Genomic DNA, 56,852 nt, shown 5'->3' on the forward strand with positions numbered 1-56,852 from the left:
GGGTGGCAGCGGTGTTGCCGTTGGCTGCAGCGTCCTGAACGACCGCCCCTGCAACATCGACCGTGACAACCCCGTCAGAAGCGGGCGTGATGGTGACAAGAAAGTTTGTGGCAGGCGGAATAGCACTGGAAGAGGATACTCCATTGGGAAGCGCAAATTCAGCGCGCAGATCCTTTGCTGACCCATTGCCAACTATGATCTCAGAAATATCAAAACCGGTGATCGGCTCAGAGAAAACAAGACTGGCAGTAAATTCTCCACTTACGGGACCGGCAGGACCGGTAATCGCCAGCGTCGGAGCCGTTACATCATTGGTGACAGAGAACTGGCTGGCTGCTGTGTTGTTATTACCCGCTGCGTCAGCAGCGACGTCTGCTGCTACGTCTACCGTGACGCCCCCCTCGGCCGCAGGCGTGATGGTGGCCGTATAGACTGTCGCTGATGTCGCCTGGAAGTTCGAGGCTGCGCCATTGCCGACACTGATATCGCCCACCACGAAGCCCGTGACGCCTTCATTAAAGGTGAAGGTGGCGGTGAAGGCGCCCGAGACAGGACTAGCAGGGCCGGTGATGGCTAAGGTCGGCGCTGTCTCATCATTCGTTACAGAAAACTGCGTGGCCGCGGTGTTGTTATTACCGACTTCATCAGCGGCAACAGAACCCGCGACATCTACCGTGACGGCCCCCTCGGCCGTCGGCGTGATGGTGGCGACATAAACGCTCGCGCTTGTCGCCTGGAAGTTGGACGCTTTGCCATTGCCCACACTGATATCGCCAACAACAAAACCCGTGACATACTCAGAGAAGGTGAAGGTCGCCGTAAACGCGCCAGAAACAAGACCCTTAGGACCGGTGATGGCTAGTGTCGGAGCGGTGTTCTCTATAACAAAAGCGTTGTCATTTGTGCCGGTAGGCGTGGCATTGGCGAGAAAGTTGCCCGCAAAATCACTTATAGCCGGTGGCCCAAAGGAAAATACACTCACCGCATCATCAAGATATCCCGCCGCGAAGAGATAGGTTGTGTCATCCACTACAGCTGTTGTGGCTGAACTGGCTCCACCAAGCCGCAGGTCACCGCTATCCCTATCCGCGACATTGGCGACATTGGTCAGACTGCCATCATTGGCGACAGAAAAGACACTCACGCCATCATCACCGTTCCGACCTGCATCATCACTCCGACTTGCCGCGAAGAGATAGGTTGTGCCACCCACTACAGCCGTCGTGACGGAAGAGGCTCCGTCAAGCTCGAGGGTGACGTCATCCGTGACATTGGCGACATTGGTCAGACTGCCATCATTGGCAACCGAAAACACACTCACGCCATCATCGAGATTTCCCGCCGCGAAGAGAAAGGTTGTGCCACCCACCACAGCCGTCGTGACGGAATAGGCTCCACGAAGCTCGAGGGTGAAGTAGTCATCCGTTACATTGGCGACATTGGTCAGACTGCCATCATTGGCGACAGAAAAGACACTCACGCCGTCATCACTTTGACCCGCAGCAAAGAGGTAGGTCGTGCCCCCGACCAAAGCCGTCGTGACGGAAGAGGCTCCATCAAGCTCCAGGGCGCCGCCATCCGTGACATTGGCGACATTGGTCAGACTGCCATCATTGCCGACAGAAAACACACTCACGCCATCATCAATTTGCCCTGCCGCAAAGAGATAGGTTGTGCCGACCACCTCTGCCGTCGTGACTGAACTGGCTCCATCAAGCTCCAGGGCAGGGGCATCCGTGACATTGGCGACATTGGTCAGACTGCCATCATTGGCGACAGAAAACACACTCACGCCATCATCAACATATCCCGCAGCAAAGAGATAGGTTGTCCCGCCCACCTCTGCCGTCGTGACTGAATAGGCTCCACCAAGCTCGAGGGTGACGTCATCCTTGACATTGGCGACAAAGGTCAGACTGCCATCATCGGCGACAGAAAACACATTCACGGCATTATCGTCAGCTCCCGCCGCGAACACGTAGGTTGTGCCCCCCACCACAGCCGTCGTGACGGACAAGGCTCCATTAAGTTCAAGGGCGTCGTAATCAGCAATATCCCAGACATTGGCGACATTGGTCAGTGGGGGCGGCCCTGTGTTTGCAGCGAGCGTTACTGTCGCATCCAGCGCCGCCATATCACCGCCAGACAGTGTGACATCTGTCTGGGTATTTGAATTGTTTGTGACGCTAAGCGTTCCGGTTGTTCCCGTGACATTGAACATGTCTGCGGTCACAGACTGAACGGCCTCATCAAATGTCACCCGCCAGGTGACGCTATCCGCATTCGTCGGCGAGCTCGCCGGTGACAGCCTTTCAATCGAAGAGATGCGCGGCGGTGTTGTATCCTGCGCTGCGGCTAGGCCGGCGCTGGATATAGCCATCAAGGCGGATATTCCGATAAGGTGAGTAATTGAGCTGCAAGTGTTAGAAAAGTGGCGCACAGCCAAGATCAGGCCAAGCATGACTACACGAGCAAAACTCATTTTCATGATCTCCCCCAAGACCCTGAAGGAAGCTGCTTGCATCAAGAAACGCTTTCACGAAAAAGCCGCTCCCGCCCCAATTAGAATTAGTCTAAAAACGAATTAGTGCTTTGACAATAAAGATCCAGAGGCGCGCTTTCGTTACTTACTCAGCGGTAAGCTGCGGCATGAGTTTTAGAGAAAGCGCTTGTATGCCAGCGTCCGTTCGTCTCGGCGGTTCAATCAAATACTAGACCGTGAACCGCGGCAGCGTTTCGAACAGTAACGAACTTCGTCCCAGTTTCGAGACCACTTTTTTCACCATGAATAACTGCGCCCGCAAACGGGACACGACTTATGCGGTAGGTATAAAATCGAAAGTCACATCCACCCGCCAAAAGCGATTTAAACTGTTGTTTTATATCGCTCTTTTAATGGTGCCCAGGGGCGGAATCGAACCACCGACACGCGGATTTTCAATCCGCTGCTCTACCAACTGAGCTACCTGGGCGCCGTCTTGCCCTGTACAAGCAGGGCCGTTGGAGAGGCGGGTTTATAAGCGCGTGTGGTGGCCCTGTCCACGCCCTCTTGCGCTTTGCTTTCAGTCTTCTGCAGACGGGTCTTCTGGCGCGGGTGAAACCGGCTCTCCCGGAATGGCATAATCATCCGATAGCCAGTGGCCGAGATCGGCATCGGCACAGCGCTTCGAGCAGAAGGGCAGCCAATTTTCCTCTGCCGGCTTCTTGCAGATGGGGCAGGCAATCTTCCGCTTCGTCATGATGTCACCTCGATGAAATCAGGAGGCGCCCCCTCTTTCATAGCCAGTTCGAATCGAGGCCCGAGGCGATCACTCATGGCTTCCTGCCAGCCGATTTTCGATGCCGACAGCCAGTCATGGATTCGCGGCGCGATACGCAGGGTCAGACGCGCAGCGCGATTGGCTGTCCCTTCTATCTGCAGGCGACGCAAGGCGGTCAGCGCCAGCGTTTCCGCCGTCGGCTGGCCGTCATCGCCCAGCAGATGCTCCATGACAGAGCGGCCGGCACGCTGACGTACCATCTCGATCAGGCCGAAGCGTGAGATGGACGTGAGATCAACGCGCGCCGGATCGAATTTCAATGCCTTCTTCAAAGCCCCTTCGACGGCCTTGCGGTCCGGCTGGGCCCGCATGTGCAGGGTATCAATGACGATATTGCCGCCAATGCCGCGCAGCCGGATCTGACGGGCGATTTCCGGCATGGCCAGCGTGTTGACGTCCAGCGCCAGCTTGCGTCCGGCGTTCACAGCCCGGCCGCCACTGTCGATGTCTATAGCGGTCAGCGCGCGTGTCGGCTCGATATGCAGGCTGCCGCCACCTTTCAGCGGCATGGCAGAGTCCCGTGCCGCCTCGATAGCACCGTCGATGTCGATACCGGCCTCGTCGGCCCATTGAACATCCGCTTCCGGATAGCGGCGCAGCAGGCGTTCGGCGAGATTGGCATCGGCCTCGATCAGAGCGGGTGCCTCGGGAAGGTTTTCGATATTGGCAAAAGCCAGTGTCGGACCTTTTTCGGCAAAGGCCTCACGCGAAACACGAACCGCAATTGCGGCTCCCTCATGCACGCCTTTGGGCCGGCCCGCCTTGCCAAAGGGCAGAAAGCCCGGCTCGCCCCGGCCCAGATCGACAAAGGCGGCGTTCAGGGATGTGTCGACGCGGGTGATCCGCCCCGCATAAACCTCGCCCGTATGGGCACGGGTTTCCATTTCGCTCCAGCGCTCGAAATGCAGCTCGACCACTTTGCCATTTTCGACGATGGCAGCGCGGGTTTCACCAACCCATTCCTCGACAGCGATCAGACGATTCATGACTTCAACACCGGATAACCGAAACCGCGCAGAAGGCTGGCCGTCTCATACAATGGCAGCCCCATAACGCCGGAATAGGATCCGACCAATTTCGTCACGAAGGCTTCAGCGCGCCCCTGAATGCCATATCCTCCAGCCTTGCCCTGCCACTCACCACTGGCGAGATAGGCGGCCACCTCGTCTTCGGTCAGGCGTTTCAGGCTGACCCGGGTTTCGACCACGCGGACGGCCTGCCGGCCATCCGGATGGATCAGTGCGACGCCGGTCCAGACACGATGCCCCCTGCCCGACATCAATTTCAGGCAGGCACGAGCCTCGGCTTCGGTTTCCGTCTTGGCAAGGATCCGCCGGCCCACCGCCACCACCGTGTCCGAGCCCAGGACCAACGCATCGTCTGCCGGGATGGCCGATGCCTTGGACACGGCGAGGCGCTCGGCCAGCTGGCGCGGCGTTTCTCCGGGAATTTCGGTTTCGTCGATATCGGCTGGCTGAACCCGGTCAGGTTCCACACCGATCCGGCGCAAGAGCTCGAGCCGGCGCGGCGATGCGCTGGCCAGCACGAGCTGCAATGGCTGTGTCATGCTGGCCGCTCTAACGTTTACTTGAAGCGATAGGTGATCCGGCCTTTGGTCAGATCGTACGGCGTCATTTCGACAAGCACCTTGTCGCCCGCCAGAACGCGAATGCGGTTCTTGCGCATCTTGCCTGCCGTATGGGCAATAATCTCATGGTCGTTTTCCAGCTTCACACGGAAGGTCGCATTCGGCAGCAATTCCGTCACTTCGCCAGGAAATTCCAACAATTCTTCTTTCGCCATGAGCTCCTCGTGATGGCGGTGAATCAACGCGCTAGCATACCACAAAAGGCCGCGCGGCGCGGTATATAGTCTTTGCAGGGGTAAAAAGTCGAGCCCGGACCTGTCTTAAAATCAGGCTCCACCGCGATGATGCAGGGCGCCAATCAGTGTGAACAGTCGCCTTGCGGTCTCGAAGTCGACTTCGATCTTGCCCGAAAACCGCTCGCGCAGCAGTTCGGCGCCTTCATTGTGAACCCCGCGCCGGCCCATATCGATGGCCTCGATCTGGGCCAGCGAGGAATCACGAACGGCTTCATGATAAGTCTCGCAGATCATGAAGTAGTCCTTGAAGATTCCCCGGAAGGGGCCGAGCGAAAAAAGAAAGGCATGGACCGGGTCCCCGGCCTCCGTGCGAATATCAATCGTCAGACGGCCGTCGTCGATGGAGAGCTGGACATTATAGGGTCCGGCACTGGCGCCTTCAGGGGCAAACTGGTTGGCGTCGAGGAGGTCCGAGATAGCCACACGGCGCTCACGATCAGCGGTCGTATCTCCTGTCTTCAGACCGACGAGATCAATGGATGCAATGTACTCATTCCCGCTCATTTGCCGTCCTCATGAGCCGGGCGCGATTTCACCGGCCAGGGTTCCGAGATGTCGGCCAGAAGCGCATCAATACATTCAAGTTCCAGCTTCATTTCACCTCCGCCGGAAAAAGCCAGCACCAGAACACCACCCGGCGCTTCGCCAGGTTCGAAGGAGATTGAGAGCAAAGAAACGATAGCCGATGGCGCGCCACGCTTCAGGCGTTTGGATTTGACACCGAGCACGCCGGAAACATCGAAAGCCGAGCGCGTGCGCCAGGCTTCACCAAATCCACGATCCTCCCAGCGAAAACGATTGAAGACGGCCGTAAACCGCCGCCGGCGGCGATCGAAGCTGAAATCGCCCAGCTGGGCGACAGCGTCCTGCAAGGCAGCCGACAGCACTTCCAGATCGCCTGCATCCTCGGCAGCCAGCCTGAGCGGTTTGCGTCGTGCCACTTGCTTCGCCCTACTCTTTCACGCGCTCGATATCCGCCCCGCAATTTGCGAGTTTTTCCTCGAGTCGCTCGAATCCCCGGTCGAGATGATAGACGCGTCCGATCATTGTTTCACCTGCGGCAACAAGTCCGGCAATGACCAGCGAGACCGACGCTCTCAAATCCGTCGCCATGACAGGCGCACCGCGCAGTTTTTCGACCCCTGTGACGATCGCTTCATTGCCGCGCAGATCGATCTTCGCCCCCATGCGCATCAATTCCGGCGCATGCATGAAACGGTTCTCGAATATCGTCTCTCGAATGACTGAACGGCCATCGGCGACACACATCGCAGCCATGAACTGGGCCTGTTCATCGGTCGGGAACCCCGGATAGGGGCGCGTTTCGATATCCGTTGCCTTCAGGCGGCCATTCATTGACCGCACACGAATGCCCCCGTCCTCGTTCGACAAATCCGCGCCGGCCTTCGACAGCCGGTCCCATAGAGCTTCGTTGTGCTTCCAGACAGCGTCTTTCAGCAGCACATCGCCGCCAGCCGTCGCCACAGCCAGCGCATAGGTTCCGGTTTCGATCCGGTCGGGGACAACCGCATGTTCCGTGCCGCCCAGCCTGTCGACGCCGGTGATGCGGATAGTGGCACTGCCAGCGCCTTCAATCTTCGCGCCCATGGCGATCAGGCAATCGGCCAGATCCACAATCTCGGGTTCCCGCGCGGCATTCTCGAGCAGAGTGTCACCCTTGGCCATGACGGCAGCCAGCATGGCATGTTCTGTCGCGCCGACGGAGACGAAAGGAAAGATCACTTCGCCACCGTGCAACCCTTTGGGCGCGCGCGCCTCGACATAGCCTTCGGACAGTTCGATCTCAGCCCCCAGCGCTTCCAGCGCCTTCAGGTGAAGGTCCACCGGGCGGGCGCCGATGGCGCATCCCCCGGGGAGCGAGACGCGGGCTTCGCCATTGCGGGCCAGCAGAGGCCCCAACACGTTAAAGCTGGCGCGCATTTTCCGGACGAGGTCATAAGGCGCTTCGGCACTATTCAGCCTTGCCGTCTGCAGCTGCATCCTGTCACCCGTGCGGCTGATCCCGGCGCCCAGATGTTCCAGCAAAGTCGTCAGGAAGCGGGTATCCGCCAGATCGGGCATCCGCGTCAAAATCAGCGGCTGATCGGTCAGAATGGTGGCCACCATCAATTTGAGCGCCGAGTTCTTGGCGCCGGAGATGTCCACTTCACCGTTAAGCTGGCGGCCGCCACGAATCTTTATTGAATCCATTGATGTCCTGCTTTCGCGCTTACCCCAGACGAATATTCAAGCGTTGCACATGGCCATTTCAAGGCGACTTGTCAGCCTTTCCAGGTGCTTTTCGCCGTCTGAGGTTCTTTCGCAGCGCCTCAGCCAGTCGGGCTTCACGCTCGGCCTGTTTGCGTGTCTTATCTGCGGATGATGGCTTTGAATCGTCTTGCGGCATTTCCTTCGTGTGCCCATGCTGCGCCTTTGCGTCAAGGCAGGCTTGGCGCGGGCTTCGGCTTGGGTTATACGCCGCGGTCCATGGCTTTGGGCCGCAGTAGCTCAGTGGTAGAGCGCGTCATTGGTAATGACGAGGTCGGGAGTTCAACTCTCCCCTGCGGCACCATCCTCCCATGAGCCTGTTTCCAGAGATACAGCCCCGTGAAACCGGTTTTCTTGAGACCGCTGATGGCCACAGGATTTACTGGGAACGCTGCGGCAAGGCGGGCGGTGTTCCGCTCGTTTTCCTGCATGGCGGGCCAGGGTCAGGATGCACGCCGACTCACCGGCGCTATTTCAACCCGGATGTCTTTGACATTGTTTTGTTCGACCAGCGTGGATGCGGGCGATCACGGCCGCTTTTCGACATCGCCAGCAATACAACCCAGCATCTGATCGGCGATCTGGAGGCGCTGAGGTGTCTGTTCGGCTTCGAGCGATGGATTGTTGGCGGAGCGTCCTGGGGGTCAACGCTTAGCCTTGCCTATGCGCAGACTCACCCGGACGTAGTGGCTGGCCTGTTCGTGGAAGGAGTCTTTCTTTCCACTGGCGCGGAACTGGCCTGGTGGCACGCTGTGCCAGGCGTGCCCAGTCTTTTCCCGGACGCTTTTGCGGATTTTCTAGGGAATGGTAACGCGCCTCAGGCGCAAAAAATAAGCGATTTCTTCGCCGCCAGTGTTGCGGACATGCAAGCAGAACTCGCTTCCGGTCTATCGGCTTTGCGCCGGATAGAAGACGCTGCAACGTCAATCGAAGACTTGCGCCATTCGCTGCTTTACCGCTGGACGGAATACGAAGAGCGGATTTCCTGGATCGAAAAAAAACCGGAGGAAGCGAGGCAATCCATGGCCGCACGCGGCCTGGATTATATCGTCAGCCATTCACTGATCGAAGCTCACTACTTCGCGAACAATTGCTTTCTGGAAGACGACCAATTGCTCCGGAATGCCGGCCGGATGATGGATATTCCGGTCGAGATCATCCAGAGCCGGTATGATGTGGTCTGTCCTGTGCAGGCTGCATGGCGGTTGCGCACAGCCTGCCCGGGATCGCGCCTGTCCATAATCAACGCCAATGGTCATGCCATGACAAACAAGGTCTATCCGGCCCTGCAAGCGGCGCTGATGCGCCTGGCGAAGTCCTTCTAGCGGAATTGCCGCGCACGATCGCCGAACCACCAGAGCGTCGCCGCACTGGCGGTGAAGGCGATATTGGCAATGAAATACCCGACAAATTCTGCCTCGGCGGCATCATCGAGAAACTGATCGGCCGCGCCAGACATGACCGAGAAGAAGACGATCAGATAAAGCAGCCAGAGAAACGGCGTCAGTACCGGGCGGACCAGCGCCCGAACGGCAGCCACCCAAGGATAGCCGGATTCAAGTACGGCTGCGTTGCGCTGGCTTTCTGCAAGGGCAGAGTAGCTGGCAGTTTGCTGCGCGCTGCGCTGTCCCAGTTCGGCGCCATCCACTGCATGGCGGGCGCGCGTTTCCTCCAGTTGCAATTCATGTTGCCAACGTTCCCTTTCCTGATGGTGTTCGGCGCGGCGCTCGAAATAGCCCGTCACCCGGCCAAGTGCGGTCCCCAGCGTGCCCAGCACACCGCCCGAGACTGCTGTGGCTCCAATGTCGAGAAAATCCATGTTCTGACCTTTCTGTGTGTGTCTACAGTTCTGCGTCGGCAGTGATGTGGACATGGGCGAGCGTCAGCGTTCCGTGAGCGGCACTCTGGATGGCGACACCATTCACTGAAGCTGAGATTACGCTGGCAGCGATATCCGTTCCGGACGCATCGACCATTCCGCTGGCGCCAGAGGCCGGCGAGTAGACCTCAATAGCCGGAGTAGCGCACATCTCCACCGGCAGTCGCCAGTCGAACACCGCCGATTGCGCTGGCCCTGACGTCGATGTTGTCAACCTGCCGGCTATCCCTGCTCCCGCGACGAGGTCGTCCACTGGACACGTCTTCACGAAATAGCGCTGGCATAGCCGGAGATTTTCAGACATTGACCGGCGCTCGAACTGCGTCGCCAAATTGCCTGCCTCCAGCTGGATGTCGGCCAGCCGGATATCGACATCGGTTTCTCCGCCGAGAAGGTAAAACTCCACACTGATGCGATGGCCCTGCCCCAGTGTCTTGCCGGACAATGCCGGAATGGCAGCGGCGACAGAATACCGTTGCCAGCCGGTCGACAGTGACAGTGTCTGCTGAAAAACAACGTCGGTCGGCGAACCTCCCGAACCGAAGTGTCGCCTGACCCTGACAACCATCGAAACGCTGCGTGTTGCATTGGCAAATAACGACAATGTGGCCGGACCTTCGGCCAGTCTGTCCACCCCCTCGATGCGCTGTTCAATCCAGGGATTGCCGGTCGCAAGGCCTGTCAGCCGCCATTCGAGGAAGTGTCGCGGATTGCCGGAAATGTCCGTTTGGCCAGTACTGAAATTCTCTCTTGAGAATTCGCAGCTCATACCTCCGTCAGAGACGAACTTCCAGCGGTCCAGAAAGTATTCACCGGCGACGGGCGAAAGGAATTGCTGGCCGCGCTGACCGATAGAAAAATCGCCATTGATCAGCAGATTGCGGCGCGCCGAAAGCGCGTCGCCATTGAGACGTTCCAGCCACAGCCCCTCAGTGGCGCCGACGTCGACGCGATCCGGGCTGGCGCGAAGAACGTCCACCCAGCTCACTCCATCACTACTGAGCTTCAGGAGCAGATTATTGTCGCCGATAAGACCGATTTCCGCCCGGCCCTCATAATCCGATTGGAACAGAAGCGACAGAATGTTGGCGCCGGATTCCTTGTTCAGCGTGCAACGCAGATCCCCCGTACCGCCTTCGGCAACGCCAAGCGCGGTCCACAAGGCGGTGTTCAATTTGGCCGCGAAGGGATTGGCCTCATCCGCCTGCGTCCCGACCCCCAACCGGGCAAGTTGCTGGATGACCGAGATCAGCGCCGTGTAAGACTTCCAGTCCGACCCATCGAACACCAGCAATTCTTCAGAGTCTTCCAGCCAGACCCGCCAGCCGGTCGATGGCATGATCTCTGCCCATTCAGAATCCCTGAAAACCGCAAGCGAATTGGGTTGCATCAATGCCCAATTATTGCCGACCAGATTTTCACCGAGGATATAGGCGTCGCCCTCCGACGGGCTGACCGGTTCGATATCAACACTCCGGCTGTTCGCACTGGCCTGGACCAGTGCGTCGAGGCGCCGGAAGGTCTCGTTGACGGTGACATGCTTCTGGGCCTGCGCCGCCATGACATAATCAAGGCCGAGGCGCGGTGAGGATTCTGTTGTCATGACCTGCTCCTGTGATCACAGAAGCCTATGTGACTGCGTATGGGCGTGGAGCAGTTGCCACCCTATCCTTGAACTGCGTCTTGACCTAGGCAGCGGGGACGCCTTTCTTCCAGCCTTATCCGGCCCATGGGATTCTAGATGTCTGACCAGGAAATCCACGCCCCCGACGAGGACATGTCGCAAAGCCTGTCTGATGCCTGGCGCATCATTGCTGACAAGGCGCTTCGCGGTGCCGATTTCGAGGAAACGCTGGTGCGGTCTACCGCGGACGGAATTCGCCGCGGTCCGGTCTTTTTCTCGGCGCCCGGCCTGCCCGATATGGCGCGCGCGACGCGCCCGGTCCATCTGCCCTGGCAAATCCGCCAGAGTTTCGCCGACGCCTCACTCAAAGACGCCAATGCCGCGATTATCGCCGATTTGCTGGGCGGCGTGACCCAAATCGGACTGCATCTGGATCCGGCAGGCCGCTACGGCGTCCCCGTCACGACCGGTGACGACCTATCAGCGGCACTTGAGGGCGTTGATCTGTCCATTGCCCCCGTACATATCGAGCCTGGCGGCGCGTTCAATGCTGCAGAGATTGGCCGCGCCCTGATTTCATTGGGAGCCAAGTCCGGCGGGCTGGGTCTGCGCGCAGATCATTCGGACCTGGCATCGCTCGCCAGCGAATTTGACGGCTTCATGATTGCCTCGATCGATGCACGGACGGTGCATGAAGCTGGCGGCTCGGAAGCCCAGGAAATTGCCTATGCGGCATCCGGCTTCAATGAAGCCCTCGGACGCCTGCTGGAGAGCGGCATGGATGCCGCACGAGCAGCCTCGCAAATCGAGACCGTCATGGCGGTCGATGCCGATATCCATCTCTCGATTGCCAAATTGCGAGCCGCGCGCCTTGTGCTCGCAAATATCCTGCAGGCTTATGACATCTCTAAGCTTGTCATGATTCGCGCTGTAACCAGCGGGCGCATGATGACGCGGCAGGATCCCTGGACCAACATTATCCGTATTTCGGCTGCAGCCTTTGCCGGCGCAGTCGGCGGTGCGGACACGATGAGCATTCATCCGGCAACACATGCGCTGGGCCGGCCTGACCGTCTGGCGCGGCGCACGGCTCGGAATTTGCACATTTTGCTGCAAGAAGAATCCCATGCCGGCGTGGTTGCCGATCCGGCTGCTGGTTCCTTCCTGCATGATAAGTTGAGCGAGCAACTGGCCCGGCAGGCCTGGGATATCTTCCAGACGACAGAGCGTCATGGCGGTTTTTCTGTTCTGGGAGACGCTGAAGGCTTTGGTGGCGATGTTTCATCTGCAAGCGGCAAGCTGGCTGCGCGTTATCGCGACAAACAATCGGTTCTGATTGGTGTTAGCCGACACGCTGCGCCGGACCTTCGGGAAATGAAATTTTTGAACGGCGATACTCCTCCCTATGGAGATGACCGCTTCACGCCGATCCGCCTTGAAGACTTTTCAAATCCGGGAGAGTCCGCATGACCGCCCGTATCGATTTCAGCGACCGCGCCTTCAATATGCCGGCGGGTGGCGGAATAGCTGGTGGAGATGTCTGGCAATCGCCCGAAGGCATTGCAATCAAACCGGCCTACAAAGCCGGCGATAGTCAGCTGAACCTGCGTTCGACGCTGCCGGGCGAAGCACCATTTCTGCGCGGGCCATACCCGACAATGTATCTTCAGCGCCCCTGGACCATTCGCCAGTATGCGGGCTTCTCCACGGCGAAGGACTCCAACGCCTTCTACCGGCGCAATCTTGCCGCTGGACAGAAAGGTCTGTCAGTGGCTTTCGATCTCGCCACCCACCGGGGATATGACAGCGATCATCCACGCGTTGCCGGCGATGTTGGCATGGCCGGGGTGGCGATCGATTCCATCTATGACATGCGCGAGCTCTTCGACGGCATACCGCTGGATGAAATGAGCGTATCGATGACCATGAACGGGGCCGTTTTGCCCATCATGGCTCTTTATATCGTGGCCGCCGAGGAACAGGGCGTGTCTCCCGACAAGCTGACCGGAACGATTCAGAATGACATTCTGAAGGAATTCATGGTGCGCAATACCTACATCTATCCACCTGCACCATCGATGCGCATTATTTCGGATATTTTTGCCTATACTGCTGAAAATATGCCGAAATTCAATTCGATCTCGATTTCCGGCTATCACATGCAGGAGGCTGGCGCGCCGGCGGATCTCGAACTGGCGTACACGATCGCCGACGGGCTGGAATATATCCGCACCGGTGTCGAGGCCGGCCTGGACGTGGACAGGTTTGCGCCCCGCCTGAGCTTCTTCTTCGGCATCGGCATGAATGTCTTCATGGAGATCGCCAAGCTGCGCGCCGCGCGCCTGCTTTGGGCCGGTCTGGTCAAGGACCGTTTCAATCCGCAATCCGACAAGTCGATCTGCCTGCGCACCCATTGCCAGACGTCGGGCTGGTCCCTTACCGCACAGGATGTCTTCAACAATGTTGGCCGGACTACGCTGGAAGCGATTGCCGCCGTGGATGGGCATACACAGTCGCTGCATACCAATTCGCTGGATGAAGCCCTGGCACTGCCGACAGATTTTTCGGCCCGGATCGCCCGCAACACACAGCTGGTTCTCGCCGAGGAAAGCCGGCTGATTGATGCCATCGACCCCTGGGGCGGATCCTATTTCATCGAGAGCCTGACACAGGATCTGGCGGCACGCGCGTTGGGCCATATTCGTGAAGTCGATGATTTGGGTGGAATGGCAAAAGCTATCGCGGAAGGTACTCCGAAACTGCGTATCGAGGAGGCGGCTGCCCGAACCCAGGCGCGTATCGATTCCGGCCAGCAGACCATTACCGGCGTCAACAAATTCATCCTCAACGAGGAAGAGGATGTGCCGGTTCTCAAGGTCGATAATTATCAGGTCCGGAAGGAACAGGAAGAAAAGCTGGCGCGATTGCGCACGGAAAGGGACGCCGCAGAGGTTTCATCAAGGCTGGCCGCTCTGACAGAAGGCGCCCGCAATGGAGGTAATCTGCTGGCGCTGGCCGTTGATGCCGCACGCGCCAAGGCGACGGTCGGCGAAATCTCTTCAGCTCTCGAGACAGCCTTCAACCGACACGAAGCGGATATCCGGGTGATAAAGGGCGTTTACGCCGAGGAAGCTGGCGACGATCCGAAAGTCGAGCGGGCACGAAAAGCGGCCATAGCCTTCAAGGACCGCACGGGCCGCAAACCGAAAATCCTAATCGCAAAGCTGGGCCAGGACGGTCATGATCGCGGTCAGAAAGTCGTGGCATCGGCTTTTGCCGACATGGGATGGGATGTCGTAATCGGACCACTCTTCCAGACGCCTGAAGAAGCCGCCGAGCTTGCCGATACCGAAAATGTCCACGCGGCAGCCATGTCGTCACTCGCAGCGGGCCATTTAACGCTCCTGCCCGAATTGAGGAATGCCTTGCGTGATCGCGGGCGTGGGGACATGCTGATTATCGTTGGCGGTGTGATCCCGCCCGACGATGCTCCCGTGCTCCGCCAGATGGGCGCCGCGGCCGTTTTTCCGCCCGGCACGGTTATCGCCGACAGTGCGCTGGACCTTCTCGACCGGATGGAGGTGTCTGTCGCCAGCTCGAAAGGTTGAAGATGAGACCACTGCTTATTGTTGCGATCACTAGCACCCTGGTTGCCTGCGCGTCGACGCCAACCACCTATGCGCCGGCAGCCGGAACCAATCGCGGCTATTCCGAGCAGCAGATCGAGGCCGATCGGTATCGCGTCCGCTTCGATGGCGGTTCTGACGTCACGTTCAGCGAGCTTGAGGACATGGCCTTCCGCCGAGCGGCGGAACTGACGCTGGAACAGGGCGGAAGCTGGTTCATCGTCGTCTCGCGCTCAAGCCAGGGCGATGACGACCGGCCGGTCAGTGTCGGCGGCAGTGTCGGGCAGACCTTTGGCAGCCGGCGGTTTTCCGGCTCAAGCGTTGGCATCGGCATCCATCTGGACCCGAGCGCTGGCGAAAAGTCGATTTTCCTGGAAATCCTGATCCGGAGCGGCGCCATGCCGGACCGGCCGGATGCCTATAACGCACAGGACGTCCTGCACTGGCAAAACTAGCCGATGCGGGCCTTCGCCTGACCAACCCAGTCATCGCGCACAATCCGGCCGCGGGCCGTCAGCTTCTCATCCCAGCTGGCGATATCCTTCGCGGTCCAGGCTGCGATCTGGGCAAATGTCGTGACACCGTCCGCATTCAACGCCTCTGCCGCTTTCGGGCCCAGGCCCTTTAGCGCTGTCAGATCGTCAGGCTTGGCCGGAATTGCCTTCTTGGCCTTTGGTTTGGCGGACGCTTTCGGCTTGGGGGTTGTAGCGCCCTTTTCCGACGCGCCGGTCTTCACCGGATCTGATCCATGTTCCCGGGTCGCGCTTTCGAGTCTGGCCTGACGCTGAGCTGCGAGTTTGGAAAGGCTGTCATTCTCGCGCTGAAGGCGCGCGATCTGTTCTCTCGCGTCATCAAGCTCCTTGCCGATTATTCCGGACGACGACCAAAGCCGCCAGCCAAGACCCAGCCCCAAAGCAAAGGCGATGAAGAGAAAAATCCACATCTGCCAGATCAGCCAAAGCATCTAACCGTCTCCTTCGGTTCGCGGCGTGACCAGAACAAGCTGGTCCTGTTGAGCATTGATGAGCACCAGAATACCCGCCGGATCGATATCCCTTTCGGCCAGCGCCGAGCGGATCGATTCTCCCCTGGCCATTGCCAGTGTCTCGGCTTCCCCGTCGCCAGCCACGACCGGCCTTACGGAAACCGTCAATGCGGCTGCCGGGCAGGCCCGGGATACGGCCGCCAAATGCTCAAGCGTTTCGTCAGACGAGGCCGCCAAAAGGGCACTTCCCGGATTGAACCGCAACCGGCCCAGCAAGCTGGCGGCATCCATCAGCCGTGAGCAATCCTGCAATGTCAGGATCGTGCCAACCGATGTTGTGTCCGTGCGTATCCAGCTGACCGGGTGGAATGTGGCCGGGGCCGCCTCGATAGCGGTGATGACATTGTCAGCCTGGGCTTGATTGCTGGCGACGCCATAAACCGTGATGTTGTCCGCCTCCAGCCGTCCCGCGCCTTCTTCAAGGCGAGAAATGGCCGACAACAATTGCGAAGCCGCCTCGGTCCAGCCTGCCGTGCTGGCGTCACCATCGCGGGTCGACATCCGGATCGAGACGCGTGACGGGAAGAGAACATTCGCCAGGCTTGTGATGTCTTCGCGGGCAGAAGCGTCAGGTGCAATGCCCAGAACCTCCAGACCATCGCTGGAGAGGATAAGTGTTAACTGACTGGGGGCATCGCCTTCCTGGGCAACCGATTCATCGATCACGCGGGTAATCCCGCCAGCGAGCGCGCCCCCCGACCATTCGGCATTATAAATGGCCTCGATCGCAGCCTGATGCACCCCTTCATTTGGCCAGCGGCCGCGCAGCGTTGCCACCTGCCCGTCAACGGTCACGCGAGTCCAACCGAAGGAGCGATCTGCCAAGGCTTCATCGACAGCTGCCTGCAGGTGTGCTTCCAGCCGTCCGGGCGCAACGGAGGTCATGTTGGTGACCACAATTGCGAAAACCAGGAACACCCCGAGCCCTGTCAGCAATGTGCGTTGAACTGGTGTCATTCAGAGTCCTTCGATGGCCGGAAACAGGCGCCGGCCCCCTTTGTATCCAGAAATCCCGATTCTAGCACAATGAAAAAGGGCCGGAGTGGAACTCCGGCCCTCTTCCCCGTTTGCGGACCGCCTAGCGGCGGGCGCGAAGCGTCAGACCGATTGTCCGCGGTTGCCCAAGGAAGGCATTGAACGAACCCGGTTGGAACGGACCGTCGAAAGCAACCTGGATGTAGTCTTCGTCGAAAATGTTATTCGCGAAGAGTTCCAGCGACCAGCTTTCATCCTCGGCACCAATGCCTATGCGGCCGTTGAACACAGCATAACCATCCTGGACCTTTTCCGGGTCGAGGTCGGAACCGGTGTTCTGCTCGGACAGCAGGCGGCCATTCAGATGGGCCAGCCACTGCATGCCGTCACCGAACGGACGGACATAGCTGATCGAGCCGGAGGCATACCACTCTGGTGCCAGCGAGAAGTTCTGGCCGGACAGACGGTCGACATCTGCCGTTCCTGTCGGTGCAAAGCTGTTATAGCTGGCATCGGCATAGGTGATGCCACCCTGCAGGGTGAGGCCCGGAGCGCTTTCAGGGAACCACAGCAGCTCGAACTCTGCACCTTGCGTAACCGCACCATTGTTCAGTGACGTCACGAAGAAGCCGAGACCGTTGAACGTGTTCAGCTGGAAGCTCTCGAAATCCGAGTAGAAGATGTACAGGTTAGCCAACAGCGTGTCGTTCAGGGCTTCGGTCTTGATGCCGATTTCAAACGAGTTGACGATTTCCGGATCGAACTGGGCCGGATATTCGCTGGTGCCTGCCAGAACGTTGGTAAAGTTCACGGCATTCGAACCGGACTGTGTGAAACGGTCGAGGTTGAAGCCACCGGCCTTGTAGCCGCGCGAATACGTACCATACATCAGGAAGTCTTCGTTGAAGCGGTGCGACAGGGAAATAAGCCCCGTCACTTCGTCTTCCGACAACGACTGGTCGAAGTTGATGTTGGAATACGCATCACGCGCGCTCGGCAGACAGGTAAAGGTACCAAACTGGATCAGGCTCGCCACCGGAACACCCGAAGCTCCCGAGAACCCAGCGAGGATTGCCTGGTTCTGGGCCGTGCTCCAGTCGAGCGCTTCGCCGAACACCGTTTCCCAGACATCACAAGCCGGAGCATTCGACGGGGAGAAATTCGCCATTGCGTCTTTCTCGGTCGAATTCCAGCGCAGGCCGAAGGTCAGTTCGGTGCTGTCGGAAATCGAGAAGGTGTTGTGCGTGAACAGGCCGAAGACCTGACCATCCTGCTCATAGCGGTCACCGCCGGAATTGGCGCTGCCCGCCGGGAAGCCTTGCCCCGGAGCGAGCGGCGTATAGCCCGGAATGAAAGCACCACCCAGACCGTTCGCCAGGGTCGTCACGAGTACCGGATTGCCGCCACCGATCAGGCCCAGATAGGCCTCGAACTGGGAACCGTACTGGATGGCATCACGCCGAACGAGATCCTCGTTCGAGAAGAATGCACCCACCAGCCAGTCCAGACGCTCCGTCTGGCCTTGAGCGCGTAGCTCGAAGGTCGAATTGCCAAACTCGAACGAGTTCAGGGCCGGGTCACGATAGACGATATCAGCACCGGTGAAGTCCGTATCCTGACCGGTGACGATTTCATAATCGCGGGTCGAACCGATCGCCGTCAGCTCGAAATTGTCGAACTCATACGTGTATTCGAACTGGAAACCGCCGTCTTCGATGGTCTGGTCTGTCGGACGATTGGACTGGATCACCCGGCTGAACGGATCTTCAGAACCCGGCATCGGACGGCCGCCCGGCACCAGTGCGTTGATCGCTGCAGCCGTCGGGCCGGAAACGATGGACGGAGCGCCGCAGCAGAACTCATCCCGCTCGGTCATATCGCCCTGGATCGTCAGCTCGCCACGGTCGCCGATATTGAACAGGACAGCACCACGAATGGTCCAGAAATCCTGATCATTGTCTTCGGTCTGCGTACGCGGACCGTTGAAGGTTTGCACCGACTGGAAGCCGTCGCGGTCGCCGCGAGCCGCATACAGACGGAAGGCTGCCTGATCTTCGGCGAGCGGTCCGGTCACGCTACCGGCAACGCGGAAACCATCAGCACCGTCAGTGACATAGGTCGCTTCAAGGCTGGCGCCGAATTCGAATTCAGGGGCTGCGGTAACAATGTTGATGATACCGGCCGACGTGTTGGCGCCGAACAGCGTGCCCTGCGGGCCGCGCAGCACTTCAATACGTTCGATCTCCCCCAGATCGCCGAAGCTCACACCGTTACGTGCACGCGGCACACCATCAATAACGACGCCGACCGACGATTCGAGACCGGGGTTATCACCCACGGTGCCGACGCCACGAATACGGGCCGTGGTCGAATATTCACTGGACGTCGAGGTGACGTTCAGGCCCGGAGCGATGACAGCCAGGTCACGGATGTCACGGACACCGGAATTTTGCAGCAATTCACCGCTATAGGCGGTCACAGCAACAGGAACGTCCTGAATGCCCTGCTCACGCTTTTGCGCGGTAACGGTAATCACATCGACCGTCTGTCGGTCCTGTGCGAATGCCGGAGCGGACAATGCCCCTGCGGCAACCGCAGCCATAAGGGCTGCACGGCTTACAAGCTTCATTCGATATTCCTCCCGGTCCTGGTTCTAACCAGTTTCGATTGCGCGGACTTCGCCGCGTTTTTGATGGCCCAAGTTTGGCTTATTTCCTTTGGCGGAAAAAGCATTAAGGGCGCTAAAAGGTAGCTCAGCTCCCTTTATTAGAACTGTTTCAAAGCAATTTCGGACCAAACGTTGCAGTGATGTCACATATCTGTCGTCATGCCTTCGCGCTTGGCCGCTCGCTAACGGCCTGACGCCACTCAGCCAGAGCCGCTTGATTCTCGTCCGGAACCATTTTGACCCAGGATGCGAATTCGACCGCAACAAACGCGGTGATATCGGCAAGAGAGAATGCGTCACCACCAACATAGGCAGACTCGGCCAAGCGGTTTTCGAGCGTCACGAAAAACTGTGTCACACGGGCTCTGCCGCGCTCGGCCAGTTCGGGGATTTGCTCGTAGGATTTCGGCCCCGTCAGCCCCCTGCCTTTCATGCCCGGCAAAGCGTTCCGGACAACTTCCGCAATCCCCATCAGCCCTTCAAATTCAACGATGGCATTCCATTCCGCAATGATCGCTTTTTCCACCGGTGTCCGCCCCATCAGCGGCGGTTCAGGGCGGATTTCCTCGATATAGCGCGCGATCGAAGCATTATCGCCGAGGACGGTACCATCCGGCAATTTGAGGGCGGGGACAGTACAACGCGGATTGATCGCCCTGAACGCCTCACCCAATTGCTCGCCATGCCGCAAATCGACCTGGACGGTCGGTACTTCCAAGGCTTTTTCCGCGAAAACCATCCGGGCGCGACGCGGGCTGGGTGCGGTCGCGCAATCATAAAATACGTGGTCCTGCATCATGAGAATGCCTCCGGTCGCTCGTTTGCGACCCCGAGGCGATCCTGAATCGCCCGCCCCAGCAAGATCAGACGGTCCTCACGGAACAGCGGCGCCCAGAGGCTGGAGCCATATGGCATTCGGAAGGTTTCCTCCTGCCGCTCTGCTCCGCTCGCCGTCAGCGGATTGAGCGTCCGCTCGGTAAAGCCGCTGCGCAGGATCAGGCTTGGATGACCCGTGAAGTTCGTAATGAGCAGCATGCTGGCGGCAAAGTTGGGGCCGATGATCACATCGCAATCCTCGAATACGCTGTGCATCATCTGGCAGACATCACGTCGGAACCGGTCGACATTGACGAAATCGACTGCCGAATTCAGCCGCGCACGCCGCCAGGTGTTCGGCCAGGCCCGCGGCTCCTGCCAGCGCAGATCGTCATCCCTGCCAGACAGCGTCAGTTCCTCGAATGCTGCTGCTGCCTCGACCTGCAAGATCGTGGACAGAGCGCCATAAGGCAATTCAGGCAGTGAGATCTCGACCAGCTCACAGCCCAGATCTCGTACCGCTTGCATTGCTGCCCGATCCGGCTCGGCAGCGTTTTCCATGATTTCGGGAATATAGCCGACACGGAAACTCGAGGGATCAGTGGACCAGTCTATGCCGAACGCGGAATCGGAAGATGAGGCATCCTTCGGATCGCTCCCGTTGATGGCGGCAAGGACGAGGCCCGTGTCGGTAACATCCCGGGTGATGGGGCCGATCTTGTCCAAAGACCAGCACAGCGCCATTGCGCCCGCCCGCGACACCCGCCCGAATGTCGGGCGCAACCCGGTTGCACCGCAACGGTGCGAAGGCGAGATGATCGATCCCAGCGTTTCGGTGCCGATCGCAAAGCTGGCCAGGCCTGCCGCTACCGCAGACGCCGATCCAGCGCTTGAACCAGACGAGCCTTCATCCGTATTCCACGGATTCCGCGTCAGGCCATCAAACCAGAGATCATTGTAGGCGATGGCGCCGCTGGTCGACTTTCCAAGGAGCACCGCTCCGGCGGCGCGCAAATTTGCTGCGACGGTCGCGGTTTCTTCAGCGATCCTGTCCTGAAAGGGTGTCGCGCCCCAGGTGCTGCGAATTCCTGCAATGTCGATAATGTCCTTCATCGCATAGGGCAGCCCCTGCAGCGGTCCAGCCACTTCACCACGCGCAAACGCCGCATCAGCCTCATCGGCCTGGGCCAGAGCAATGTCCGGGGTGACCGTGATGAAGCATTCCAGCTCGCCGGAAAAACGTTCAATACGTGACAGGTAGATTTCGGTCAGCCGACGGGATGTGATTTGCCCGTTGCGTAACCATGCCGACTGCTGCCAAGCGGGCGAAAACGCAATATCGGCGTCAGATACTGGCATGGCAGACGAGCCGTCAGAGCGAAGGCTGATGCCGCTCTCGGGGAGATCATACGCCACTCCAGGCAGCCGGGGATCAAAGACAGTTGCCGGCTGAAGCGTATTCGGCTGATCAATAGCCCGGAACCGGGCCATGCTGTCCGCCCAGTCATCAAGGCCGATAAGCATCTGCTCGATCTCTTCGCCGGTATAATCAACTCCGAAAACACCACCGGCACAGTCCAGTGATTCTGCCGTGAGCCTTTCCTGAGCGCCCGCCGGCCCCGCCGCCAGAGCTCCTGCCCCGACCGCCAATCCACCCAGTAATTCGCGTCTTGTCGTCGCCATGCGCACCTCCCTTTATGAACCAAACATAAACGGTTCGATCCCATTGCCCATCAAATGACCCCAATTCAGCCCGTATTGCCGCCGTAATCTGCCACATTTCGTGGTTAACCAATTCCTTGCGTCACTCCCGACGCGGGCTGTCTAATTGAAATTCTTGGGGGAGATCATGGCTGCAAACGACTTCAACCCGGTAGCGGGTCCTCAATATTACAAACCTGAAGACGAGCGTGACCATCGTTCACGTTCGCTGGCGAGCGATCACTTTGCCAGCGGTGCACACATTCAGGACTTTGACCTGCAATTCTCGTTGTCCCGGGCACGCCGCGATTTCGAAAACCTGAAAGCTTTCCGCCGCACTTCCGGCTGGGCCTTCGACGACCCGATCGGCAAGGAAAAAAGCGGCAATGCCGGCAAGCCGATCGAGCGTTCGGCGATTTACCCGGACTCACACATTCTGACCTTCTCGGTTCTGGCTGTGCTGGTGCTGTTCGAAGGCCTCGCCAATGCCTACTTCTTTTCCGGCAGCTCGGATCTCGGCTTGCTAGGCGGATGGCTGCAAGCGATCACCGTATCCTTTGTGAACGTCATCACGGCCTTCTTCGTGATCGGTTATCTTTGCCTGCGGCACATGACCAATCCGCAGAAGCGCTGGTCCTTCATGGCGGCCATTATCGGCCTGCCGGTCGCAGTGGCCTTTATTGCGGTCCTGAACCTGGCCGCGGCACACTATCGCGACTTGCTGGAAATCCATGCCGCTACCCTGGCACTGGGCGGAACCGAGGTAACGGGCGAACTGATCGCACCGATCCAGCACCTGATCGCCGCTCCGTTTTCTTTCCAGACGCTGGAAGCGTATCTTCTGCTGACATTGGGCCTGACCTTTGCCATCATCGCCGCCTACAAGGGCCGCACGTTTGATGATGCGATCCCGGGCTTTGGTGTGGTGCAACGCCGTGCCGAGCGCTCGGCTCGCGAACTGAACCGTGTGGTCAAGAAAGCGGCTGGCGGACGCAATTCGCCGGACGAGCAAATCGCAGAAGCCCAGCTCCTGTTGATGGAGATGGCAGAAGATTTCGGATCAGCCCGTCCGCGCTGATCCCGCCTTGGGGGAGGTGAATTATGTCCGGTCGTGACCTTATCGGTATTTTCAACCTGATCGTGGTAGCTGGCGTTATTGCAGCCGTCAGCTACTTCGCGATCAATCTGAGACCCGCAGAATATGACGCTGACACTTTGTGTATCGCCGGCGTCATTCCTCCCCACCGGGTCGTTATTATCGACAAGACAGACCGCTACTCAGCCCAGCAGGCAATTGCGATCGAGCAGATTATTCTGACGGAGCGCGATAATATGGCGATCGGTGAGCGTCTTTCGCTTTTCGAACTCGACGAGTCTGGCCGCCTGGCCGACACCAATGAGTTCTCGCTGTGCAATCCGGGCAGCGGCGATCAGGTCAATCCGCTCTATCGCAATCCTGAACGGATCCAGGCGCGCTACGAATCGCTTTTCGATGCCCCCCTGCAGCGCGCCCTTGCCGACCTTGTTGTGCCCAAGGATGCGCCGCAAAGCCCGATCCTGGAAGCCCTGGCGGCTCTCACGCAGAACGAGACAATGGCGCAGACGGTTCCCGGCCGCCGCATGGTCCTGGTCAGCGATATGCTCCAGAACTCCGATATCTTCACGGTATATGGCCGGTCGCGCGGCCCATTGCTGGATCGTCTGCCGCCGGTCGAACAGACCGTTCAGGCCATTCGCAACGAATACGGATTTGCTCTGGCCGGTGTTACGATGGAAATCCATCTGATCGAGCGCCCGGGCTGGGAGACCGAACAGAATGGCCCGCTGCGGGCCTATTGGACGCAGGTCTTCAACCAGCTGGGCGTAGCCGTCAGCTGGCGCTCACTGCCCTCCAGCGCACTTTCCTGATCGCCTAGAAGTTCCAGATCGCCCGGGCAATGAAGGCCTGGTCATCGGTGTCCCCTACACCGAAGCGGTATTCCATCTCGAGGTCGAGACGCTGGCGTGGTGCCGTGGTGCTATCTTCATCAAGCCAGCGGGAGAAAACCACACCCGGACCGACCTCAAGCCGCTCGCGCGTCTGGAAGGTGTCATCCGACCATTGGCCGACTGCCGTCACATAAGGGGTCACAGACCAGTTATCCCCTGTGCGGAAACGCCGGCCCTGACGCACAGAGGCGTAGGCGGAGAGGAATTCTGGATTGTCAGGAATATAGGCGAGGTCAGCGAATACCGTCGTGTAATTCCAGTCGGTCGCGGTCGGATTCCAGTCCAATCCGTTTGACCAGCCATAGCTGGCACGGAGCAACCAAGCATCGCGGGCCTGATCCCCGCCGGCAATAAGACGTTCGCCCGCCAGATAGAAGTCATGATCGTCAAACGGCTTCCAGCGCGCACCAATACCCAGCTGGAGCGTATCCTCATTTAACGTAATCGTGCCCGGGTCCGCCGAGACATAACCTCGCCCAAACAGTGTAATGCCGGTATTGGCCGTATTCAGCGCATCGGGACGCCAGCCGAACTCGGCACCGACCTGTGTCTCATTCGGACCGGTCTCGGGCAGATTGATCGTATTGGGAGCCGTTCCATCCCGATAGGAGGCGAACATAAAACCGTAGGTCCGGCGTTCAACCTGCTCGACCTGACGACGCAGCCGGTAGATGCGGTCTGCGCGTTCGGATTCACTCTCGCCGGCTCTCGGTGACGGATCGTTTATGACGGCCCGGAACGCGGCAGCCGCTTCCGCCTCGCGGTCGGCAGCGATCAGGGCATAGCCGAGATCCTCGCGGACGGCAGACCGGGAAGGATCGATTTCAATCACCCGGGAAAAAAGCTCTGCAGCCAGATCCGGATCACCAGCGCGCTGGGCCGAATACGCAGTCGACAAAAGGATATCGACATTTTGCGGGTCGGATTGCAGCGCATTGCGGAACTCCTGTAACGCGCCCCGTTCGTCTCCGGCTTGCTGCAGATAGAGGCCACGCTGGAAACGGCGGTAGCTGCGGTCCTCGATCCCGATGGCCCGCTGCATGTACATCGCCGCGGCCCCGGGCTGCATCTCTGCCATCCCCAGCGCTCTTTCCTCGAAGTAGAGCGCCAGCGCGCTGCCTTCGAGGCCGGAGATGTCCAGCCGCTGCAAGCGTACAGATCCCGCTTGCGGCCGGCCATCAAGACGGGCGGCGCGGGCCGCCATGACAATGTCGAACGCGTCGCCTGTCAGACGCGCCGCTTCATCCCAGGCGATAGCGGACCGCGAAAATTCACCGGCGGCTTCGGCCTGATAGCCGAGACTGCGATAGACATAGTTCCGCTGTTCATCATTTAGCTGGTTCCGATAGATCACGGCCTGCCAGAAGGCCTCGGAAGCTGCAGAAGTCTCGCCAGCTGCAATGGCGCACTCGCCAGCCGCAATCCAGTCCAGAGCGCGTCGGCTATAGTCTGCGACGGCCTCATAGTCCGGCAGAGCTGCGGCGCACCCGGCTTGCTGGGCCAGGCGCTCAGCTTCCAGCCGGCTTTGCTCGACATTCATGCCGTCCTGGTCGGCACCTGCCGAAACCGCAAAACTCAGCGCGGTGACCGACGCCGTGGATGCCAGCAATAGACGTGGACGGAAATTGTAGCGGGCCGGTTTGATCCAGGCTTTTCCATAATATCGGGACATCATGCATCCTCCATGATCAGGTCGGCGTGAGCCTCCTGAATTTCGGTCCATTCCACGTCGGTCAGGTAGCCCAGCGCTCTCGCGCGCTGCACAAAGCCGAGAGGCGGCTGTGGCTGAGCGGCTGTCGCCGCCAGTAGATCGTTTCGCTTGATAAGGCGCTTTTGGACCAGCGTTTCGCCGAGCTCGGCTTCATCGAGCGCGTCAACACCCTTTTGTTCGGTCAGCAAGCGGGTATGGCTGATCGCTCCCCGGCGGACCAGATGATCGCCGAGCCGCGCCCAGTCCTGACGCAGGCTGCGCCAGACCTTCCTGATTTGGTCATCGTCCAGAATGGACAGCTTTCTGAGCACCCGCGCGGCACGGAAATCCGCAGCGAAGACCTCCCGGTCTTCATAGGCAAACCGGATACCGAAACTGACATCACTTAGGGGCGCCACAACGACTTTCAGATGTCGGCCGAGCTTGTGCCGCAAGTCGGCCAGCTGGGTCTCGCTGAGCGGCTCGCCAACTGCGATGGTCAAGGACCGTCCCTCCCGAGCAACTGGGAAGGCACCGTATTTTGCTGCTTCGGCTCGCGGCATGTGCCTGAGCAAATCGGGCTTTGCCGCCAGTGGGTCCAGATCGACGCGCTCCCAGCCCATATGCTCGGCCACGCCATCGGCGAGCTGATCATCACTGATTTCGCCCAAATCCAAGAGGAGCAGGCCCAGCGGGCGGTATTCGTCGGCTTGAAGTGCCAAAGCGCGCTGCAATACCGTCTCGTCGATCGCGCCCCAATAGATCAGCGCTTCACCCAAGCGGTTGCCTTCACCCTGACCCAGCTCGGCCATGGACGGATAGGCATGCATTGTCTTGTCCCAGGTGAGCTGCTTGCCGCTGATGACGTGCCAGATATAGCGCCGCGCAGCTCGCATGGAAGCGAGGTAACCAATCCAGTTGGCCCAGACCATCCGGACCGGGGCCAGAGCGGCGTATTTCAGCCCGTGCGCCCATCCGGTGAATATCAGCCGGTGAATGACCCGGTTCACGAGGAACACGAAGTTGATGAGGACCAGTGTCCACACCCAGCTGTTCGGATCGATGAGCGGCGGCAGTTTCCCGGCCTGCGGGAACACTGTGGCGATCAACCAATACAGCGCCCATTGAAGCAGAATGGCGTAAGCCAGCATCCCGGTGGGAGCTGTCCAGATGGCCTTGCGGTCGCGGTAGAGAAAATACCGGTGCGATGGCGGCCCGATCCAGCCAAGCTGTTTCCAACCGAGATAGGATATGCCCAGCATCCAGCGGGATTTCTGGCGGACCGAGATCTTGGCAATGTCCGGGAAGAATTCCCGCGTACACACCAGCTCCCGCCGGTATTTGTAGATATCCCGGCCACCGATCCAGGCCTTGCGTTTGGCATAAGGCATTCGCGCCCAATAGCGCACGAAAAGCGACTTCAGACCGGCCTCATAAAAGCGGTGCCCGATATCATAATCCTCGGTCAGCGAATCTACATTGAAAGGCTGATTGTGGCGTTCCTTGCGAAGGAGCTCGATGGCTTCACGGCTGAAGGCCGTCGCAACACCGGCCGACGGAACCAGATCGGTCATGTGCGAGCGGGCAATCAGATCCTTGCCGTGCCATTCAGCAAACTCGTCCATATAATGACAGGCTGTCAGCGAGCTCCATTTGCGCGGCATGGACAGCACGGGCAGCTGGAGCATGTCGGCCCGGTCGAGATAGGCATTGATCACCTTGAAGGACATCGGGTGAATAACGTCCTCGGAGTCCTGCATTACGACGCCATCGAACATCTGGCCAAGCTCGGCCTCGCGCTTGACGATCCCGGCAATCATCCAGTTCAGATTGTCGGCCTTGCAGGTCGGCCCGTTGTGGCCAACATAGGCGATGTTGATCCCGGGATTCTGACGGACAATCCGCTCGACCTCGTTGATGGTCTCCTGATCATTGGGATAAACGCCTACGAATATCTCGTAATTCCGGTAGTCCATCGTCTTGAGCGTATTGACCAGCATCCGGCCGATCACATCCGCCTCGTGCCAGGCCGGCACCATGACAGCCAGCTTCTTCTGGTCCATCTCATCGAGACGCTTTTGCGAGGGCACGAAACGGAATGGACGGGTGATAACGCGTTGCGCCGTCAGCACCCAGAAATACAGGTCCAGAAAGGCGTCATCAGCCGATGAGATGAAAATGGCGATCGCGGCATAAACCGTCAGCCAGCCCAGCACCGTCCAATAGGTCCGGAATGCGTCGCCAGAAAGAAGATCGGCCAGCGCCGATTCTATCCAGACGCCGACGCCTCCATCAAACGCCATCGCCTGGGCGATTGCAGGATCAAAAGTCTCGATCATGCAGCGCCGGCTCCCGCCCGCGCTGGCGACAGTTCGGCCTTCAGAATTTCGGCAATGCGACGGCTGGCCTGACCGTCCCCGAATGGATTATTGCGGTCAGCCATCTCGCGGTGAGCTGCCTTCTCCGACAAAAGCCGGGAGGCCTCGCGCACTATCTTTTCCGGATCCGTCCCCACGAGGCGGGCGACGCCCGCATCAACGGCCTCCTGCCGCTCGGTCGTCTCGCGAAGCACGAGAACAGGCACATCAAAGCTCGGTGCCTCCTCCTGCACTCCGCCGGAATCCGACAGGACCAGATGGCTGGCCTTCAGAACCGCTATGAATTCCGGATAGGAGAGCGGCTCGGTGACATGGATGCGTTCAGCTTCTCCCAGCTCGGCCAGGACGGTCTCCCGCACGCGGGGGTTCGAATGCGCCGGAAAGACAATCCGGATATCGTCATGCCGCTCGACGAGCTGGCGAGCTGCACTGCAGATTGAGGAGATGCCTTCTCCCCAGTTTTCCCGGCGATGCGCCGTGAGCAACACGAGCCGTTCACCCGGCTTCAGCGCGTCCAGGACGGCCGGATGCCGTGTGTGGGCGGCCATATCGAGTACAGTGTCGATGATCGGATTGCCGGTGATCCAGATCCGGCGCGCCTTGATCCCTTCAAGTCGCAGATTCTTTTCCGCAAGCCGGGTTGGCGCGAAATGAAAATCGGTGATCGGTGCGATCAGCCGGCGGAAGCTTTCCTCAGGAAAAGGGTTGGCCGGATCGCCGCTGCGCAAACCAGCTTCAACATGGCCGACAGGCACCCGATGAAGATGCGCGGCCAACGCGCCGGAATAGGCGCTGGCTGTATCGCCTTGCACGAGTACGGCGCGCGGTGAGCATTCAGAAATCCATAGGCCAAGCTGGCCAAGCAGGCCCGCCGTCAGATCCGTAAGCGAACGCGGATCCCACCCGCCCGGAAGGCGCATGTCCGGCACAATGCCGATGGATTCTTCAGCCTGCTGTGCCAGATCGCCGTGTTGTCCCGTGGCGATCCAGACCGGCTCCAGTCCAGCCGTTTTCAGGCTGCGATAGACCGGCGCAAGCTTGAGTATCTCAGGCCGAGTCCCCGCAACAATCGCGATTCCCATAATCGCCCCCAACGCGATCGGCAGGCAAGCCCGCCGGAAATCCCTCGCACTGGGGAAAGTCGTCTTGAATCAGGGACTAATAACTGCCGCGGCTAGGCATTTTCGCGGCCGAAAAGGCAAAACGGCCCCAATTGGGGCCGTTAAGTGTCTGTTAGCTTCAATCGAGGCGATCAGAAGGCAGAGTTATTCATCCTGCGTTCGGAATTCGACGTCGGTCTCGGCCGCCAGCCAGGTAATCGCGGCCCAGGCGGCAACATTCTGCGCCATGGAATCGGGATCAATCTTGTCGAACGTGTCATCAGGTGTGTGGTGCAGGTCGAAATAGTCTGTGCCGTCCTGATTGAGGCGGAAAACAGGGACACCCCGGGCTGCCAGCGGAATGATGTCCGGGCCGCCACCATTCGAAGCCCTGTCACCGCGAATAATGCCCAGCGGCGCAATGATCTGCTGTGCTTCATCCATGAAGCGCGTTCCTTCTTCGCTTGTGCCGGAAGCCAGCGACCAGACAAGGCCAGCGCCAAAATCGGATTCGGAAGCCAGCACGATGTTCCCGATGTCCTCGGAATTGTCCCGTGCATAGGCAAATGCACCCAGAAGTCCGACTTCTTCCGCGCCAAAGAGGACCACGCGGATCGTCCGCCGGGGTGCGCGCGGCAATTGGTCAATCAAATGGGCAGCAGCCGTTACGATGCCCACACCTGCCCCGTCGTCAACGGCGCCGGTGGCTTCGTCCCAGCTATCGAGGTGCGCGCCAATGAGAACGATTTCTTCAGGCCGTTCCCGGCCGGGAATCTCGGCTACGACATTGCCCGACTGACGGGAACCTCTCCATCCGGCAATGACCGACAGACGCACCGTTACTGACTCGCCGGATTCATGGATGCGTTCGATCTGGTCAGCATCCGGCGCCGACAACGCGACTGCGGGGATCGAAGACCACATCCGGTTTTCGGCATAATCGGGATGCTCCTCCCGGATATAGGCAATTGCGACATCCGAATGCGTGCCGCTGTTGATTGTGCCGTCATTGGGCGTGCTCATCATGCCGGTGTGCGGGAAGCGATGGGAATCGGTCCCGACAGAGCGGATCATCACGCCGAGCGCACCGCGTGCTTCGGCTTCCAGCCAGGCAAAGCGGCGCTTCTGGTTCGCCGGGCCATAACCGGCCCCGGTCTGCGCGCTGATCATGCGGTCGTTGACATAGGCAATGCGATTTTCCAGTGAGCCATCGAAATCGCGCAGCGCCTCGAAGCTTTCGAAGAAGACAATCTCAGCCTCGATGCCCCCTTGCGGAGTTGCCGCAGAACCACCGAGCGCAGATGCGCGGAGCGGCTGGGGAAACGGCGCCACAATCGAGGTGCTGATCGCTCCGCGGTCCCAGTATGGCATCTCGAACGGTTCGATGCGCACATTCTCGAAGCCCAGTTCGGTGAACATCTGTACCGCCCAGTCCCGGGCACGCGCTTCCTGACGCGAGCCGCCCAGACGCGGGCCGACTTCCGTGGTCAACGAACGTACAATTTCATAGCCGGAATCGGACGCGAGCCCCATCTCGATCAATTGTTCAGCCGTGGATTCCTGAGACTCGCTGATCAGGCTTTCCTGCATGGAAAATACCGGAACAGCAGAAACCAGAGCGATTGCGGTCGCGATGCGAACAAGCATGCCGATACTCCCATTGGCGATTTGGCCAGAAAGCTAGCCTGCAGCGATAGCTGCCTCAAGATTGCCAGACATGTTCAATTCGCCAAAAACAAGCTTATATCGGTTACGGGCAGCAGGAGCGCGCATTCATGATCGAAATGACGATAGCCGGGCGAGCAAAGGATCTTGGCGGCTTCGAGGTTCGTCGCGTCATCCCCGTGGCGAAAAAACGCCAGGTTGGTCCCTTCGTATTCTTCGACCATATCGGCCCCGCTGACTTTGCTCCCGGCGAAGGCATAGACGTGCGCCCTCACCCGCATATCGGCCTGGCGACAGTGACTTATCTTTTCGACGGCGAAATGGATCACCGCGATACGCTCGGTGTTGAACAGACAATCCAACCGGGCGCCGTGAACTGGATGACGGCCGGCAAAGGAATTGTTCACTCGGAACGCACAGGCCCGGAGACGCGCGCCGCCGGGCACCGGCTTCACGGGATCCAGACCTGGGTCGCTTTGCCTTCCGAGCAAGAGGAGGCGGATCCGTCCTTCTTCCACCACAAGGCAGAGGAACTACCGGTCATCGAGCGGGATGGCATCTGGATGCGGCTGATTCTGGGCTCGGCCTATGGCGAAGTTTCACCGGTGAAGACGTTTTCACCCATCTTCTATTTACACATGGAATCCAAGGCGGGATCCGTCTTCAAATTGACCGACGAGCACGAGGAACGTGCCGTTTATATCGTCAGTGGCGAGCTCGAGATTGATGGCTTGCTGTTCGGAGCAGGTCAGATGGTGGTTCTGGACAATGAAGCCTCGATTGGCATCCGCACAGTCCAGGACGCGCGGGTGATGATCTGTGGCGGCGCTCACCTGCCGGGTGAACGATTCATGGAGTGGAATTTTGTATCCAGCCGCAAGGACCGGATAGAAAAGGCGAAGACCGATTGGCAGTCTTCCGCTGATGCCGGTTTTGAAAACAGCGTATTTGCACTCCCACCGGGCGAATCGGAGCATATTCCGCTACCTGAGTCATAAATCTTGAATTGGCCCTGCACTTGCACAGGGAGAATAGACTTGATGCAGGCGTCCGGGTCCCTTAGTGAGGACCTTTAACCGGCTGACAGCAAACCAGATTGGAAATTTCCGCGGCTAATAGCGGATTCCTTCACCCGGGGGGTTTCATGTTTGAGCAGGCGAATGACCGCGGAACGGGCGTTTTGACCTATTTGGGTATCACCAATACGGGTCCGCTGAACCATAACTGGACTGAAGCAGCACTGTACCAGGAAGCGGTCCGCCGCGGCGAAGGCGAAGTGGCCAAAGGCGGCGCTCTTGTCGTCAAGACCGGCCAGCACACAGGCCGCTCCGCCAAAGACAAGTTCACGGTTCGCGACGAGACCACAGAGGATACGGTCTGGTGGGACACGAATGCGTCCATTACGTCTGACCAATTCGCCGCGATCTGGGACGACTTCCAGACGCATATGGCGGGCAAGGAATTGTTCGTTCAGGACCTTTTCGGCGGCGCTGACCTGGATCACCGCTTGCCGGTAAGAGTGGTTACGGAATTTGCGTGGCACTCTCTTTTCATCCGCCATCTGCTTCGCCGCCCTGAAGCCAGCGAACTGGCGGGTTTTGATCCGGAGTTCACGATCATTAACCTGCCGAGCTTCAAGGCAGATCCCGACCGCCATGGCTGCCGCAGCGAGACGGTCATTGCCGTTGATTTCGCGCGCAAGATGGTTCTGATCGGCGGAACGTCCTATGCGGGTGAAACGAAGAAGTCGGTCTTCACTATTCTGAACTATCTGCTGCCGGCAAAGGGCATCATGCCGATGCACTGTTCGGTCAATACAGATGGTGAAAACGCCGCCATTTTCTTTGGCTTGTCGGGCACAGGTAAAACGACCCTGTCGGCTGATGCCAGCCGTACGCTGGTCGGCGATGACGAGCATGGCTGGTCGGAGAACGGCCTCTTCAATTTCGAAGGCGGCTGCTATGCCAAGATGATTCGCCTTTGCCCGGACGCCGAGCCGGAGATCTACGCGACGACGCAGCGCTGGGGCACGGTGCTGGAAAACGTGGTGATGGATCCGGTCACGCGCGAACTGGATCTCGACGATGCAACGCTGGCGGAAAACAGCCGCGGTGCCTATCCGATCGATGCGATCCCGAATGCATCCGATACGGGCCGCTGCGGTCAGCCGAAAAACCTGATCATGCTGACCTGTGACGCTTTCGGCATCATGCCGCCGATTGCCAAGCTGACGCCAGCGCAAGCCATGTATCACTTCCTGTCGGGTTACACCGCCAAGGTGGCTGGCACGGAAAAGGGCGTTACTGAACCGACGGCGACCTTCTCGGCCTGCTTTGGTGCTCCCTTCATGCCGCGTCACCCTGCAGAATATGGCGCCTTGCTGCGCGAGTTGATCGCGGAGCACGGTGTGGACTGCTGGCTGGTGAATACAGGCTGGACGGGTGGGGCTTATGGCGAAGGCCGCCGCATGCCGATCCAGGCCACTCGCGCACTGCTGAATGCCGCGCTTGATGGCACTCTGAACAATGCGACTTTCCGCGAGGATCCGAATTTCGGTTTCATGGTGCCGACAGAGGTTCCCGGTGTTGATACCGGCATTCTTGATCCGCGCAGCACATGGGCCAATCCGGCCGCGTATGACGCTCAGGCCGCCAAGCTTTGTGACATGTTCATCACGAACTTTGCCAAGTTTGAGGATCACGTCGCGCCTTATGTGCGGGCCGCTGCGCCGCGCAACACAGACATCAAGGTCGCCGTTGCGGAATAGGTTCGTCTAACGACTGATTTTTAAGAGAGGCCGCGCTGTACAATCGACTGCGCGGCCTTTTTTCTTGCTATAAATTCCTGACAAATCAAGCCGAGGAAGAACTCATGAAAAAGATACTGACCGCCACTGCTGCTCTCGTCCTCGCTGCCAGCCCGGCCTTTGGCTGGGGCAAGACCGGTCACCGTGTGACGGGCGCAATCGCGCAGCAATATCTGTCGGATGATGCCCGGGCGGCAGTTGAGGAATTGCTGGGCGTGGAAGACCTGGCTGAAGCGTCCACCTGGCCAGATTTCATGCGCTCGAGCAGCGAGGAGTTCTGGGCCGCGGCGGGGCCCTATCACTATGTGACCATCCCTGAAGGCACGCAGTATGATCTGTCCATGGCGCCGGAAGTTGGCGATGCCTATACGGCCCTGCAGCAATTTTCGGCCATCGTCACAAACGAGGACCTGCCCTTGGACGAGCGCCAGCGGGCTCTCCGTTTCATTGTTCATATCATTGGCGATCTGCACCAGCCCTTGCATGTCGGCGATGGGACGGATCGAGGCGGTAATGATGTGACAGTGGTATTCTTCGACACTGTCACAAACCTCCATCTCACCTGGGACGATGAGATGATTGATTATGACCGGCTTTCCTATTCGGAGCTGGCCAACTGGTTGTCGCGCCGGATTACGCCGGAGCTGGCCGATGAATGGATGGTCGCCGACCCGCTGGTCTGGATTTCCGAGAGCGCCCAGATCCGCCCGTCGCTCTATCCTGATGATGCGGAACTACAATACCAGTATTTCTTCGAACATCGCGATACGATGCGCACGCGCATGTCGCAGGCGGGCATTCGCATGGCGGCCTATCTGAACGAGTTGTTCGAGGACTAAGGCGGGCCGGTCAGCCGTCAGTGTAATATTCCAACGGCAAGCTCGGCCCAGACCAGCAAGAAAACAACCAATACTATCGCGATCCCGATCAGCCGGGCCCGCCGCCCCGCCAGCCGTGAAACGATCACATCGATCAGGGCTGTCAGAGCCAGCAGCAGAAAACCCATGACGAGGAAGTCTTCTGGGCCCCACGCGACTTCGGCCGTGAATTGCATGACAATGGCCGGAATCGCCAGGAGCGCAAACGGCATAAGCCAGAGAACAAGACGCCAGGGTTTCATGAGATCAGTCTAGCCAAAACAAAACCCCCGGCCATAGCCGGGGGTTTTTTGGGTGCGGGAGTAGGATTTGAACCTACGACCTTCAGGTTATGAGCCTGACGAGCTACCGGGCTGCTCCATCCCGCGTCAGAAGCGCCGCCGTTCCCGGCGGGAGGGCGTATCTAGGACATCCCGCGAGCGGATTCAAGGCCTATAACACCAGCATGACAGCTTGGCGGGGGTTTCTCTCTCGCCTATGCAAGCAGGATGGAAAACACCGCAGATATCCCTTGGGGAGCGTTGGCTCCGTCGGGCCTGTTCAAGGCCAGTGTCGAACGGGCACGCAAGAGCGACAGTAAAGTCTGGGCCCGCATTGCCAGCTGGCTGGCCCCCGACACCGTCGACATTGAGACGCTTGGCTTCAGGGCCCGGTTGCACCCGAAGGATAATCTCTCAGAAAAGCGCATTCTTTATAATCCCGGACGGTTTGATCCTGCAGAACTGGCCTGTCTGTCGGCTAAAATGGGCGCTGGCTTTGTTTTCGTGGACCTAGGTGCCAATTGCGGGACCTATACCTTCCATCTCGCCAGCCAGGCCGATGCTTCGGCGCGATTTTACGCGATTGAAGCCCAGCCGGAGATGGCGCGCCGTTTTCGTTTCAATCATATGGCCAATGACTTTGCGGCCAGCATACAACTCGATGAGCTCGCGATTTCAGATGTCGCCGGCGAGATCACCTTTACCGTCAACCGGCATAATCGTGGCGAAAGCGGGCTGGAAGGTGATGGCGAGCAGATCCGGGTTCCCGCCATTTCACTGAAAGATTATCTGGCCGACCGCCAGCTGTCTCATGTCGACGCGATGAAGATCGACATTGAAGGTCAGGAACACCGCATCCTGAAGCCCTTTTTTGAGCAGACGCCTCATGAGTGCTGGCCGGATTGCCTGATCGTCGAACAATTACTCGCTACGCCCGAAAAGGACCCGGTTCAGTTGGCGCTACAGCATGGCTATCAAGTCGAGCAGGATTTGACCCGCAATGTGATCCTGCGGAAAAGAAAGACAGGATGAACGCGACCGCTCAATTGCAGACCGCGCAGAAAGCATTCTCCGAAGGGCGACCGGAAGAAGGACGCCGATTGCTGGAAGCAGCAGCCAAAAGTGGCGATGCCAGCGCAGCCTATTCATTCGCAGTTGCCCTTGCTTACGGTCAGGGCGGGCCGGTGGATCGAAGAATTGCGGCCAGCTGGCTGGCAGAATCCAGTGCAGAAGTTCCGGCCGCGAGGCAACTTCATCGTTTTTCGCTGGCCCATGGTTGGGCCGGCGAGAAGAACTGGGAGGAAGCCGTTAGCGATCTGACGGAAAGCGCTAAATCCGGAAACCCTGCCGCCCTCCGCGAAGCCGGGCTATTGTGCCTGATCCTCAACGAAAACGAGATCGCTCTCAGTCTCCTAGACCAGGCTGCCAATACGGGCGACATGCCGGCGGGCATGGCATTATTGCGCCTGGAACAAGCTATTGCACCGGATGCCGGGTGGGCGGAAACGGTGCGCTCCGGGCTGTTGCGCTCGAAACACCCGCTGGCAAACGAGTTGTCGGAAAACCCGCTAGAAAAATCAGGCGGCGAAAGCACGGGCCTTGATTGGCCTGCCGTTACCGCAACGCTCTCACGTTTCGCCCGTGCCGGAAGCTCAGGCGAAACTCTGATTGAAAACATTTCTGCTGTTTCATACCCGGGCGCGCTGCCGGCTGCAGTTTGCGATTATGTGATTTCGTCAGGATTGAGAGCGCTTCAGCCTTCCACCATTGTGGATCCGCAAACCGGCCAAAAAATCCACGACCCCCACCGGCAGTCGCTGTCGATGACATTTGCACCGCATCTACAGGATCTGGTTCACGTGGCTGTCGAGCGTGTCATGTGCACACTGGCAGGGTGTCCCGCCGAAAATTCGGAGCGACTCAATCTTCTGTTCTATCGGCCCGGGGAGCAATACCGGCCGCATGTCGATTATTTTGCGCCGGATGACGATGGAAATTCAGCCGAACTGGCGCGTTCCGGCCAGCGGGTCGCGACCAGTCTCGTATGCCTGCACGCTGCCAGCGAGGGTGGCGGCACAGGCTTCCCCCGTTTCGAAACAGCCTGGAACGGACAGCCGGGCGACGGCCTGACCTTCCGCAATGTCAAAACAAGCGGAGAGGTCGAGCCGCTTTCGCTCCATCAGGGAGAGGCTGTGGCGGCCGGATGGAAGGCCCTGGCCAGCCTCTGGATTCGTGATCGCGAATTTGCAGCCTGACTAACCCGCTGCGGGTTCCAGCCGATATTCCCAACGCAATACCCAGGGCGCGTCAGGCGCGCTGCGGGTTTCCACCCGGAAAACCACGCGTTCCGCATTCAATTCGACCCAAGTCAGGCGCTGCAAGCTTTCGGACATGTCATTGCCGGCATTGGTGATATAAGGGGTTTCCTCGTCCTGGATTACAACTCCGGTATCCAGCCGGAACTCAGCCCCCTCGCCGCCCCTTTCGCCAACATAGTAGCGATGGTTTTCGCCGCGCTGATTATTCAGATACAGGCCATACCAGCGCTCCAGCGCCGGGCTCCATGAGTAAAAAACGGCAGACCGGTAACCTGCCTCCGGGCGCTGATAGACGCTTACAATCCCACAGCCATCCAGCATGCGGCCGGCCGTAATGCTGGCCGGTTGGCTTTCACCATCTGCGTTGACCGCTATACCCGACCAATTGCCGATCAGCGGATCCATTGCACGGTGAGCTTCATCTGTGCAGAGCTGCCCCTGATGAAAGCCCGGCAAGGGCTGATCGACCGTTGGCAGGTCCACATCCGGATTGATTTCCTGGAAGTCGACCGCCATCCAGGTGAACCAGTTATTCCCGCGATCAACCGTGTTCGCTCCATCCCAACGGAATGCATCCTCGCGAATATCGGAGAATGTGTACCGGCGGATCTGAGGATCGCCGTCCGGCGTGGTGCGGCGCAAATCGGCCCCGTAGACCTGCACGCGACCGAAGTGTTCTTCGCCCGTCAGCTGATCGAGGAAAGCGAAACCGTCATTTTGCGGCCCCGGCCAATGCTGGGCCATGACCCACCGCCCGGCCTCCTCGTTGAAATACCGGATGGAAAATCCTCGCCCCTGGGCGGTTTCGGGGTCGAGATCGCGCGGCATCGCCAATTCCATGATGGCGCGTCCATCGAGGACCGGCATCACATATTGATGGGTGTGGCGCCCCTCCTCGACATGATCGAGGCCGTCTTCCTCCCGCGGGCGCCAATTGGCATCCCACTCTCCGATCCAGAAATCATATTGTCTGTAGACCGGAGCCGACCATTCTTCTGCAATCTCTGTTCCCAGCACTTCATCCCAGTCTGCAGGCAAGTCCTGGATCAGCAACGCAGCAGCAAATAATTCCAACATCCCCGAAAATCTCCCCTGTTCGTGAAAGAGACTGCCGGAATATTGGTCGTCAGCAAGGCACGTTTTTGTGAGGATGCGCGTTGGCGTCAATTGGCCAAAGAAAAAGCCCCGCGGCGAACCGACGGGGCTTTGTTTTCAATTGCAAGATCAGGGTCAGATCAAACGGGCAGACCGGGCAGCGACCTACTCTCCCATGCCTTAAGACATAGTACCATCGGCGCAGAGGGTCTTAACGGCCGTGTTCGAAATGGGAACGGGTGGGGTCCCCTCGCAATAACCACCCGGTCGGCGCGTTTGATCCATAACATTGAGACATTCTGTAACCGTCGCTCTTGATTGCACGCGAACGAAGCGTTCGCCGTGCATGAACTAAGAGATCAAGCCAATCGAGCTATTAGTACCAGTCAGCTTCATGTGTCACCACACTTCCACACCTGGCCTATCAACGTGGTAGTCTTCCACGACTCTCAAGGAATACCTGGTTTTGAGGGGGGCTTCCCGCTTAGATGCATTCAGCGGTTATCCCGTCCGTATATAGCTACCCTGCTATGCCGCTGGCGCGACAACAGGTCCACCAGAGATACGTCCATCCCGGTCCTCTCGTACTAGGGACAGCTCCTCTCAAGTATTCAACACCCACGGCAGATAGGGACCGAACTGTCTCACGACGTTCTAAACCCAGCTCACGTACCGCTTTAATTGGCGAACAGCCAAACCCTTGGGACCTGCTCCAGCCCCAGGATGCGATGAGCCGACATCGAGGTGCCAAACAATGCCGTCGATATGGACTCTTGGGCATCATCAGCCTGTTATCCCCGGCGTACCTTTTATCCGTTGAGCGATGGCCCTTCCATTCGGGACCACCGGATCACTATGGCCGTCTTTCGACTCTGTTCGACCTGTCAGTCTCACAGTCAGGCGGGCTTATGCCATTGCACTCAACGAGCGATTTCCGACCGCTCTGAGCCCACCATCGCGCGCCTCCGTTACTCTTTGGGAGGCGACCGCCCCAGTCAAACTACCCACCACGCAGGGTCCCGGATCCGGTTTCACGGACCGCGGTTAGACGTCAACAAGGATCAGGGCGGTATTTCAAGGATGACTCCACCATGACTGGCGCCATGGCTTCAAAGTCTCCCGCCTATCCTACACAAATCGTCGCTAACGCCACTGCGAAGCTGTAGTAAAGGTGCACGGGGTCTTTCCGTCTGACCGCGGGAACTCCGCATCTTCACGGAGAATTCAATTTCGCTGAGCCTATGCTGGAGACAGCGGGGAAGTCGTTACGCCATTCGTGCAGGTCGGAACTTACCCGACAAGGAATTTCGCTACCTTAGGACCGTTATAGTTACGGCCGCCGTTTACCGGGGCTTCAATTCGGAGCTTGCACTCCTCCTTTTAACCTTCCGGCACCGGGCAGGCGTCAGACCCTATACGTCGTCTTGCGACTTCGCAGAGCCCTGTGTTTTTAGTAAACAGTCGCCACCCCCTGGTCTGTGCCCCTGGACACCGCTTGCGCGGAGCCAGGCTCCCTTCTCGCTAACTTACGGGAGCAATTTGCCGAGTTCCTTCAGCATAGTTCTCTCAAGCGCCTTGGTATACTCTACCTGTCCACCTGTGTCGGTTTCGGGTACGGTCTAATGCGGGAGCTATTTCCAGGGACGGCTTGGCTGCCCACCCAATCCAATAAGGGTGAACAACTTCCGCTATCCGTCACTACCCGCTGGCCCAGGAATATTGACCTGGTTCCCATCGACTACGCCTTTCGGCCTCGCCTTAGGGGCCGGCTAACCCTGCGCTGATTAGCATTGCGCAGGAACCCTTGGACTTTCGGCGAGAGTGTCTCTCACACTCTTTGTCGCTACTCATGTCAGCATTCTCACTTCTGATACCTCCAGGAGCCCTCACGGGTCTCCCTTCATCAGCTTACAGAACGCTCCGCTACCGCTCTTTCGAGCCCGCAGCTTCGGTGTATCACTTAAGCCCCGTTACATTTTCCGCGCAGGAGCGCTTGACCAGTGAGCTGTTACGCTTTCTTTAAAGGATGGCTGCTTCTAAGCCAACCTCCTGGTTGTCTAAGCACTCCCACATCGTTTCCCACTTAGTGATAACTTAGGGACCTTAGCTGGCGGTCAGGGCTGTTTCCCTCTCCACTACGGACCTTAGCACCCGCAGTGTGTCTGCCTCGCAGTACTCATCGGTATTCGGAGTTTGGTTAGGTTTGGTAAGTCGGTGGGACCCCCTAGCCCATCCAGTGCTCTACCCCCGATGGCATAAACGAGACGCTCTACCTAAATAGATTTCGCGGAGAACCAGCTATCTGCAGGTTTGATTGGCCTTTCACCCCTAGCCACACCTCATCCCGTTCTTTTTCAACAGAAGTGGGTTCGGCCCTCCAGTGAGTGTTACCTCACCTTCAGCCTGGACATGGCTAGATCACCTGCTTTCGGGTCTTATCCCTCGAACTAAATCGCCCTATTCAGACTCGCTTTCGCTACGCCTACACCTATCGGCTTAAGCTTGCTCGAGAGACAAAGTCGCTGACCCATTATACAAAAGGTACGCCGTCACGCTTGCGCGCTCCGACTGCTTGTAGGCATCCGGTTTCAGGGTCTGTTTCACTCCCCTCGTCGGGGTGCTTTTCACCTTTCCCTCACGGTACTTGTTCACTATCGGTCATGTAGGAGTACTTAGGCTTGGAAGATGGTCCTCCCATGTTCAGACAGGATTTCACGTGTCCCGCCCTACTCAAGTCTCTCTCATCGTCGCTTCATACGGGGCTATCACCCGCTACGGCCCAACTTTCCAGAAGGTTCTGATAAATTTAGAGAGAGCACTGGCCTGATCCGCGTTCGCTCGCCACTACTAGCGGAGTCTCAATTGATGTCCTTTCCTCCAGGTACTGAGATGTTTCAGTTCCCCGGGTTTGCCTCCTGCACCTATGTATTCAGTGCAGGATACCCTTGCGGGTGGGTTTCCCCATTCAGAAATCTGCGGGTCAAAGGTTGCTCGCACCTCACCGCAGCTTATCGCAGCGTGCCACGTCTTTCATCGCCTCTACATGCCAAGGCATTCACCAAATGCCCTTTTGACGCTTGATCTCATCGAAGCTCATGCACGGTGAATGCCTCGTCCATCTGTAACTCGTGCAGGGTCACAGACGCCAACAAGACAACGCACATGAGCGTCGGTCAGGATGTCTCAATGATTTGTCCTTGGAAGGCCGGACAAACCCTAATCTATACAATGTCAAAAATCCGCTATTCGCGCCGCAGCGCAAATAGCGAAACTTGTTTAAACCGCGTTCTGGTGGAGCTGGACGGGATCGAACCGACGACCTGAAGCTTGCAAAGCTACCGCTCTCCCAACTGAGCTACAGCCCCTTGAGAACGCGTGTCGCCGTCTCCTCACCTCAAAAGCAATGGTGGGCCTGGGTAGACTCGAACTACCGACCTTACGCTTATCAGGCGTACGCTCTAACCACCTGAGCTACAGGCCCGAAAGAGGACATACGCCAGCCAGCGGAGAGGAACGCGGCGTCCCCGATCCGATGACCGGGGCGCTTGGAAAGAGAAACGAAGACGGCGGCATCCGCCAAGTTTTGCTTCACGCCCGAAGGCGATCGGCTTGTCTTTAGGATCCGAAGGAAGGCCGAAGCCTGATCGATCGGAAATCCTTAGAAAGGAGGTGATCCAGCCGCAGGTTCCCCTACGGCTACCTTGTTACGACTTCACCCCAGTCGCTGACCCTACCGTGGCTGGCTGCCAGATTGGCGCACCATCTTCGGGTAGAACCAACTCCCATGGTGTGACGGGCGGTGTGTACAAGGCCCGGGAACGTATTCACCGTGGCATGCTGATCCACGATTACTAGCGATTCCAACTTCATGCTCTCGAGTTGCAGAGAACAATCCGAACTGAGACGGTTTTTAGAGATTAACTCACTGTCACCGCCATTGTAGCACGTGTGTAGCCCTACCCGTAAGGGCCATGAGGACTTGACGTCATCCCCACCTTCCTCCGGCTTGACACCGGCGGTCCCGTTAGAGTGCCCAGCCAAACCTGCTGGCAACTAACGGCGAGGGTTGCGCTCGTTGCGGGACTTAACCCAACATCTCACGACACGAGCTGACGACAGCCATGCAGCACCTGTATCCAATCCAGCCTAACTGAAGGAAAACATCTCTGTAATCCGCGATTGGTATGTCAAGGGTAGGTAAGGTTCTGCGCGTTGCTTCGAATTAAACCACATGCTCCACCGCTTGTGCGGGCCCCCGTCAATTTCTTTGAGTTTTAACCTTGCGGCCGTACTCCCCAGGCGGGATGCTTAATGCGTTAGCTGCGTCACCGAACAGCATGCTGCCCGACAACTAGCATCCATCGTTTACGGCGTGGACTACCAGGGTATCTAATCCTGTTTGCTCCCCACGCTTTCGCGCCTCAGCGTCAGTACCGGTCCAGTGAGCCGCCTTCGCCTCTGGTGTTCCTCCGAATATCTACGAATTTCACCTCTACACTCGGAATTCCGCCCACCTCTCCCGGACTCTAGGCCGCCAGTATCAAAGGCAGTTCCGGAGTTGAGCTCCGGGCTTTCACCTCTAACTTAACGACCCGCCTACGCGCGCTTTACGCCCAGTAATTCCGAACAACGCTAGCCCCCTCCGTATTACCGCGGCTGCTGGCACGGAGTTAGCCGGGGCTTCTTCTGCAGGTACCGTCATTATCTTCCCTGCTGAAAGAATTTTACAACCCTAGGGCCTTCATCATTCACGCGGCATGGCTGGATCAGGCTTGCGCCCATTGTCCAAGATTCCCCACTGCTGCCTCCCGTAGGAGTCTGGGCCGTGTCTCAGTCCCAGTGTGGCTGATCATCCTCTCAGACCAGCTATAGATCGTAGCCTTGGTAGGCCTTTACCCTACCAACTAGCTAATCTAACGCGGGCCGATCCTTCGGCGATAAATCTTTCCCCCTAGGGGCGTATACGGTATTAATTCCAGTTTCCCGGAGCTATTCCGTACCGAAGGGCACGTTCCCACGCGTTACTCACCCGTCTGCCACTCACTCCGAAGAGTGCGTTCGACTTGCATGTGTTAAGCCTGCCGCCAGCGTTCGTTCTGAGCCAGAATCAAACTCTCAGGTTGAGTTGGATCCCGACTGCGCTTGGCATTAAATCTCAAGAAAGACAGGAGCCAATTCGATGACCGGCAAGCCGGCCATAAATTGGCAATTGTCTGTACTTCTAGAGAAACGCTTTCGCGTGTCGGTATCAATTGATGGCCTGAGCCATCCGCTAGACACCGCCGCCTGCGTCTCTCTTTCCAATATTCACGATGTTAAACAAACAGATAGGTCAACTTCCGTTTCGCTATCTGGTTCGCCGCTGGGGTCCGTTTCGTGGGCCCGTCCCGGCGAGGAGCGCGGTATCTATGCCCCGCTCTCCAAAGTGTCAACCAACTTTTTCCAGAAACTTGCAGCGACCGCAGTTTGATGTGCCGACGGACAAAAGTTTGTCTGCCGGCGTCTCTTGTTGCAACGCCGTTTGGGCAAGTCTCCGGATCGTCGGAGGAGGCGCGATTATATGTATTTTCCCCTCTCACGCAACCGGCATTCAGAAAAAATGCTGTAAGGCCGCATAGGCCATGGCTGCAAGGGCTGCCCGGCCCGCCACGGCCGGTATCAGGACGCGCATTCCTTAACGTGAATCCGATTTTCGTAGCCGGGTTGGATTCCATTTTCTAGGCTTCGATTCGAAATGAGAGAGGCTTGGTCATGAGCAAATCGCGCTATCGGCAGCGGCTGCAAAAAGATCTCGATCGATGGATTACCGGTGGCCTGGTAGCAGCCGAAAACCGCGATGCCATTCTTTCAGACATCGCCGATGCCCCTCGAGGATGGTCGGCATCGGGCGCTCTGGCGATTCTTGGCGCGGTCCTGATGGCCCTCGCCGCAATCAGTTTCGTTGCTGCCAACTGGACACATCTGGGCAATCTGGTGCGGTTGATCCTGGTTTTCGGCACCCTCTGGGCCTGCTTCCTGTCATCGGGCTGGGCCTTTGGCCGTCAACAACCGGCGCTCGGACATGCCCTCGCTTTGCTGGGCGCTGCTCTGTTCGGTGTCGCCATCGTTCTTGTGGCCCAGATATTCAATATGAGCTCCTGGCGATACACGGTTCTGTCGATCTGGGCCGTCGGCGCTATCGGCACCGCGCTTGTGATTCCATCCCGCCCGGTTCTGATTCTGGCGGCTTTGCTCGGATCATCGTGGGTCTGGGCAGAAACTTTCAATCCCTATGCGCCAGGCATTTTGTGGAATTATCTGCCGCTCTGGGCCGTCACGGTGATTGCAGCCTCCCGCATGCGTTCACTGGTGACCGCGAATCTTCTGGCGATCGGCATCAATGTCTGGATCATCTTCCTGCTCTGGGATTATGCGCAGGACGGCCGGCTGAGCGAGCTTCAGTCTTCCTCGGTGCTAATTCTCGCCTGCGGGGCGTCTGCCATGCTTTTTGCGGCTTTTCGCGACAGGGAATGGTTCGGATTTGGCGCGCTGGCCAATTGGGCGACGACCCTCGCGCTGTTTTCCGGCTTTATTGCGCAGTTTCCACTCGACCGTTTCGAGGCCCGACTGGGCCGCAACGAAGAGGCCATTGATGGCTGGCTGGAAATCGCTGGCGTATCCGGACCTGATTACTGGCTGCTGGCAGGCGCATTCATGGCGATTCTCGCAGGCGCACTCGCCTGGCGCTTCATGACCCGCCCGGCAACACGCACTCTGACCATCCCGACGCTGGCGGCCGCTTTAGCGGCATTGCTGCTGCCGAGCCTAGCCGGCTGGCTGGGGGGCGAGTCGATTCTGGTGCTGCGGGTGATCGTTGGCGTCATTGTCTTCGCCCTTGCTATCGCACTCATACTCTATGGATCTCGCGAAGGGCGCCGGTACACAGGCGGCGTCGGGATCGCGCTTTTCATTGCCCAGACCCTCTATGTCTATGGCGAGACCTTCGGGGATTTACTGGACACCTCGCTCTTCTTCCTGATCGGAGGCCTGTTGCTGTTCGGCCTGTCGATTGCGGTCATCCGGCTGCAGAAGCGAATCACGGCTGATGCGGGAGCCCCTTCATGAAGCTGAGTATCCGTCTTATCCTCGTCGCGGCTGCCATGTCGGCCTTTCTGATCGCCATGATCGCCGACCACAATATCCGCCGCACGACCGGCGACGAGGTCATCCTGAATCTGGAACCTGTGGATCCCCGGGACATTCTGGCCGGCTATTTTGTCATTCTATCCACTCCGATCCATCAGATCGACCTCGTGGAAATCGCGGGCGATGATGAGTTCTCGGTTGATGGCGATATCTATGTGGTCGTCGAGCCGGATGACGATGGCAGCTGGCAGCCTGCCGCTGTCTATTCGGAGCCGCCTTCCGACGGCCTCTATATACATGGCAAGGTTCAAACGGCCTCTGTCAGCCGCGTTTCGGCCCATTACAATCTCGAACGTTACTATGCCGACGAGGAGACGGCGCGCGCCCTGGAAGAGCGCCGCAGAACGGATCGCGCGAGCATGCGCCTCATTGTTTCTGTCAGCGGCGATGGTCGAGCAATCATTCGCGGGCTGGAGATTGAAGGCGAGCGGGTGATCGCTCCATTCCTCTAAAGACGGCGGCTTCCGAATACCGCAACAAAGAACGGATAGGTCAGCGCCCCGGCGATCAGGCCGCCAAGATGGCCCGCCCAGGAAATCGGGATGGGCGAAAACTCGCCCATAAGCGCCAGCAACAGATTGAAAGCGCCCCACGGAAGGGCAAATCGCAACATGCCGCGATAACCGCCATCCGCCCAGCCAGCAGCCGCCAGAATTCCTGAAAGGCCCGTCGAGGCGCCGATCACCGGCACGCGCAGATCCGGCGCAACGGCAATCTGCAGCGCCGCACCGGCAATCGAGCAGAAGAAAAAGAACAGCAGGAAACCTGTACCGCCTCTAATGCCGGATCCAAAGGGGCGAAACGTTCCTGCTCCGAAAGTCAGTGTCGCCATGGAATTGAAGACGAGGTGCATCAGGCCGCCATGGAGAAAGACATGGAATATGTATGGCGACCATCCGCCGAGTATCCGGTCCCCCTGGCCGAACCCCAACGCCGGCACAATCGCGCCGACATTGTAGAAGAGCAGGGTCAGCTGCGGAAAAAGGCTCTGAGCTACAAATACCGCCACAAAGCTGAGCGCGAGCGCCAACGGCAGTCGCGGGACATTGTTGAAGACGGGCTGACGGGCACGGTACATTTCTTGTTATCCTTAATCTCTTGTTTGCCCGTTCTGCCTAGGTTTTTTCCTGAACGTTCAGGATGAGCCTCAGGTCGATTGCGTACTTGGCGTCTCATCCACCGCTTAACAAGGGTGCAGCCCAATGGTTGCCCGGGAGACAAACGCCATGTGCCGTCAGGTGATTCTTGCCGCCAGCACGTTGATTGTCATGACCTCTGCGCCGGCACTTGGCCAGTCCGCAGGCGAGTTCCAGCGTCCCTGGGGCACCGATTCCACACAGAACAATCAGCCCTACCGCGCCGGAACCCGTGATGCGAATGGCAACCGGGTGGTGCTCAATGGTGTGCTGCAGACCGGCGTCGGGGTTCAGGCCCAGATGTCGGGCGTTGGTTCGGTGGGCAATGCGCCGACTCAATCCAGCCAGGGCACGGGCGAAACCGGGATGTTTTCATCGGGACGCAATTCCAGCGCCCTCGCCGTCGGCAACCAGCTGAACGTGGTGGTCCAGGGCAATTACAACACCGTCATCGTCAACTCGACCCAGGTCAATAACGGCACAGTGACGGCGACTTCCAGCACCGGCAGCGGTGAGGACGACGAGAATGGCAATTAAGCGACTGACTATCGCTGCTGTGGGTGCCCTGCTTCTTGCGGGGTGCGCGGTGACGCCCAATTCGGGCTTTGACGGCCGTTATGCCAATCCGATCGGCAACGCGCCGGTGACGACCAATCCCACGCCCTATTCCGAAGCGCTGGTCTGCCTTGGCAATTCCGCGCGCGCTCAGGGGCGCCCTTCCCCGCGCATCGCGGTTGGGCGGATTTCGGATTATACCGGTGCGGGCAACCCGGAAGGCGGTGGTCCAGCGATCACCCAGGGCGCTTCGCTTATGGCGATGTCGGCGTTTGCAAAGGCCGGGATCAACCTGGTCGAACGCTTTGATACATCCGTTGCCGAGCTTGAACTGCGTTATGCCAATAACCGCCTGATTGGCGATGCGGCCGAAGAAGACGGTTTTCGCCTGATCCACGCCGGCAGCATTCCCGGATCCAATTATCATCTTGTCGGCGGCGTCACCGAGCTCAATTACAATATCCGCTCCCAAGGTCTCGACTTCCTTGGCGGGGACCGGATCGATTCCGACCCGACCGGCGTTTTCAATGGCCGCCTTTACGTGATGAATGTTGCCATTGATCTGCGCCTCGTGAATTCCGAGACGCTGGAAGTGGTCGATGTAATTTCCTACCAGAAGCAGATCATCGGCCGCGAAGTCAGCGCCGGTGTCTTCTCCTTCTGGGGTGATGCCGTGATCGACATTTCCACCGGAGGACGCTCGCTCGAGCCGATTCAGCTGGCTGTGCGCTCACTGATCGAACGCGCTGTCCTCGAGTTCTCGTCCACCCTTTACGGAATTGAAGCGCGCAGCGTCTGCGCCTTTGACGATCCGCTTGGCCTGACCAACGGTTCCGGCGGCGTCAATCCTCACACCTCTTATGCCTCACGGCCTGGAGCCTCGAATGTCCAGATACGCCAGAGCGTTGACCGCGGGCACGAGCAGCGCGATTCTGCTGTGCGCCGTGGCCTCCGCGGACGATACGACTGAGATCCTGAACGGGCAGATCAATCTGCAAGCACAGGTGAACGCAAACGGGCAGGTCGTTGCCGGTCAGACCGGTAATGTGAACCTGACGGCCGTTGGTGCTGGAAACATGCTGGATGTCGAAACCCAGACCAGCCATGACGTCACCAGCGATCAGCAGTTTGGCGGCTTTGTTACGTCGACGGCCACGACGTCCGGAGTGGAACTGACCGGTACCACAACCACCACGTCCAGCGCCTATGGCAACAGTGCCGTTCTGGAACTGCGCGGTGATAGCGATATTGCGATCACCCAGTCCGCCACAGACGGATCAAACGTGTTTTCCGGCGCTTCGCTGAATGTGGACGGCTATTCCTTCAGCAATATCACTGCCGCAACCGCTGCCGCCAATGCGGTCGAGACCGTTGGCTCCTATGGTGGCATTGAAGGCCCGATTTCACAGGATTCCGGCGCGGCCGTCGAAGCCCGCGCCAATGTCGAGGCCCGTACTGGCGGTCTGGGCGAGTTTTCGGTGACTGCCGCAACCGCCTCTGGCAATGCCATCCGCTCGGAGGGCGATGAGTCCTCGGTCATTCTCGCTACAGATCAGGCCAATCGCGGCGCAGTGCGGGCTTCCGCGCGCGTTAATGCAGGCGGTGGCGGTGTCTTCACGACAGTCGCAGCACAGGCGCAAGGCAATGGGCTCGATATCGCGACGGAGTGGGCCTATGGCGAAGCCCGCGGCACGCAGGTCAATAGCGGCACGACAGATGCCGAGGCCAATATCAATATCGGCAATTTCGACAATGAGAGCATTCTGGCTTCGTCAGAAAGCCTAGGAAACTCTGCCATCCTGACCAATCTGGGAACTGACACATTTCTGGGCCTCGCCCAGACCAATACGGGCGGCGTCAGTTCGATCATGCGGTTTGACGGCAATAATGGGGGCGAGGTGATTGGCTCCTCATCAGCATTCGGCAACGCGGCCACCAGCTGGGGCTGTCAGGCCTGCCCCGACACACAGACCGAGGGAACGATCAACCAGGTCAATACGGGAACGGTCAATTCAACCTTCCAGACACAGTACCTGACAGGTTGGGGGACAACCGGAACGGCGACCGCCATTGGCAATTCCGCGACCTTTGTCATCCAGGACAGCGGACAATAAAAAAGCCCCGGCATTGCCGGGGCTTTTTCTTTCAATTGTGATCCTGATCAGCGGTAACCGCCAACGCCGCCATCCAGCATCAGTGTCATATTGCTGGTGTTGACGATCTCGCGGCGCTGCTCGACCATTTCGGTATAGCGCTCCTCGCGGCGGACATAGACCAATTTCACGCCCGGACCGTAAAGGCGCAGCAAGGACCGCTCATTGCAATTGCGGCGCGCTTCCTGGGTCGCACAGAAGACACGGCCACCCTCGCCATGACGCAGCGCTTCGCCTTGCGAACAGACCATGGAGAAGGCGTCGTCGAAAACATCTTCGCCGTCGATCCGCCAGCCGATCGTCACCTGCATGAATGTGCCGGACATGCAGCGGAAGAGCTCACCTGAGAAACCTTCCTCAACGCGCTCGCCAGGATCGGGACGCGAGGCCGGGTGCGGCGTACCACGATCATCCATACAGACGGCGCGAATGACGCGCCATTCCTCGAGGATGCGGGTGCGTTCCTCTTCGACCATTTCAATTTCAACCAGACCCGCAACATTCAGCCCGTTGATCGCCGTGGCTGGAGGAGGCGCACCAAAACTGCCACCGCCGCCGCCCAGCGAAATGATGGTCGTGCCGCTGCCGGCGCGGCTGCCTGCACCCGCCCCGGCGCCGGAATTGGCACCCGCATTGGCATTGGCGTTCGCATTTGCGCCAGCGTTGACGTTCGTCGTGACATTGACGTTGGTATTGACGTTGACGCCGACATCGATGCGCGGACCGTAAATCCGGATGTCCGGCGTGCGGACACGATGCCCGCCTCCGCCACTACAGCCACCATAGCTGCCTCCGCCGCAACTACCGCCTCCGCCATAGTTGCCGCCTCCGCCGCCGTGACCTCCATGGCCACCACCGCCACCGGCGAATGTGGGCGAACCAATTGTCAACGCCAGAGACGCTGCAGCAGCCAGAACGTAAATTGGCGACGTGCGCATGGCCGTCCTCCTGTCATTTCCGCGAGTAAACATGGTTCGGTGCGCGTTCTCCACGCAGGCGAACCCCTACTCTCGCGACAAGCGTATGGCCCAAGGATTGAAATTGCGTTGCCAAATTGACCGATCCCGGCACAGGCCGCGTAACAAAGAGTGACCGTTGAAATGCTGCACAGCCATTCCAGAACCCTGGTTTCTTATTGGGACTCCCGGCGCCGGGAAGCTTCAGTGCCCGCCCGTGCCGATATCGCGGCCGGCGAGTTGAAGGCCATTCTTGGAAATCTCTTTATGTTACAGAGGCATGATCCATCCCATCATGTCTTCCGCCTGGCGGGAACGCGACTGTGCGATCTCCATAACCGTGAATTGCGGGACCAGAACTTCCTGTCGCTCTGGCGTGGATATGACCGTGCGCAGATGAAGCTGCTGCTGGAATCTGTCCTCGCCAACCGGGCCCCGGCCCATGCCTATGCGACCGCGGAAACGCTGAATGGTGACAAGATCGAGGTGGAAATGGTCTTTACGCCGCTTGCCTCGCGCGCCGGACAGGTCGACCGGATACTCGGCCTGTATCAGCCCCTGCAATCACCTGACCGGTTCCGCAAGAAACCCGTCATCCGCCATGATCTGACCCGGATCACACTACCGGTGACCCGCAACTGGGCCCTGCCGGAGACGCCGCCACCGCCGGTTCCAGATCCTGCAAATGATGCCTAATCCTTCAAAGGGTTCTTAACGCCCTTTTGCCATACTGCCTTGCCAGAAGAGGTCAGGATTATGGCGGAAACTTTCACACGTCTCGATCGCAGGAAAATCCGTATCGCCGCGCGCGGTGCCGAGGAAAGACGGCGTCATCGCCGCCTGCCGCTGCACCTGCACGGGCGTTTTCTCGATTCCCGGCATCAGGAAGAGAAGTGCCGGCTGATCGACATTTCGCCGGGCGGCGCCAAGGTCGCAACGCGCGTGCCGCCCATGCCGGGCGATTTCGTCGTGCTTCTGGTTGACGGGCTGGGCCGTCTGGATGGCCGCGTCCTGCGCAAGGGCGATAACTGGTTTTCCCTGCAATTTGCGGCACATGCGCGCAAACGCGACCGGCTGGCCGACGCCATCACCTGGCGCTTCAACATGCAGCGCCTGGGCCTCGAGGAAGACCGTGCCGCGCCGCGCAAGGAAGGCCGCGGCCGGGCCAAGATCCATTTCGCCGATGGCGTGGTCATTGATGCCGATGTCATTGACGTTTCGATCTCCGGCGCAGCCTTTGCCTGCCTGGAACGCCCGCGCAAGGGCGAAGAGGTCCGCGTGGGCGAAATGCGCGGTCATGTCGCCCGCATCTGGGATGGCGGATTTGCCGTCGCCTTCATGCCGCCGAACGCCGCCTCCGCCAGCGCTGCATAATCCCTGACATTTGGCCTCATTCTTGCCGCGTGACCGGTCTAGGAATGGAGACCGTCTTAAAGTGGCGCATGTAATGAGTATCGAAAACGGCCAGGCAAGAACGTGGTTTGTGAAGGTGGATGGGCGCGTCTACGGCCCCTACACATCTCCGCAAATGCGCGGCTATGTGTCCGAAGGGCGCGTCGCGGAATACACGCTGGTCAGCGTCGAACGTGATGGTGACTGGAAACCGGCTGGCGATGTCGAGATCCTGAAGAGCTGGATCGATGAGAACCGTCAGGTCGCCATGGCGGCAGCCTCGACCGAGGACCCGGCCAATCTGCTCGTCATCACCGAAGTAAAATCAGGCGTCAGTGACGCTGTGGCCTCTGTTCTAGGCCGTTATGGCGAGGCTGTTGATATCGTGCCCGGCGTATGGTTGGTGCGTGCCCGCACGACGGCCTCGGCCCTGCGCAATGACCTTTCCCACCTGCTGGACCGTGAAGACCGGCTGATGGTGATTGATGCCAGCCGCGACCGCTCTGCCTGGTTCAACTTCGCCACGGATATCGACGCAAAGGTACGTGAATTGTGGCGTGGAGAGACCGGCGACAGCGCCGGCTAGCTTGCCCGGGCATTCTTATGCTGTGAAATACGGGCCTGCCCCTGTTTCAGATGTGTTCCCGATACTGTTTCAAACCGGCTTGAGTCCCGCTTCGTGACGTTTCCAGTTGGCGACGTAATGATCGGCTGACGCCTTCAGTATTTCGTACATGTCGGCATCCAGTGTCCGGATCACTTTTCCCGGTGATCCGACGACGAGGGAGTTGTCGGGGATCTCCTTGCCTTCCGGCAGCAGGGTATGGGCGCCAATGATGCAATTCGTACCGATCTTCACACCGTTCAGCAGTGTCGCGCCGATTCCGATCAGCGAATAATCGCCAATCGTACACCCATGCAGCATCACCCGGTGACCGACGGTGACGCCCTTCCCGATCTCCATCGGAAAGCCATGGTCTGTGTGCAGTACCGAATTGTCCTGGATATTGGTGTCCTCGCCGATCGTGATGTCGTCGACATCGCCGCGGACCACCGCATTGTACCAGACGCTGGAATTTTCCAGCATCGTTACGCGGCCGATGACATGGGCGCCCGGGGCAACCCAGTAATTGCCTGACTCGGGGACGCTCGGCGTGTGATCGTCAAGGGCATAAATCGTCATGTGGCTCTCCGGACACGATGTTGATGAAAGTGATGCGACGGGGGCGCTTAAGGTTTGTTCACCATACTAGACTGATACTGCGTATGCGATTCGACATTGTGTTGCATCGCAGACGCTTCGAAGAGGAGGCGAGCGGCCAGTGCGAGAATTACGCACCCACAGGCCTGACAACCGGGGTCCCGACCGTCCTGACTCCGCATCCCCTTCCGCGCATCTCTCAGTTCCAGTTCATCCACAACCCTCGCCCGCCGGTGAGGGTTTTTTTGTTTCAGGAGAGCCCTTCCATGGCGAAACGTTCCGCTAAGCGCCGTCAATCCTCTGGCGAGTTCAATTCCGGTCATTATCAGGACGAACAGGCCAAGGTACGTGCGCTCTTTCCGGGGACCAGTTGGTCACCAGATGAAAAGGAACCGATGCGCGACCAGCGTTATGTAAAGAACGTCAAACCGCGTTCGGAAGGACAGGCCAGGCTGATGGCCTCCATCGACAAGCATTCCATGGTGATGGCGCTCGGCCCGGCCGGCACCGGCAAGACCTATCTGGCGGTCGCCAAGGCTGTCGAAAAGCTCGAGAAAGGCGATGTCTCGCGCATTGTGCTCTCACGCCCAGCGGTCGAGGCCGGCGAAAGCATCGGCTTCCTGCCCGGCGCGATGGAGGAAAAACTCGCCCCCTATCTGCGGCCGCTCTACGACGCGCTGTCGGACCGGCTGTCGCCGAAACGACTGAAAGCGCTGATGGCCGAAGGCCTGATCGAGATCGCGCCGATCGGCTATATGCGCGGGCGCACGCTGAACAATGCCTTCGTCGTCGTCGACGAGGCCCAGAACTGCACCTACGGACAGCTGAAAATGCTGCTGACGCGTCTCGGCTGGCATTCAACCATGGTGGTTACCGGCGATCCGGCCCAGACCGACCTCTTACCGGAACTCAGCGGGCTCGCCGAGATCTCCAACAAGCTGGAAAACGTGCCGGACATCGGTGTCATCCGCCTGCAGGCCGAAGACATTGTGCGGCATCCCCTGGTTGCCTCCATGCTGGACGTGCTCTAGCGGCCAGTTAGCGATAAATGGAATGAGGCCGGCGGGGCGAAAGCTCCGCCGGTTTTCTTATCCCCCGATCTCCCCCCACAACCAGTCCGCCGCCTGTTCCGGTGTCTGGCCGTCCAGGTCCACACGGCGATTGGCTTCGCGCATCATCTCGGGCGTGATGGCGTTGACCAATGGTGCCAGCGCGGCCGCCACAGCATCATCGGCAGCGGCTTCGGGCGATAGCAGGATCATGGCGTCATAGGGCGGCAGGATGGCGCGCGGGTCTTCCAGAATAACAAGGTCATAAGCCGGGATGCGCCCGTCTGTCGTGTATGCGGTGATGACATCGACCTGACCGTCGCGGACGGCGCCATACATGAAGGTGGAGTCCATCGGGCGCGGTGTGGCGTCCTGCAATCCATAAGCCTCACGCGTGCCGGTCCATTCCGGCCGATTGAAGAAGACGGTGTCAGCTCCGATCGTCACGCGCTGGCCGGCGAGGTCAGCGATGGACGTGACGCCGAGGCGCTCGGCCCCTTCCCGGCTCATGGCGAAACCATAGGCGTTTTCAAAGCCCAGCGATCCGGGCGAATAGATGCCGTATTGTTCCAGCAGGAAGGCGTTGATGACGGCCATCATGCGATAGCGGCCGATCATGTCTTCGCGGCGCAGCGTGTTGGTCCAGAGCGTGCCGGAATAATCGATCGAGACGTCAATCTCATTGTTGGCCAGGGCATCAAAGATGACCGCTGTGCCCAGCCCGTCGCGCCGTTCCACAATGGCACCCTCGTCTTCCAGCACGCGTTCCATCAGGGCCACCAGAATGTATTGCTCGGTAAAAGGCTTTGAGGCGACGACCACTGTGCGCCCCTCCAGACCGACGGCCTCGACCAGCACATTCTCGCCGGCCTGCCGGCTTCCCGCATTGATCCAGCCCGGCGCCAGCGCCGCCCCGATCAATATGACCCCGCCCAGCGTGGCCAATCCGGCGACCATTCGATTACGTTGACGCGCGGCGATTTCGTAGTTGCGCACGATCTGGTCGAGCAGGATGGCCAGCAGCGCCGAGACGACGCAGCCAAAGAGGACCGCTGTCCAGTTACGGGTCTGCAGACCTGCAAAGATGTAATTGCCCAGGCTGGAGGCTCCGACCGGTGTTGCCAGAACGGCCGCTCCGACCACCCAGACAACGGCGGTGCGAATGCCCGCAACGATGGTGGGCAAGGCCAATGGCAACTCGACCTCGATCAGGGCCTGCTGGCGGGTCATGCCCACGCCCCTCGCCGCCTCGCGGACCACCGGGTCCACGGCCTGCAGGCCGACAATCGTATTCCTCAGAATGGGCAGGATGCCGTAAAGCGTCAGGGCCACGAAGGCCGGGGCAAAACCGATGGCTCCGCCGAGCACAGGCACCATCAGGGCCAGCAGGGCGAGGCCGGGAATGGTCTGCAGCGTGCCGGCAAAGCCAAGCGCCGGTCCGGCCAGCCAGTTGCGGCGGGCCGCCAGAATGCCCAGCGGCAGGCTGATCAATATGGCGCAGGCAATCGCCGCCATGGACAGGCGCATATGCCCGCCGAGATAGTCCGGCAGAACGGCAAAGGCTTCGGCGAGCTGTTCGCTCATGCGCTGTTCTCCAGCGCGGCCACCGCTTTCGCCTGTTTTGCAGGCGCGGCCAGAAGCTCCGTCACGTACGGGTCGGCCGGGCGGTTGACGAGGTCGGACGGTGTGCCGGTCTGAATGACCCTGCCACTCTTCATCACCAGAATGCGGTCAGCCAGCAGCAGGGCTTCGGCCATGTCATGGGTGACCATGACGGCAGCAAATTGAAGGCGGTGCTGAAGGGCAACAAAATCGTCCTGCAGACCCGCCCGGGTGACCGGGTCCAGCGCGGAAAATGCCTCATCCAGCAGAATAAGCGGTGGTTCAACGGCCAGAGCTCGCGCAATAGCGATCCGCTGGCGCTGCCCTCCTGACATCTGGTGAGGATAGCGGTCCCGGAAATCTTCCGGGTCCAGCCGGACCAGTTCCAGCAGTTCATCCACGCGCGCCGCAATACGGGCACTATCCCATTTCAGGAGGCGCGGCGTCACGGCGATATTCTGGGCGGCCGTCAGATGCGGAAACAGGCCATCACCCTGCATCACCCAGCCGATTTCCCGGCGCAGGGCATGGGATTCCAGTGCCAACACATCGCGGCCCTGGAACAGGATCGTGCCCGCACTGGGCTCGATCAGACGGTTGATGGCTTTCAGTGTGGTGGTTTTGCCCGAACCGGACTCGCCGACAATGGCAACCAGTTCGCCGGCGGAAACGGTCAAATCCACCGCATCAGCCGCGATAACGCCGCCCGGATAGCGTTTGGTCAGTCCTTCCAGGCGAAGGACGTCTGTTCCGATGGCGTTTTCGCTCAAACCTCTTCCAGGTCGATGTCGAGGATCGTGATCTCGAACGAATAGCTGGTTTCGCCCTCGTCAACGATCTTCTGGACCACGCCCAGGCACTCGTCGCCGATATGGATTTCGGCGCACTCATCTGCCCGTTGGCGCCGCTGGACCACCATGTCGGGGTTCAGCTTCTTCTTGAGGAAGATTTCCAGCAGTGCGGCTTCTTCTGCGGTGACGATGTTGGTCACGTGTCTCATCCCTGATGTCTGATTCTGCTCCGGACCATAGCCCCGGGGCCTGCCAAGGCAAGACCTGCCTCAGCTATCGCTTTCCAGTTGCTGGTTCATGGTCCGGGCCGGATGGTTGCAACGCCCGCCGACGGGTTCGGCCGGCACACCGGCGACGGTGCAATGGGGCGGCACGTCTTTCAACACGACAGAGCCGGCAGCAATCCTTGCCTCCTCGCCGATGTTGATGTTGCCCAGCACCTTGGCTCCTGCACCGATCAGCACGCCCTTTCCGATCTTCGGGTGGCGGTCGGTATCGGCCTTGCCGGTTCCACCGAGCGTAACCGAATGGAGCATGGAAACATTATCATCCACGACGGCCGTCTCGCCGATCACCACGCTGGTCGCATGGTCGATCATGATCCCCTGCCCGATCCTTGCGGCCGGGTGGATGTCGACGCCGAACCGCTCGGAAATCCGGCTCTGGAGATGGAAGGCAAAGGTCTCGCGCCCCTGCCCCCAGAGCCAGTGCGCCACGCGATAGCCCTGAAGTGCCAGATATCCCTTGAAGTAGAGGAAAGGCTGAAGATAGGACTGGCATGCCGGATCACGCTCCTCGATCGCCACCATGTCTGCGGCTGCCCGCGCCGCGATCGAGGGATCAGCCG

Annotated in this window: 49 protein-coding genes, 5 tRNA genes, 3 rRNA genes and 1 pseudogene (1 of these 58 running past the window's edge); 22 read left to right on the plus strand and 36 right to left on the minus strand. The window is 59.1% G+C overall.

Going from position 1 to position 56,852, the window contains the following annotated elements; genetic code table 11:
* The 10 genes and pseudogenes from V0U79_RS12630 to murA all read right to left on the minus strand — a co-directional run.
* Window positions 1–2,380: beta strand repeat-containing protein (locus V0U79_RS12630; RefSeq protein WP_330199875.1), on the minus strand; the 2,380-nt coding region annotated here is incomplete at its 3' end.
* 324 nt (window positions 2,381–2,704) lie between these two features.
* Window positions 2,705–2,779, minus strand: a pseudogene (locus V0U79_RS13715) (DUF2256 domain-containing protein); the annotation flags it as partial.
* A 117-nt stretch (window positions 2,780–2,896) separates the two neighbouring features.
* Window positions 2,897–2,972, minus strand: a tRNA-Phe gene (locus tag V0U79_RS12635).
* 90 nt (window positions 2,973–3,062) lie between these two features.
* Entirely contained in the window at window positions 3,063–3,239 is a 177-nt protein-coding gene (locus V0U79_RS12640) for a DNA gyrase inhibitor YacG (protein WP_330199876.1), read from the minus strand.
* A complete protein-coding gene (locus tag V0U79_RS12645) occupies window positions 3,236–4,306 on the minus strand; it encodes a ribonuclease E/G (protein WP_330199877.1) in 1,071 nt (356 codons plus the stop codon). Before V0U79_RS12645 ends, V0U79_RS12640 begins: the two co-directional genes overlap by 4 nt.
* Complete coding sequence (locus V0U79_RS12650) at window positions 4,303–4,887, minus strand: Maf family protein (RefSeq protein WP_330199878.1); 585 nt, start codon at window positions 4,885–4,887, stop codon at window positions 4,303–4,305. Before V0U79_RS12650 ends, V0U79_RS12645 begins: the two co-directional genes overlap by 4 nt.
* 17 nt (window positions 4,888–4,904) lie before the next feature.
* Entirely contained in the window at window positions 4,905–5,123 is a 219-nt protein-coding gene (gene infA / locus V0U79_RS12655; protein ID WP_019961978.1) for a translation initiation factor IF-1, read from the minus strand.
* Between the two features lie 111 nt (window positions 5,124–5,234).
* Window positions 5,235–5,708, minus strand: a complete 474-nt coding sequence (locus V0U79_RS12660) for a UPF0262 family protein (protein ID WP_330199879.1) — start codon at window positions 5,706–5,708, stop codon at window positions 5,235–5,237.
* Window positions 5,705–6,145: a DUF2948 family protein gene (locus V0U79_RS12665; protein WP_330199880.1), complete on the minus strand. Its 441-nt coding sequence runs from the start codon at window positions 6,143–6,145 to the stop codon at window positions 5,705–5,707. Before V0U79_RS12665 ends, V0U79_RS12660 begins: the two co-directional genes overlap by 4 nt.
* A 10-nt stretch (window positions 6,146–6,155) precedes the next feature.
* The gene (murA, locus tag V0U79_RS12670) at window positions 6,156–7,415 is read right to left on the minus strand and encodes a UDP-N-acetylglucosamine 1-carboxyvinyltransferase (protein ID WP_330199881.1); all 1,260 of its coding nucleotides are present in this window, start codon (window positions 7,413–7,415) and stop codon (window positions 6,156–6,158) included.
* 286 nt (window positions 7,416–7,701) lie between these two features.
* Here murA and V0U79_RS12675 point away from each other — a divergent pair.
* Together V0U79_RS12675 and pip are read left to right on the plus strand one after the other, a co-directional pair.
* Window positions 7,702–7,776: transfer RNA gene (locus tag V0U79_RS12675), tRNA-Thr, on the plus strand.
* 7 nt (window positions 7,777–7,783) lie between these two features.
* Window positions 7,784–8,797, plus strand: a complete 1,014-nt coding sequence (gene pip, locus V0U79_RS12680) for a prolyl aminopeptidase (protein ID WP_330199882.1) — start codon at window positions 7,784–7,786, stop codon at window positions 8,795–8,797.
* On the opposite strand, the gene V0U79_RS12685 is transcribed toward pip, so the two are convergent.
* Window positions 8,794–9,291, minus strand: coding sequence for a hypothetical protein (locus V0U79_RS12685; protein WP_330199883.1), 498 nt, complete (start codon window positions 9,289–9,291; stop codon window positions 8,794–8,796). The two genes, pip and V0U79_RS12685, sit on opposite strands and share 4 nt — an antisense overlap.
* A 22-nt stretch (window positions 9,292–9,313) precedes the next feature.
* Entirely contained in the window at window positions 9,314–10,954 is a 1,641-nt protein-coding gene (locus tag V0U79_RS12690) for a DUF2793 domain-containing protein (RefSeq protein WP_330199884.1), read from the minus strand.
* Between the two features lie 138 nt (window positions 10,955–11,092).
* Between V0U79_RS12690 and V0U79_RS12695 the strand changes: the two genes are divergently transcribed.
* From V0U79_RS12695 to V0U79_RS12705, 3 genes are read left to right on the plus strand one after another with little or no spacing between them, the layout of a single operon-like run.
* Entirely contained in the window at window positions 11,093–12,445 is a 1,353-nt protein-coding gene (locus tag V0U79_RS12695; protein ID WP_330199885.1) for a methylmalonyl-CoA mutase family protein, read from the plus strand.
* Complete coding sequence (scpA, locus tag V0U79_RS12700; protein WP_330199886.1) at window positions 12,442–14,583, plus strand: methylmalonyl-CoA mutase; 2,142 nt, start codon at window positions 12,442–12,444, stop codon at window positions 14,581–14,583. Before V0U79_RS12695 ends, scpA begins: the two co-directional genes overlap by 4 nt.
* Window positions 14,584–14,585: 2 nt before the next feature.
* A complete protein-coding gene (locus tag V0U79_RS12705) occupies window positions 14,586–15,056 on the plus strand; it encodes a CC0125/CC1285 family lipoprotein (RefSeq protein ID WP_330199887.1) in 471 nt (156 codons plus the stop codon).
* Here V0U79_RS12705 and V0U79_RS12710 read toward each other — a convergent pair.
* The 5 genes from V0U79_RS12710 to V0U79_RS12730 all read right to left on the minus strand — a co-directional run bounded on the left by V0U79_RS12710 (window position 15,053) and on the right by V0U79_RS12730 (window position 21,788).
* A complete protein-coding gene (locus tag V0U79_RS12710) occupies window positions 15,053–15,565 on the minus strand; it encodes a helix-hairpin-helix domain-containing protein (protein ID WP_330199888.1) in 513 nt (170 codons plus the stop codon). The genes V0U79_RS12705 and V0U79_RS12710 overlap by 4 nt on opposite strands.
* Window positions 15,566–16,603, minus strand: a complete 1,038-nt coding sequence (locus V0U79_RS12715) for a hypothetical protein (protein ID WP_330199889.1) — start codon at window positions 16,601–16,603, stop codon at window positions 15,566–15,568.
* A gap of 121 nt (window positions 16,604–16,724) precedes the next feature.
* Window positions 16,725–19,250 (minus strand): TonB-dependent receptor, encoded by a 2,526-nt coding sequence (locus V0U79_RS12720; protein WP_330199890.1) that lies wholly within the window; start codon window positions 19,248–19,250, stop codon window positions 16,725–16,727.
* Between the two features lie 196 nt (window positions 19,251–19,446).
* Window positions 19,447–20,088 carry a glutathione S-transferase family protein gene (locus V0U79_RS12725; RefSeq protein ID WP_330199891.1) on the minus strand — a complete coding sequence of 214 codons (642 nt, stop codon included), beginning with the start codon at window positions 20,086–20,088 and terminating at the stop codon, window positions 19,447–19,449.
* The gene (locus V0U79_RS12730) at window positions 20,085–21,788 is read right to left on the minus strand and encodes an amidase (RefSeq protein ID WP_330199892.1); all 1,704 of its coding nucleotides are present in this window, start codon (window positions 21,786–21,788) and stop codon (window positions 20,085–20,087) included. The genes V0U79_RS12725 and V0U79_RS12730 overlap by 4 nt, the downstream gene beginning before the upstream one ends.
* 166 nt (window positions 21,789–21,954) lie before the next feature.
* On the opposite strand from V0U79_RS12730, the gene V0U79_RS12735 reads away from it, so the two are divergent.
* Both V0U79_RS12735 and V0U79_RS12740 read left to right on the plus strand, forming a co-directional pair.
* Window positions 21,955–22,884, plus strand: coding sequence for a hypothetical protein (locus V0U79_RS12735; RefSeq protein ID WP_330199893.1), 930 nt, complete (start codon window positions 21,955–21,957; stop codon window positions 22,882–22,884).
* A gap of 23 nt (window positions 22,885–22,907) precedes the next feature.
* Window positions 22,908–23,714, plus strand: coding sequence for a hypothetical protein (locus tag V0U79_RS12740; RefSeq protein ID WP_330199894.1), 807 nt, complete (start codon window positions 22,908–22,910; stop codon window positions 23,712–23,714).
* Window positions 23,715–23,718: 4 nt separating this feature from the next.
* Here V0U79_RS12740 and V0U79_RS12745 read toward each other — a convergent pair whose 3' ends face one another.
* From V0U79_RS12745 to V0U79_RS12760, 4 genes are all read right to left on the minus strand, one after another.
* Window positions 23,719–25,467, minus strand: a complete 1,749-nt coding sequence (locus V0U79_RS12745) for an NfrA family protein (RefSeq protein ID WP_330199895.1) — start codon at window positions 25,465–25,467, stop codon at window positions 23,719–23,721.
* Window positions 25,467–27,824 carry a glycosyl transferase family protein gene (locus V0U79_RS12750; RefSeq protein WP_330199896.1) on the minus strand — a complete coding sequence of 786 codons (2,358 nt, stop codon included), beginning with the start codon at window positions 27,822–27,824 and terminating at the stop codon, window positions 25,467–25,469. The genes V0U79_RS12745 and V0U79_RS12750 overlap by 1 nt, the downstream gene beginning before the upstream one ends.
* On the minus strand, window positions 27,821–28,945 hold the full coding sequence (gene wecB, locus V0U79_RS12755; RefSeq protein WP_330199897.1) for a non-hydrolyzing UDP-N-acetylglucosamine 2-epimerase: 1,125 nt from the start codon (window positions 28,943–28,945) through the stop codon (window positions 27,821–27,823). Before wecB ends, V0U79_RS12750 begins: the two co-directional genes overlap by 4 nt.
* Window positions 28,946–29,128: 183 nt before the next feature.
* A complete protein-coding gene (locus tag V0U79_RS12760; RefSeq protein WP_330199898.1) occupies window positions 29,129–30,610 on the minus strand; it encodes a M28 family peptidase in 1,482 nt (493 codons plus the stop codon).
* 128 nt (window positions 30,611–30,738) lie between these two features.
* Between V0U79_RS12760 and V0U79_RS12765 the strand changes: the two genes are divergently transcribed.
* From V0U79_RS12765 to V0U79_RS12775, 3 genes are all read left to right on the plus strand, one after another.
* Entirely contained in the window at window positions 30,739–31,626 is an 888-nt protein-coding gene (locus V0U79_RS12765) for a pirin family protein (RefSeq protein ID WP_330199899.1), read from the plus strand.
* 146 nt (window positions 31,627–31,772) lie between these two features.
* The gene (locus V0U79_RS12770; protein WP_330199900.1) at window positions 31,773–33,395 is read left to right on the plus strand and encodes a phosphoenolpyruvate carboxykinase; all 1,623 of its coding nucleotides are present in this window, start codon (window positions 31,773–31,775) and stop codon (window positions 33,393–33,395) included.
* A 104-nt stretch (window positions 33,396–33,499) separates the two neighbouring features.
* Window positions 33,500–34,273 carry a S1/P1 nuclease gene (locus V0U79_RS12775; RefSeq protein ID WP_330199901.1) on the plus strand — a complete coding sequence of 258 codons (774 nt, stop codon included), beginning with the start codon at window positions 33,500–33,502 and terminating at the stop codon, window positions 34,271–34,273.
* Window positions 34,274–34,290: 17 nt separating this feature from the next.
* On the opposite strand, the gene V0U79_RS12780 is transcribed toward V0U79_RS12775, so the two are convergent.
* Entirely contained in the window at window positions 34,291–34,554 is a 264-nt protein-coding gene (locus V0U79_RS12780) for a hypothetical protein (protein WP_330199902.1), read from the minus strand.
* A 49-nt stretch (window positions 34,555–34,603) separates the two neighbouring features.
* Window positions 34,604–34,680 (minus strand) — tRNA-Met (locus V0U79_RS12785).
* A gap of 120 nt (window positions 34,681–34,800) precedes the next feature.
* Between V0U79_RS12785 and V0U79_RS12790 the strand changes: the two genes are divergently transcribed.
* Together V0U79_RS12790 and V0U79_RS12795 are read left to right on the plus strand one after the other, a co-directional pair.
* Window positions 34,801–35,604 (plus strand): FkbM family methyltransferase, encoded by an 804-nt coding sequence (locus V0U79_RS12790; protein WP_330199903.1) that lies wholly within the window; start codon window positions 34,801–34,803, stop codon window positions 35,602–35,604.
* Complete coding sequence (locus tag V0U79_RS12795; protein ID WP_330199904.1) at window positions 35,601–36,827, plus strand: hypothetical protein; 1,227 nt, start codon at window positions 35,601–35,603, stop codon at window positions 36,825–36,827. The genes V0U79_RS12790 and V0U79_RS12795 overlap by 4 nt, the downstream gene beginning before the upstream one ends.
* Here V0U79_RS12795 and V0U79_RS12800 read toward each other — a convergent pair whose 3' ends face one another.
* The 6 genes from V0U79_RS12800 to V0U79_RS12825 form a co-directional block, all read right to left on the minus strand.
* A complete protein-coding gene (locus V0U79_RS12800) occupies window positions 36,828–37,967 on the minus strand; it encodes a hypothetical protein (protein ID WP_330199905.1) in 1,140 nt (379 codons plus the stop codon).
* Window positions 37,968–38,137: 170 nt separating this feature from the next.
* A 5S ribosomal RNA gene (gene rrf / locus V0U79_RS12805) occupies window positions 38,138–38,252 on the minus strand.
* Between the two features lie 88 nt (window positions 38,253–38,340).
* Window positions 38,341–41,068: ribosomal RNA gene (locus V0U79_RS12810) — 23S ribosomal RNA — on the minus strand.
* 206 nt (window positions 41,069–41,274) lie between these two features.
* Window positions 41,275–41,350, minus strand: a tRNA-Ala gene (locus V0U79_RS12815).
* A gap of 39 nt (window positions 41,351–41,389) precedes the next feature.
* Window positions 41,390–41,466, minus strand: a tRNA-Ile gene (locus V0U79_RS12820).
* Between the two features lie 181 nt (window positions 41,467–41,647).
* Window positions 41,648–43,108, minus strand: a 16S ribosomal RNA gene (locus V0U79_RS12825).
* The 16S, 23S and 5S rRNA genes sit together here with 2 tRNA genes alongside, the layout of an rRNA operon.
* A 56-nt stretch (window positions 43,109–43,164) precedes the next feature.
* Between V0U79_RS12825 and V0U79_RS12830 the strand changes: the two genes are divergently transcribed.
* The 3 genes from V0U79_RS12830 to V0U79_RS12840 all read left to right on the plus strand — a co-directional run bounded on the left by V0U79_RS12830 (window position 43,165) and on the right by V0U79_RS12840 (window position 45,622).
* Complete coding sequence (locus V0U79_RS12830; protein ID WP_330199906.1) at window positions 43,165–43,455, plus strand: hypothetical protein; 291 nt, start codon at window positions 43,165–43,167, stop codon at window positions 43,453–43,455.
* A 281-nt stretch (window positions 43,456–43,736) separates the two neighbouring features.
* On the plus strand, window positions 43,737–45,089 hold the full coding sequence (locus V0U79_RS12835) for a DUF2157 domain-containing protein (protein WP_330199907.1): 1,353 nt from the start codon (window positions 43,737–43,739) through the stop codon (window positions 45,087–45,089).
* Complete coding sequence (locus V0U79_RS12840) at window positions 45,086–45,622, plus strand: GDYXXLXY domain-containing protein (RefSeq protein WP_330199908.1); 537 nt, start codon at window positions 45,086–45,088, stop codon at window positions 45,620–45,622. Before V0U79_RS12835 ends, V0U79_RS12840 begins: the two co-directional genes overlap by 4 nt.
* Here V0U79_RS12840 and V0U79_RS12845 read toward each other — a convergent pair.
* Window positions 45,619–46,248: a rhomboid family intramembrane serine protease gene (locus tag V0U79_RS12845; protein WP_330199909.1), complete on the minus strand. Its 630-nt coding sequence runs from the start codon at window positions 46,246–46,248 to the stop codon at window positions 45,619–45,621. The genes V0U79_RS12840 and V0U79_RS12845 overlap by 4 nt on opposite strands.
* 148 nt (window positions 46,249–46,396) lie before the next feature.
* On the opposite strand from V0U79_RS12845, the gene hfaA reads away from it, so the two are divergent.
* The 3 genes from hfaA to hfaD are packed head-to-tail and all read left to right on the plus strand — an operon-like array spanning window position 46,397 to window position 48,975.
* Window positions 46,397–46,843: a holdfast anchoring protein HfaA gene (gene hfaA / locus V0U79_RS12850; RefSeq protein ID WP_330199910.1), complete on the plus strand. Its 447-nt coding sequence runs from the start codon at window positions 46,397–46,399 to the stop codon at window positions 46,841–46,843.
* A complete protein-coding gene (gene hfaB, locus V0U79_RS12855) occupies window positions 46,833–47,831 on the plus strand; it encodes a holdfast anchoring protein HfaB (RefSeq protein ID WP_330199911.1) in 999 nt (332 codons plus the stop codon). The genes hfaA and hfaB overlap by 11 nt, the downstream gene beginning before the upstream one ends.
* Complete coding sequence (hfaD, locus tag V0U79_RS12860) at window positions 47,746–48,975, plus strand: holdfast anchor protein HfaD (protein WP_330199912.1); 1,230 nt, start codon at window positions 47,746–47,748, stop codon at window positions 48,973–48,975. The genes hfaB and hfaD overlap by 86 nt, the downstream gene beginning before the upstream one ends.
* Before the next feature lie 47 nt (window positions 48,976–49,022).
* Here the strand turns inward: hfaD and V0U79_RS12865 are convergent, their stop codons facing one another.
* Window positions 49,023–49,952: a hypothetical protein gene (locus tag V0U79_RS12865; RefSeq protein WP_330199913.1), complete on the minus strand. Its 930-nt coding sequence runs from the start codon at window positions 49,950–49,952 to the stop codon at window positions 49,023–49,025.
* A 162-nt stretch (window positions 49,953–50,114) separates the two neighbouring features.
* On the opposite strand from V0U79_RS12865, the gene V0U79_RS12870 reads away from it, so the two are divergent.
* From V0U79_RS12870 to V0U79_RS12880, 3 genes are all read left to right on the plus strand, one after another.
* Complete coding sequence (locus tag V0U79_RS12870) at window positions 50,115–50,666, plus strand: PAS domain-containing protein (RefSeq protein ID WP_330199914.1); 552 nt, start codon at window positions 50,115–50,117, stop codon at window positions 50,664–50,666.
* A 60-nt stretch (window positions 50,667–50,726) separates the two neighbouring features.
* Window positions 50,727–51,344, plus strand: coding sequence for a PilZ domain-containing protein (locus V0U79_RS12875; RefSeq protein ID WP_330199915.1), 618 nt, complete (start codon window positions 50,727–50,729; stop codon window positions 51,342–51,344).
* Between the two features lie 73 nt (window positions 51,345–51,417).
* On the plus strand, window positions 51,418–51,948 hold the full coding sequence (locus V0U79_RS12880; RefSeq protein ID WP_330199916.1) for a DUF4339 domain-containing protein: 531 nt from the start codon (window positions 51,418–51,420) through the stop codon (window positions 51,946–51,948).
* 69 nt (window positions 51,949–52,017) lie between these two features.
* Here V0U79_RS12880 and V0U79_RS12885 read toward each other — a convergent pair whose 3' ends face one another.
* Window positions 52,018–52,545 carry a gamma carbonic anhydrase family protein gene (locus V0U79_RS12885; protein WP_330199917.1) on the minus strand — a complete coding sequence of 176 codons (528 nt, stop codon included), beginning with the start codon at window positions 52,543–52,545 and terminating at the stop codon, window positions 52,018–52,020.
* A 284-nt stretch (window positions 52,546–52,829) separates the two neighbouring features.
* On the opposite strand from V0U79_RS12885, the gene V0U79_RS12890 reads away from it, so the two are divergent.
* A complete protein-coding gene (locus V0U79_RS12890) occupies window positions 52,830–53,594 on the plus strand; it encodes a PhoH family protein (RefSeq protein ID WP_330199918.1) in 765 nt (254 codons plus the stop codon).
* A 57-nt stretch (window positions 53,595–53,651) separates the two neighbouring features.
* On the opposite strand, the gene V0U79_RS12895 is transcribed toward V0U79_RS12890, so the two are convergent.
* From V0U79_RS12895 to cysE, 4 genes are all read right to left on the minus strand, one after another.
* Window positions 53,652–55,196, minus strand: a complete 1,545-nt coding sequence (locus V0U79_RS12895) for an ABC transporter permease/substrate-binding protein (RefSeq protein WP_330199919.1) — start codon at window positions 55,194–55,196, stop codon at window positions 53,652–53,654.
* A complete protein-coding gene (locus tag V0U79_RS12900; protein WP_330199920.1) occupies window positions 55,193–55,984 on the minus strand; it encodes an ATP-binding cassette domain-containing protein in 792 nt (263 codons plus the stop codon). Before V0U79_RS12900 ends, V0U79_RS12895 begins: the two co-directional genes overlap by 4 nt.
* Window positions 55,981–56,205: a DUF3126 family protein gene (locus tag V0U79_RS12905; protein WP_330199921.1), complete on the minus strand. Its 225-nt coding sequence runs from the start codon at window positions 56,203–56,205 to the stop codon at window positions 55,981–55,983. Before V0U79_RS12905 ends, V0U79_RS12900 begins: the two co-directional genes overlap by 4 nt.
* A 69-nt stretch (window positions 56,206–56,274) precedes the next feature.
* A protein-coding gene (gene cysE, locus V0U79_RS12910; RefSeq protein WP_330199922.1) for a serine O-acetyltransferase crosses the window boundary here: on the minus strand, window positions 56,275–56,852 show its 3' portion. Its footprint extends 232 nt past the window's final position; only the last 578 of its 810 coding nucleotides appear in the window; its start codon lies beyond the right edge, outside the window; it ends in the stop codon at window positions 56,275–56,277.

The organism is Hyphobacterium lacteum, from assembly GCF_036330345.1.
In the GTDB taxonomy this organism is placed as follows: Bacteria; Pseudomonadota; Alphaproteobacteria; order Caulobacterales; family Maricaulaceae; genus Hyphobacterium; species Hyphobacterium lacteum.

Bases quoted from the DNA above. Each gene is read 5' to 3' on its own strand.
- V0U79_RS12845 (WP_330199909.1), bottom strand. From the start codon at position 46,248: ATGTACCGTGCCCGTCAGCCCGTCTTCAACAATGTCCCGCGACTGCCG.
- V0U79_RS12765 (WP_330199899.1), top strand. From the start codon at position 30,739: ATGATCGAAATGACGATAGCCGGGCGAGCAAAGGATCTTGGCGGCTTC.
- V0U79_RS12690 (WP_330199884.1), bottom strand. From the start codon at position 10,954: ATGACAACAGAATCCTCACCGCGCCTCGGCCTTGATTATGTCATGGCG.
- V0U79_RS12775 (WP_330199901.1), top strand. From the start codon at position 33,500: ATGAAAAAGATACTGACCGCCACTGCTGCTCTCGTCCTCGCTGCCAGC.
- wecB (WP_330199897.1), bottom strand. From the start codon at position 28,945: ATGGGAATCGCGATTGTTGCGGGGACTCGGCCTGAGATACTCAAGCTT.
- V0U79_RS12720 (WP_330199890.1), bottom strand. From the start codon at position 19,250: ATGAAGCTTGTAAGCCGTGCAGCCCTTATGGCTGCGGTTGCCGCAGGG.
- V0U79_RS12780 (WP_330199902.1), bottom strand. From the start codon at position 34,554: ATGAAACCCTGGCGTCTTGTTCTCTGGCTTATGCCGTTTGCGCTCCTG.
- V0U79_RS12795 (WP_330199904.1), top strand. From the start codon at position 35,601: ATGAACGCGACCGCTCAATTGCAGACCGCGCAGAAAGCATTCTCCGAA.
- V0U79_RS12875 (WP_330199915.1), top strand. From the start codon at position 50,727: ATGGCGGAAACTTTCACACGTCTCGATCGCAGGAAAATCCGTATCGCC.
- V0U79_RS12790 (WP_330199903.1), top strand. From the start codon at position 34,801: ATGGAAAACACCGCAGATATCCCTTGGGGAGCGTTGGCTCCGTCGGGC.
- V0U79_RS12750 (WP_330199896.1), bottom strand. From the start codon at position 27,824: ATGATCGAGACTTTTGATCCTGCAATCGCCCAGGCGATGGCGTTTGAT.
- V0U79_RS12840 (WP_330199908.1), top strand. From the start codon at position 45,086: ATGAAGCTGAGTATCCGTCTTATCCTCGTCGCGGCTGCCATGTCGGCC.
- V0U79_RS12830 (WP_330199906.1), top strand. From the start codon at position 43,165: ATGACCGGCAAGCCGGCCATAAATTGGCAATTGTCTGTACTTCTAGAG.
- V0U79_RS12890 (WP_330199918.1), top strand. From the start codon at position 52,830: ATGGCGAAACGTTCCGCTAAGCGCCGTCAATCCTCTGGCGAGTTCAAT.
- V0U79_RS12835 (WP_330199907.1), top strand. From the start codon at position 43,737: ATGAGCAAATCGCGCTATCGGCAGCGGCTGCAAAAAGATCTCGATCGA.
- hfaD (WP_330199912.1), top strand. From the start codon at position 47,746: ATGTCCAGATACGCCAGAGCGTTGACCGCGGGCACGAGCAGCGCGATT.
- V0U79_RS12760 (WP_330199898.1), bottom strand. From the start codon at position 30,610: ATGCTTGTTCGCATCGCGACCGCAATCGCTCTGGTTTCTGCTGTTCCG.
- hfaB (WP_330199911.1), top strand. From the start codon at position 46,833: ATGGCAATTAAGCGACTGACTATCGCTGCTGTGGGTGCCCTGCTTCTT.
- V0U79_RS12880 (WP_330199916.1), top strand. From the start codon at position 51,418: ATGAGTATCGAAAACGGCCAGGCAAGAACGTGGTTTGTGAAGGTGGAT.
- V0U79_RS12800 (WP_330199905.1), bottom strand. From the start codon at position 37,967: ATGTTGGAATTATTTGCTGCTGCGTTGCTGATCCAGGACTTGCCTGCA.
- V0U79_RS12705 (WP_330199887.1), top strand. From the start codon at position 14,586: ATGAGACCACTGCTTATTGTTGCGATCACTAGCACCCTGGTTGCCTGC.
- V0U79_RS12730 (WP_330199892.1), bottom strand. From the start codon at position 21,788: ATGGCGACGACAAGACGCGAATTACTGGGTGGATTGGCGGTCGGGGCA.
- V0U79_RS12865 (WP_330199913.1), bottom strand. From the start codon at position 49,952: ATGCGCACGTCGCCAATTTACGTTCTGGCTGCTGCAGCGTCTCTGGCG.
- V0U79_RS12660 (WP_330199879.1), bottom strand. From the start codon at position 5,708: ATGAGCGGGAATGAGTACATTGCATCCATTGATCTCGTCGGTCTGAAG.
- V0U79_RS12895 (WP_330199919.1), bottom strand. From the start codon at position 55,196: ATGAGCGAACAGCTCGCCGAAGCCTTTGCCGTTCTGCCGGACTATCTC.
- scpA (WP_330199886.1), top strand. From the start codon at position 12,442: ATGACCGCCCGTATCGATTTCAGCGACCGCGCCTTCAATATGCCGGCG.
- V0U79_RS12745 (WP_330199895.1), bottom strand. From the start codon at position 25,467: ATGTCCCGATATTATGGAAAAGCCTGGATCAAACCGGCCCGCTACAAT.
- hfaA (WP_330199910.1), top strand. From the start codon at position 46,397: ATGTGCCGTCAGGTGATTCTTGCCGCCAGCACGTTGATTGTCATGACC.
- murA (WP_330199881.1), bottom strand. From the start codon at position 7,415: ATGGATTCAATAAAGATTCGTGGCGGCCGCCAGCTTAACGGTGAAGTG.
- V0U79_RS12640 (WP_330199876.1), bottom strand. From the start codon at position 3,239: ATGACGAAGCGGAAGATTGCCTGCCCCATCTGCAAGAAGCCGGCAGAG.
- V0U79_RS12885 (WP_330199917.1), bottom strand. From the start codon at position 52,545: ATGACGATTTATGCCCTTGACGATCACACGCCGAGCGTCCCCGAGTCA.
- V0U79_RS12710 (WP_330199888.1), bottom strand. From the start codon at position 15,565: ATGCTTTGGCTGATCTGGCAGATGTGGATTTTTCTCTTCATCGCCTTT.
- V0U79_RS12740 (WP_330199894.1), top strand. From the start codon at position 22,908: ATGTCCGGTCGTGACCTTATCGGTATTTTCAACCTGATCGTGGTAGCT.
- V0U79_RS12735 (WP_330199893.1), top strand. From the start codon at position 21,955: ATGGCTGCAAACGACTTCAACCCGGTAGCGGGTCCTCAATATTACAAA.
- V0U79_RS12715 (WP_330199889.1), bottom strand. From the start codon at position 16,603: ATGACACCAGTTCAACGCACATTGCTGACAGGGCTCGGGGTGTTCCTG.
- V0U79_RS12685 (WP_330199883.1), bottom strand. From the start codon at position 9,291: ATGGATTTTCTCGACATTGGAGCCACAGCAGTCTCGGGCGGTGTGCTG.
- V0U79_RS12770 (WP_330199900.1), top strand. From the start codon at position 31,773: ATGTTTGAGCAGGCGAATGACCGCGGAACGGGCGTTTTGACCTATTTG.
- V0U79_RS12650 (WP_330199878.1), bottom strand. From the start codon at position 4,887: ATGACACAGCCATTGCAGCTCGTGCTGGCCAGCGCATCGCCGCGCCGG.
- V0U79_RS12725 (WP_330199891.1), bottom strand. From the start codon at position 20,088: ATGATGCAGGACCACGTATTTTATGATTGCGCGACCGCACCCAGCCCG.
- infA (WP_019961978.1), bottom strand. From the start codon at position 5,123: ATGGCGAAAGAAGAATTGTTGGAATTTCCTGGCGAAGTGACGGAATTG.
- V0U79_RS12870 (WP_330199914.1), top strand. From the start codon at position 50,115: ATGCTGCACAGCCATTCCAGAACCCTGGTTTCTTATTGGGACTCCCGG.
- pip (WP_330199882.1), top strand. From the start codon at position 7,784: ATGAGCCTGTTTCCAGAGATACAGCCCCGTGAAACCGGTTTTCTTGAG.
- V0U79_RS12695 (WP_330199885.1), top strand. From the start codon at position 11,093: ATGTCTGACCAGGAAATCCACGCCCCCGACGAGGACATGTCGCAAAGC.
- V0U79_RS12645 (WP_330199877.1), bottom strand. From the start codon at position 4,306: ATGAATCGTCTGATCGCTGTCGAGGAATGGGTTGGTGAAACCCGCGCT.